This window comes from Streptomyces sp. NPDC045998 (genome assembly GCF_056430285.1).
This window is the reverse complement of record NZ_JBWKLJ010000007.1, coordinates 111,879-166,608: the sequence shown is the minus strand read 5'-3', so window position 1 is coordinate 166,608 and position 54,730 is coordinate 111,879. Positions and strand designations below refer to the sequence as shown.

The following is a 54,730-nucleotide window of genomic DNA, read 5'->3' as shown; positions in this document are numbered from 1 at the left end:
CCTCACCGAACGGGCCCAGGGCCTCGACGTGTCCGCCGCCGCCCAACAGCGCCGCCGCCGCGACCGCATCGGCCCCTGGAAGCCCTGACCCACCCACCTCCGCCCGTATGTACGAAGGAACGGCAGCCCCTCCCATGACGACCTTCCGCATCGACCCCGCCGTCGCGGACGCCTTCCCCGACACCCGTATCGCCCTGGTCACCGCCACCGGGCTGCGCGGCCGGGAGCCCTGGCCCGGCACCGCCGCGGCCCTGGAGGCGCTGGAGCAGCGGCTCGCCGACGGCACCTGGCGGCCGGCCGACGAGACCGACCCGCGCATCGAGGCGTGGCACACCGCCTACCGCTCCTTCGGCACCAACCCCCGCCGCGTCCGCCCCAGCGTCGACGCCCTCGGCCGCCGCCTGGCCAAGAAGGGCTCCCTGCCGCGGATCAACCCGGCCGTCGACTCCTACAACGCCGTCTCCGTCCGTCACGGCCTGCCCGCCGGGGCCTTCGACCTCGAACACCTCCACGGCGACGTGGTCATCCGCCACGCGGACGGCACCGAGGAGTTCACCCCGCTCGGTGAGCCCGACACCGTCGAGAACCCCAGGCCCGGCGAGATCGTCTGCGCCGACACCACCGGCGTCCTGACCCGCCACTGGAACCACCGCGACGCCCACCGCACCCGCGTCACCGAGGACTCCTCGCACGTCGTCTTCGTCCTCGAAACCCTCCACGCCGCCCGCGACGGCCATCTCCTGGAGGCGGCGACCGAGGAGCTGCGCGGCCTGCTCACCCCGCACACCGCACAGATCCGCGTGCACCACCTCACTCCGGGACGGCCCCGGGCCGCCGTCTGAGGCCCCACCGTCCGAGCGCCTCAGCGGCGGATCAGCCGCCGGTCCCTCGCCGTCGCCACCGCCGCCGTGCGCGAGTCCACGCCCAGCTTCGCGAAGACGTGCACCAGGTGCGACTTCACCGTCGCCTGGCTCAGGAAGAGCCGCTTGCTGATCTGCTGGTTGGACAGGCCCTCGCCCACCAGCTGCAGCACCTCCAGCTCGCGCCTGGTCAGCGCCTGCGCCGGGGTGCGCATCCGGTCCATCAGCCGGTGCGCGACGGCCGGCGCCAGCGCCGACTGCCCGGCCGCCGCCGTGCGCACCGCCGCCGACAGCTCCTCCGGGGGCGCGTCCTTGAGGAGGTAGCCGCTCGCGCCCGCCTCGACGGCCGCGAGGATGTCGGCGTCCGTGTCGTACGTCGTCAGCACGAGCACCCGGGGCGCGCCGGCGCGGGCGGTGATGGCCGCCGTCGCCTCCGCGCCGTCCATCCCGGGCCCGAAGCGCAGGTCCATCAGGACCACGTCCGCGTCCGGTGCCAGCTCCACGGCACGCTCGGCCGTCGCCGCCTCGGCGACCACCGTGAAGTCGGGCTCCGTGTCGAGGACGGCCCGCAGACCGGCCCGTACGACGGGATGGTCGTCCGCGAGCAGCAGGCGGATCGTCATGCGGCCGCCTCCCGGGGCAGGGGCAGTGGCACCGGGAGCGGGAGGGCCACGGCGACGGCCGTGCCCTGGCCCGGCGCGGACTCCACGGTGAAGGATCCGCCGAGCGACTCCGCCCGCGAGCGCATCGCCGGGAGCCCGAAACCGCCGCTCGGAGAAGGGGCGCAGGCGCCCGGGTCGAAGCCCTTGCCGTCGTCGACCACGTCCAGCGTGACCGAGGCGTCCATGAAGGTCAGCGTGATCTCGGCGCGCTCGGCACCCGCGTGCCGCACCGTGTTGGCCAGCGCCGACTGGGCGATCCGCAGCAGCGCCACCTCGTACGGCGTGGGCAGCGGCTGCGGCGTACCGCTCACGGAGAACCGCACCCGGGGCCCCGGCTCCGGCCCCGGCCCCGGCTCGCACAGCCGCTCCAGGGCCGCCGCCAGCGAGCCGTGTTCCAGGTCCGCCGGCGCCAGCGCCCGGACGAACCGCCGCGCCTCCGCCAGGTTGTCCTGCGCGGCGTGGCGCGCCCGCTCGATGTGCGCGGCGGCCGGGGAGCCGTCCGGCAGGGCGCGCTCGGCGGCCCGCAGCAGCAGCTGGATGGAGGAGAGGCTCTGTGCGAGCGTGTCGTGGATCTCGCGTGCCAGCCGCTCCCGTTCCGCGAGCGTGCCCGCGTGCCGCTCGGCGGCCGCCAGCTCGGCCCGGGTCGCGATCAGCTCCTCGATGAGCCGCCTGCGCCGCTCGCTCTCGCGGTACAGCGCCTGGTAGCCCAGCACCGTCGCCACCGCGACCGCCGCCCCCAGCAGCGGCCCGATGAACGCCCCCGGGTTCAGCGGCGCGCCGTGGTGGACGTACGACAGGATCGCCGCGCCCGCGGTGGCGGCCACGGCCGGCAGGGACCAGCGCACCGGCAGCAGGTGCAGGTGCAGGAAGTAGAGGGGGAACGCCGCCCACAGCCCGTCGGGGGTGAGACCCAGCAGCACCAGCCAGGCCGCACTCAGCACGCCCAGCCACAGCGCGGCGGCCGGCGCCGAGGTGCGTACGGGGGGCAGGACCGAGCCCGCCGCGTACACCGCGCCCATCACCGCGGCCGCGGCCACCACGGCCGGGTCGCCGGAGGACCGCAGCGCGGCGAGGGCCAGCAGCCCCGCCAGCAGCAGATGGAGACAGAGGCGCAGCACGCGCAGGACGGGGGTGAGGGTACGCGGATCCATGACCCGTCCAGGGTAGGTGTCGACGCCCCCGCCGCCCTCAACCGAAAGTTTGACGCCGGGGCCGTCCGGCGCGCGATGCGGTGACCGGCGGAGCGTCGGCAGGCTGGGCGTCATGTTCGTGGCATGGAGAGATCTGCGGTTCGCCAAGGGGCGGTTCGCGCTGATGGGCACGGTGATCGTGTTGATCACCCTGCTGGTGGGGCTGTTGTCGGGCCTGACGGCCGGGCTCGCGCGGGAGAACGTCTCGGCGATCACCGGGCTGCCCGCCGACCGGCTCGCCTTCGCGGCCCCGCCCCCCGGCCGGTCGGTGTCCTTCGCCGAGTCGGCCGTCCCCGACAGCGCCTGGCGCGCCTGGTCCCGGCAGCCCGGCGTCACCGCCGCCGAACCGGTGGGCATCAGCACCCTGAACGCCACCGCCGCGGGCGGCCGCACGGCGGCCGTCTCCGCCTTCGGTACGGCCCCGGGCGCCGGGATCGCCCCCGAGAGCGCGAAGCTCGGGCCCGGGAAGGCGGTCCTGTCGCGGCCGGCCGCCGACGAGCTCGGCGGGGCAGGGCCCGGTGACCGCGTACGGCTGGGATCCCGGGAGCTGGCCGTGGTGGCGGTCGCGGGCGACGCTTCGTACAGCCATACGCCGGTGGTGTGGACGTCCCTGGCCGACTGGCACGCCATGGGGCAGGGGCGTACGGGGGCGACGGTCGTCGCCCTGCGGGGCGCGGGGATCGACGTGGCGGCGGGGGACCGGGCCGCCGGTACGCGGACGCTCGGCGTCGACGAGGCGCTCACCGCCATCGGCTCCTACCAGGCGGAGAACGGCTCGCTCCAGCTGATGCGCGGCTTCCTCTTCGCGATCTCGGCGCTCGTCATCGGCGCCTTCTTCACGGTGTGGACGATCCAGCGCGGCGCCGATGTGGCCGTGCTGAAGGCGCTCGGCGCCTCCACGCCGTACCTGCTGAAGGACGCCCTCGGGCAGGCGGCGCTGATGCTGGCCGGCGGGACGCTGCTCGGGACCGCGCTCGCGGCCGGCGCCGGCGCGGTGGTGAGCGGGGGCGACGTGCCCTTCGTCCTGGAACCGGAGACCGTCCTGGGCCCGGCCGCCGTGATGATCGTCCTCGGAATGCTCGGAGCCGCCCTGTCCATCCGGCGGATCACCGCCGTCGACCCGCTGACCGCGCTGGGGAGCGCCCGATGACCACGATGAGCCTCGTCCTCGACGACGTGACCCTGACCTATCCGGACGGCGACGGCCGGGTCACCGCGCTCGACTCCGTCTCGCTCGCCGTACCGCCGGGCACCCTCACGGCGGTCGTCGGCCCCTCCGGCTCCGGCAAGTCCAGCCTGCTCGCGGTGGCCGCGACGCTGGTGACGCCCGACCGGGGGCGCGTGATCGTCGCCGGGACCGACACCGGCGTCCTCGACCGGGCGGGCAGGGCGGCCCTGCGGCGCGAGCACATCGGGATCGTGTTCCAGCAGCCGAACCTGCTGCCGTCGCTCACGGCCGCCGAGCAGCTGGTCGTGATGGCCCACCTGTCGGACCGGCGCAACCGCGCGGCCGCCCGGGCGCGGGCCCTGGAGCTGCTGGACGCGGTGGGCCTCGCCGACCAGGCCGGGCGGCGGCCGCACCAGCTCTCCGGCGGGCAGCGCCAGCGCGTGAACATCGCGCGGGCGCTGATGAACGACCCGGCCGTACTGCTGGTCGACGAGCCGACCAGCGCGCTGGACCACGAGCGGGGCGCGGCGGTCCTGGACCTGCTGGTCACGCTGACCCGGGCGCGCTCCACGGCCACCGTGCTGGTGACGCACGACCGCGCCCACCTCGACCGCACGGACCGCACGGTGACGGTCCGGGACGGCCGGCTGTCCGAGCCGGAGCCTTCGCCGGTACGGCCCTGACGCTCAGCCTGCCGCGTACAGGGCTGAGGCTCAGCCCTGGCCGTTGGCGGCGGCGGTGTTCGCCAGGGCCGTCGACAGGTCCTGCGCGACCTCCTGCAGGATCGGGACGATCTTCTCCGTCGCCGCCTCCGTCACCCGGCCCGCGGGCCCGGAGATGGAGATCGCGGCGGCGGTGGGGGAGTCGGGCACCGAGACCGCGATGCAGCGCACCCCGATCTCCTGCTCGCTGTCGTCGACCGCGAACCCCGCCTCCCGCACCTGCACCAGGGCGTCGAGGAAGCCCTCCGGCGTGGTGATGGTCTTCTCCGTCGCGGCCGGCATCCCGGTACGGGCGAGCAGCGCGCGGACCTCCTCCGGCGGGGTGTGCGCCAGGAGCGCCTTGCCCACGCCGGTGGAGTGCGGCAGCACGCGCCGGCCGACCTCGGTGAACATGCGCATCGAGTGCTTGGAGGGCACCTGAGCCACGTACACGATCTCGTCGCCGTCGAGCAGCGCCATGTTCGCGGTCTCGCCGGTCTCCTCGACGAGGCGGGCGAGGTACGGGCGGGCCCACGTGCCGAGCAGCCGCGCCGCGGACTCGCCGAGGCGGATGAGGCGGGGGCCGAGGGCGTACCGCCGGTTGGGCTGCTGGCGCACGTAGCCGCAGGCGACCAGCGTGCGCATCAGGCGGTGGATGGTGGGCAGCGGCAGCCCGCTGCTGGAGGAGAGCTCGCTCAGACCGACCTCGCCCCCGGCGTCGGCCATCCGCTCCAGGAGGTCGAAGGCACGCTCGAGGGACTGCACGCCGCCGGTCGCGGAGGCGGGCTTGGCGGCGTCGGTGGTGCTGGCGCTGGACGTCGGCACGGCACGGTCCTTTCGGGGCGGATGGGCAAGTCAGCAGCCTACCGGGCCGTCCGGCCGGGCACATCGCCCGCAGTGGGACGTCTTTGCCGGTCAGGGGCCGTTTGTCCGGGTGCTCGCCGGGATCGGTGCGTGCTCGCCGGACCTCCCTCTGTGGGTAGCTACGTTCCCTTGAATGAAATTATCTTTCCACTTCATGGAAACATCCAAGCCGCCTCCGCGCCACCGCGGCGGGCCCTCGGGGGCCTCTTGACGGCACCGGATCGGAGGGGAAGACTCCCTCACAAGCTTCAACAGTTCGTTGAAGTTGAGATGTGTGCCGTGTGCCTTGCCTCTGCCTGTGCCGTGCCGTGGGCTTGTCGGCGTTGGACGATGTGAATGGAGAACGACGGGAACGTGGACGTGAACCTGGTACTGCGCTCGACGCGCGTCATCACCCCCGAGGGGACGCGCGCCGCCTCGGTCGCCGTCGCCGACGGCAAGATCGCGGCGGTGCTGCCGTACGACGCCGAGGTGCCCGCCGGCGCCCGCCTGGAGGACGTCGGCGACGACGTCGTCCTCCCCGGCCTCGTCGACACCCACGTCCACGTGAACGACCCGGGCCGCACCGAGTGGGAGGGCTTCTGGACCGCCACCCGCGCGGCCGCGGCCGGCGGCATCACCACGCTCATCGACATGCCGCTCAACTCCCTCCCGCCCACCACGACCGTCGACAACCTGCGCACCAAGCAGGAGGTGGCCCGCCCGAAGGCCCACATCGACGTCGGCTTCTGGGGCGGCGCCCTGCCCGACAACGTCAAGGACCTGCGGCCCCTGCACGACGCCGGCGTCTTCGGCTTCAAGTGCTTCCTGTCGCCGTCCGGCGTGGACGAGTTCCCGCAGCTCGACCAGGAGCAGCTGACCGCCTCGCTCGCGGAGATCGCCGGCTTCGGCGGCCTGATGATCGTGCACGCCGAGGACCCGCACCACCTGGACGCGGCCCCGCAGAAGGGCGGCGCCAAGTACGCCGACTTCCTCGCCTCCCGGCCGCGCGACGCCGAGAACACCGCCATCGCCAACCTGATCGACCAGGCCCGGCGCCTCGGTGCCCGCGTGCACGTCCTGCACCTCTCCTCCAGCGACGCGCTGCCGATGATCGCCGCCGCCCGCCGCGAGGGCGTCCAGATCACCGTCGAGACCTGCCCGCACTTCCTCACCCTCACGGCCGAGGAGATCCCGGACGGGGCGACGGAGTTCAAGTGCTGCCCGCCCATCCGTGAGGCGAGCAACCAGGACGCCCTGTGGGAAGGCCTCGCGGACGGGACGATCGACTGCATCGTCTCCGACCACTCGCCCTCCACCGCCGACCTCAAGACCCCCGACTTCGCCACCGCGTGGGGCGGCATCTCCTCCCTCCAGCTGGGCCTGCCCGCCATCTGGACCGAGGCCCGCCGCCGCGGCCGCACCCTCGAGGACGTCGTCCGCTGGATGTCCACCGCCCCGGCGCGGCTCGCGGGCCTCGGCCAGAAGGGCGCCATCGAAGCGGGCCGGGACGCCGACTTCGCCGTCCTCGCGCCCGACGAGACCTTCACCGTCGACCCCGCCGAGCTGCAGCACCGCAACCGGGTCACGGCGTACGCGGGCAAGACCCTGCACGGCGTCGTGAAGTCCACCTGGCTGCGCGGTGAGCGCATCGCCGACAACGGCACCCTGGCCGAGCCGAGTGGCCGGCTCCTCGAAAGGACCAAGTGACACCCGTGACCGCCATACCCAGCTTCACCGGCGACGCGAACCCCTACGGCGGCGGCGACCCGTACGCCGACTACCGCACCGCCGACTTCGCCTTCACCAGCCTGGTCGACCTGGCCGACCGCCGCCTCGGCGCGGGCGTCATCGCCGCCAACGACGAGTTCTTCGCCGAGCGCGAGAACATGCTCAAGCCCGAGCCCGCCGAGTTCGACCCCGAGCACTTCGGCCACAAGGGCAAGATCATGGACGGCTGGGAGACGCGCCGCCGCCGCGGCGTCTCCGCCGACGAGCCGCACCCGACCGCCGAGGACCACGACTGGGCGCTGGTACGCCTCGGCGCGCCCGGCGTCGTACGCGGCATCGTCGTCGACACCGCCCACTTCCGCGGCAACTACCCGCAGGCCGTCTCCATCGAGGCGACCTCGGTGGCCGGTTCCCCGTCGCCCGAGGCCCTCCTCGCCCCCGACGTGAAGTGGACGACGCTCGTCCCGCGCACCGCCATCGGCGGCCACGCGGCCAACGGCTTCGCCGTCGACGTCGAGCAGCGCTTCACGCACCTGCGCGTCAACCAGCACCCCGACGGCGGCATCGCCCGCCTGCGCGTCTACGGCGAGGTCGCCCCGGACCCGGCGTGGCTCGGCGTGCTCGGCACCTTCGACGTCGTCGCGCTGGAGAACGGCGGCCGCGTCGAGGACGCCTCCGACCGCTTCTACTCGCCGGCCACCAACACCATCCAGCCGGGCCGCTCCCGCAAGATGGACGACGGCTGGGAGACCCGCCGCCGCCGCGACAAGGGCAACGACTGGATCCGCTACCAGCTGGTCGAGCAGTCCGCGATCCGCGCGGTCGAGATCGACACCGCGTACCTCAAGGGCAACAGCGCGGGCTGGGCGGCCCTGTCCGTACGCGACGGCGAGAGCGGCGAGTGGACCGAGTTCCTCTCCCGCACCCGCCTCCAGCCGGACACCAACCACCGGTTCGTCCTGCCGGAGCCGGTCGTGGGCACCCACGTCCGCATCGACATCTACCCCGACGGCGGCATCTCCCGCCTGCGGCTGTTCGGCTCGCTGACGGAGGAGGGCGCGAAGCGCCTCACCGCCCGCCACGAGGAGCTCAGCTGACCGTATGACCCGGGCAGTACGACACCTGCCCGCACGCGAGCGGCGCACCGGCCCGACAGCACCGGTGCGCCCTCGCGCCTTTTCCACGCCCGCGGCGCCGGCACGCCCGGACCCGGTGCGCGTCGCGCGCCCTGCTCGCGGCTTCCGCGACCGCCGCGCCTGCTGGTCCCCGTGCGTGCCGCTCCTCGCGCCCGCGGCGCCTCGGCTTCGCGGTGCCCGTCGTCCGCCGCTTTTGCGGCGCCCGTCGCCTTCCCGGCGCCCCGGCCGCGCCCGCTACGCCGCGTGGCCGCCGTCCACCGCGAACTCGGCGCCCGTCACGTACCCCGCCTCCTCGCCGGCGAGGTACGCGACCATCGACGCCACCTCGTCCGGCGCGCCGAAGCGCCCCAGCGCCGTCAACGCGCGCTGGCCGTCCGCGTACGGGCCGTCCGCCGGATTCAGGTCGGTGTCGACGGGCCCCGGGTGGACCAGGTTCGCCGTGATGCCCCGGCCGCCGAGCTCCCGCGCCAGCGCCTTGGTCAGGCCGGACAGCGCCGACTTGCTCATCGCGTAGAGGGTCCCGCCGGGCCCCGGTACGCGCTGGGTCATGCACGTACCAATGGTCACGATCCGCCCGCCCCGTGCCATGCGCGCCGCCCCCGCCTGCGAGGCCAGGAACACGCCGCGGACGTTCACCGCGAGGACCCGGTCCACGTCCGCGAGCGTCAGGCTCTCCAGCGGGCCGAGCACCCCGACCCCCGCGTTGTTCACCAGCACGTCGAGCCGCCCGCCGCCCAGCGCCCCGGCGGCGCGCTCCACCGCGCCCGCCGCCGACGCGTCGGCCGCGTCCGCGCGCAGGGCGATCCCGCGCCGCCCGGTCGCCTCGATCTTCCGCACGACCTCCCGGGCCGCCTCCTCGTCGCGTACGTAGGTGAGGGCGACGTCCGCGCCCTCCCGGGCCAGCCGCAGCGCGATCGCGGCGCCGATGCCGCGGCTGCCGCCGGTGACCAGAGCGGTCCTGCCGTTCAAAGTGAGCTCCATGCCGTTCTCCGTGCTTCCCTCGGAAGTGGTTGCGCGCTCAATCACATCCGAGGGGTCGCCGTACCGCTGGCGGCGATCGGACACGGAGATCCACTGCCGGACGAAGGACGGCTTGCGGCCGCGGGCGCGGTCCGGCCAGGTGACGGACGATGAAGAAGGACCTGATGAGGAAGGTCTGATGAGAAAAGCCTGATGAGAAGGGCACCAGCCATGGCCAAGCTCACCCTCACCTCCTTCGTGACGCTCGACGGCGTGATGCAGGCCCCCGGCGGCCCCGACGAGGACCGCACCGACGGCTTCGCGTACGGCGGCTGGAGCGTGCCGTTCGTGGACGAGGAGTTCGGGCGGTTCATCGACGAGGTCTTCCAGCGGGTGGACTGCTTCCTCCTCGGCCGGCGGACGTACGAGATCTTCGCCTCGTACTGGCCCAAGGTCACCGACGAGAGCGACCCCGTCGCGAGCCGCCTCAACACCCTGCCCAAGTACGTGGTCTCCACGACCCTCGACACCGCCGACTGGCACAACTCCATCGTGATCAAAGGCGACCTGACCGAGGAGGTGAACCGCCTCAAGCAGCGGCCCGGCCGCGAGATCCAGGTCCACGGCAGCGCCCGCCTCGCCCAGAGCCTCCTCGCGCACGGCCTGGTCGACGAGCTGAACCTCCTCGTCTACCCCGTCTTCCTCGGCAAGGGCCGCCGCCTCTTCCCCGACGGCGGGACCCCGACCGCCTTCGAGCTCACCGGCCACCGCACGACCCCCACCGGCATCAGCATCCATACCTATCGGACCGCCGGGCCCGCCCAGTTCGGCACCTTCCAGCCCGGGGAGTGAGCGGAGAGCCGGCCGGGCCGTGTCCGCGAGGCCCCTCACCCGGCCACCGCCGGGAGGCGCCACCGCCCGGCGGGCGGACTACCGGAACGTCCTCCAGTACTGGCGTCGCTTCTCGTCCCTCACGACGACGCCGAGACGGGCCAGTTCCTCCCGGAGCTCCCGTACGTCGTCATCGGAGGAGCCCTTCTTCTCCAACGACTCCTGGCGGGCCTTGAGGAGGGCGTTCGCGCCCTCCGGCAAGCCGGGGGTGTCAGGGACCCACCGGCGGAACTCGTCCTCGTACGGATCGGCGTCCGCCCACGCGTAGCCGTGTTCGGTGAAGGCGTCGGCGACACGGCCGGCGTCCAGATCGCACTCCTGCCGAGCGAGCTCGCCACCGTCGTGGCCGAGCAGGACGAGCTGCTTGCCGTCCCGGAACACCGCGGCGACGGCGTCGCGTGGGAATTCCCGCGCACGCCCCTCACGGGTGAGCACAACGCGGTCGTCCGACAGGCGCACCACCAACTGCTCGTGCTGGATGACGAATCCGAGGACCAGCCCTGCCGCCGCACCCGCGGCGACCAGCCACGGAGCGGGGACCGACGCGACGAGCTCGGCCGGCCCCTGCAGCGGTGCCCAGGGAAGCGTCACCAGCCAATCGGCCAAGGGGCCCGCCAGCCGGCCGGCGCCCGCCCCCGCCAGCAGCAGAACGACGTAGACCAGCACGGTGCCGCGCACCGACCGGCCGAGCACGGTGAGCTTGTCCCCTCGTGGGTGTCGCTCACGTCCCTCGCGCATGCTCATGCTTTCCCCTTGCTCCTGTCGGGTAATAATAGACCGAGCGCTCGGTCTATTATTACTGGACGGAGACCGGAAGAGCCCGGAGCCGAGCAGAAGGGGACCACGATGAGGACAGTCGATCCGGTCAGGCACCGGGCCCGGCGCCGGCACATCGTCAACACCGCGGCCGAACTCTTCGCCGCCAGAGGTTTCGAGCGCACCACCACGGCGGAGATCTGCAAGGCCGCGGGCATGAGCGCGGGCAACCTCTTCCACTACTTCCCCAACAAGCGTGCGATCTTCCACGCCGTCTTCGAGGACGAGAAGCACGACGGCGCCACCAAGGCCGAGCGTCTCGCCGCCGCCCGCGCCGCCGACGATCCGTGGACCGCCCTCCTCGACACCGTCGACCTCCTCGCCGCCCCGGCTGCGGAGCCGCTGGTTCCCGCCCTCGTGATGGAGGCGATGATCCAGGCCTACCGCGACCCCGATCTCGAAGCGCTGCTGAGCCGTGACAACGAGGAGGAGCGGGCCACCATCGCCACCCTGCTGCGGAAGGCGGGCGCGGCGGGCCGGATCGACCCGGGCCTGGACCCGGACGCCACCGCGGCCTGGGTCATGGCGCTCATCGGCGCTCTCTACACCAGCGCCGCCACCGACCCGTCCTTCACGCCGGCCGAGCAACTCCCCACCCTGCGCCTCATCATCCAACGCTTCCTGCGGCCCGGGACCCATGAGGAGCGGGAGCGGTGAACGGGTGCAGTGGCAGCCCGTCGGCCCGTGCCGGATACGGGGGCCGGGCCGCCAACGCTCCGGCGTAGGGGCCCTCGACGCGTGGGCGCGGCCCGGGTACGGTGATCGTCCGCGTGCGAGCCGCCGACGCCTCCACACCGCCCACGCACCCTGGAGACCGGCCGCATGTCGTCGCTCGCCGCCGCCCCCGCGCCCCCGTACGCCCGGAGGGCCTGGCTCACCGACCTGCCCGTGCTGCTCGTCGCGGCCGTCTGGGGCGCCAGCTACCTCGCCGCCAAGGGCATCACCACCGCGCACACCGTGATCGCGGTGCTGGTCCTGCGCTTCGCGGTGGTCCTGCCCGTGCTCGTGGCCGCCGGGTGGCGGGCGCTGCGCGCCCTGACGGCGGCCCAGTGGCGCGGGGCCGGAGTCCTCGGAGCCGTACTGAGCGGCATCTTCCTGCTGGAGACGTACGGGGTCGTCCACACCTCCGCGACCAACGCCGGGCTCATCATCAGCCTCACCATGATCTTCACGCCGCTCGCCGAGGCGGCCCTGACCAGGACCCGCCCGTCCGGCTCCTTCCTGGCCGCCGCCGGCCTGTCGGTCGCGGGCGTGGTGCTGCTGACGCAGGGCGGCGGGCTCACCGCCCCCTCGGGCGGCGACCTGCTGATGCTGCTCGCCGCCCTCGCCCGTACGGTCCACGTCCTCGCCATGTCCCGTATCAAGGCCGTCCGGGGCGCGGACTCGCTGTCGCTCACGACGGTCCAACTCGGCGGCGCGGTGGCGGTCTTCGCCCTGATCGCCGTCGCCGTGCCGGGGAGCGGCGCGTCGCCGTGGACGGTGGCGGCGGGCTTCGGGGCGCGGGAGTGGGCGGGGCTGCTCTTCCTCGCGGTCTTCTGCACGCTGTTCGCGTTCTTCGTGCAGATGTGGGCGGTACGCCGTACCTCGCCGTCCCGCGTGAGCCTGCTGCTCGGCACCGAGCCCCTGTGGGCGGCGGCGGCCGGTATCGCGGTCGCCCGCGAGCAGGTGGGCGCGGTGGGCGTCGGCGGCGCCGTGCTCGTGCTCGCCGGGACGTGGTGGGGGAGGAGCGCCGCGGGCCCGCGGTGATCGGCGGGACACCGCGGGCCCGGGACCAAGGTGTCTGTCCGCCGCAACTCCCCTCTCCGCCCCAGTAATACGTCTGTTTCCCGCTCGAGGCCTTTCCTCTCTTTTTGTGGGGTGGGGTGGGGGGGACCCCCCCCCCCCCTCCCCCACCTCCCCCCCCCCCCCCCCCCCCCCCCGGGACCGGGGTGCCGGTCAGCCGAAGTTCACGTCGCTGCACAGGTAGTACGTCTGGTCCATGTGCGAGGCCTTCCAGATCGTGTAGACGACGTGGTGGCCCGTGCGCCCCGGGGCGCTGACGTCGTCGATCACATAGTTCTGGCCCGGGGCGTAGCGGCCGGTCTGCTTGACCAGCTGCAGGTCGCTCCAGCTCAGCGCCTGGGTGGCGGGGTTGAAGCCCTGCTTGGTGACGTAGACGAGGAAGTAGTCCGCGCCGTGGCTGGCCTGGTCGAAGAGCTTGACCGTGAAGTTGCTCGTGACGTTCGTCGTCTTCCACGGGCCGACGGCGTCCAGGGCGTTGTAGCGGCCGCCTTCGGTCCGGCCGCCGCTGCACAACTGCCCGTTGGGGATGGCCGCCTGGTGGTTGCCGCCGACGCCGTTGCGGTAGAGGCCGTTCCAGTTCCACATGGCGTTCGGGTTCGCCTGCCACGCCTGCCAGCACATGGGGTCCTGCTGCTGCATGGCCGGGTTCATGTGGTCGCTGCCCCAGCGTAACCAGCAGCCGTAGTTGCGGGACGCCGGGTCGACGACGGACCCGTGCGCCGAGGCGGTGCCGGACCAGGGGATCAGGGCGAGCAGCGCGGCGGAGAGCAGGGTGAGCAGGTGCACCGTCCAGCGGGGGCGGCGGCGCGTGGGGCCCGTGGTACGGGCCGGGCTATCGAGATCACGACCAGTCATGTGTGCGGCTCCATCGTCCGGTTGAGTGGGGTGCCGGGTGGATGGGAGCGCTCCCAGTCCTGGCGTACCCACCCTCGCACGGCGGAAAACCCGACGGCTCCCCCGCTCGTGGCCCGGTCAACGCCGCTCACGCCCGAGTCAGGGCTGCCCGACGGCGAGGGGCGCGCGTAGGGTGGGCCGATGGAAACCGTCGATCTCGGCGCGTACGGCGAGGAGTTCAACGCCGACCCGTATCCGTACTACGCCAAGCTCCGCGCGAGCGGGCCCGTCCACCACGTCCGCACCCGCCTCGGGCACGAGGTGTGGCTGATCGTCGGCCACGTGGAGGCGCGGGCCGCGCTCGCCGACCCGAGGCTGTCCAAGTCGCCCGCCAGCGCCGGTCTCGAGAGAATGCTCGACGAGCAGCTCATCGGGCCGCACCTGCTGGTCGTCGACCCGCCCGACCACACACGGCTGCGGAAGCTGATCGCCCGTGAGTTCACCGGGCGGCGCGTCGAGGCTCTGCGGCCGCGCGTCCAGGCGATCACGGACGAACTGCTCGACGCCATGGACGGACCCGAGCGGCGTGCCGACCTGGTCGACGCGCTGGCCTTCCCGCTGCCCATCACCGTCATCTGCGAGCTGCTGGGCGTGCCCGCCGCCGACCGCGCCCGCTTCCGCGCCTGGTCCACCGAGATCGTCGCCCCGACCGGAGCGGACCCCGAGCTCGAAGCGATCCATGCCCTCGCCGCCTACCTCGACGAACTCATCGAGGACAAGCGCTGCTCCGGCCCCACCGACGACCTGCTCTCCGCGCTGCTGCGTACGCGCGCCGAGGACGGCGACCGGCTCTCGTCCCGCGAACTGCGGGCCATGGCGTACCTGCTGCTGATCGCGGGGCACGAGACGACCGTCAACCTCATCTCCAACGGGGTGCGCGCCCTGTTCGCCCACCCGGAGCAGCTCGCCGCGCTCCGCGCCGACTTCGGGCTGCTGGACGGCGCGGTGGAGGAGGTGCTGCGCTACGACGGGCCGGTCGAGACCGCCACGGCCCGTTTCGCCCTGGAGCCCGTGCCGGTCGGCGACACCGTCATCCCGGCCGGCGCCTGCGTCCTCGTCGGCCTCGCCGCGGGCGACCGCGACGCGGCGAGGTTCCCCGACCCGGACCGCTTCGACATCCGCCGCGACACCGGCGGCCACCTCGCCTTCGGCCACGGCATCCACTACTGCCTGGGCGCCCCGCTGGCCCGCCTGGAAGCCCGCGTCGCGCTCCGCGCCCTGCTGGAACGCTTCCCGTCCCTCGAACTCGACCCCTCCGCCGGGCCGCTCGACTGGCTGCCCGGCCTCCTCATGCGCGGCGTGCGCCGCCTTCCCGTCAGGTGGTGACGAACAAACCCATGAGCGGATTCGACCTCTCCCTCGACCTCGAACTCGCCCGGAAGGCCCTCGACGGCCAGCCGTTCAGCCGGCTCCTCGGCGCCCGCATCACCGCCTTCGGCGACGGCGCCGCCACCCTGGAGCTGGACATCCGCGAGGAACTCCACCAGCAGAACGGATTCCTCCACGGCGGAGTCCTCTCGTACGCCGCCGACAACGCCCTCACCTTCGCCGCGGGCGCCGCCCTCGGCCCGGCCGTGCTGACGGCCGGCTTCTCCATCCAGTACGTCCGCCCCGCCACGGGCCGCGTGCTGATAGCCCGCGCTTCCGTGGTCCACGCGGGACGGCGGCAGGCGGTGGTGCGCTGCGACCTGCTGACGACCGATGGGGAGGGCGGGGAGGAGACGCTCTGCGCGGTGGCGCAGGGGACGGTGCTGTCGGCCCCGAAAACGGGTGGCTGACGCGCGGGCCGGGTGTGAGGGTTCCGCCCATGGGCAACTCGCAGGCATATCCCGTTCTCCGCACCGACGACGCCTTCACGGCGTACGCCCAGGCCACGCGCCTCTGCGCGCTGCTGGCCGAATGTGAGGACGCGGTGGGCGTCTTCGCCGAGCTGCGTACGGTCCAGGACGTACGGCGGATGGCCGACGTCCTTCCCGGCGCGGCCTTCGCGTACGACGGGGCCCGCAAGGACCCGGTCACGGGGGAGTACGTCTGGTTCGACCTCGAGGTGACGGCGCTGGACGATACCGAGCTGGAGGCGCATCTGCCGCTGTCGGTCAGGGAGGACGTCCCCACCGGCAGCGTCGAGGAGCGGTTCGTCGCGGCCCTCGGCCGGGGCACGGCGGCCATCGAATGGCACGGCATGTGGCCGGGTGATCCCGAGGGTGGGCGGTACGGATCGCCGAAGGACGACGGTGTCCAGGTCGTGTTCCACTGCGACGACCCCCAATGGGGCGAGTGGGCCGAGCACCACACCGTCTTCGTCCACGTGACCAAGTTCGGCGACCTGTCCTGGGCCGAGGAACTCGCCGCGCGCGTGGGCGGCGAGGTGCTGGGCGAAGCGCACACCGGTTGGTGAGCCGACGCGGCCGGCGTTGTCGCCCATCGGCTCCGCGCCCGTCGCCGCGGACGGCACCTTCCACTCACACGGACCGGCCCGGACCGCGCCCGCAACCCGCCGAGCCGCCGGGGCACTTCGACCTCCGGCGGCTCTTCGTCGATCAGAGGGCCGACGCGATCTCCTCCAGCCGCACCGGCCGCCGCTCGCGGCGCGACAGTTCGCAGGCCTCGGCGATGCGCAGCGCGCGCAGGGCCTCGTGGCCGTCGCAGGGGTTGTCGCGGTCGCCGCGTGCCAGGCGGACGAAGGCGTCGAGTTCGGCTGCGTACGCCGGGGCGAAGCGTTCGAGGAAGCCCGGCCACGGGTTGTCGGCCAGGGGCGGGCCGAGGGGTTCGGTGGAGGTGAGGGGGGTGCGGTCGTCGAGGCCCACCGCGATCTGGTCGCGTTCGCCGGCGAGTTCCATGCGGACGTCGTAGCCCGCGCCGTTGCAGCGGGTGGCGGTCGCGGTGGCGAGGGTGCCGTCGTCCAGGGTGAGGAGGGCGGCCGCCGTGTCGACGTCGCCCGCCTCGCGGAACATGGCGTGCCCGGTGTCGGAGCCGGTCGCGTACACCTCGGTGACCTCGCGGCCGGTGACCCAGCGCAGGATGTCGAAGTCGTGGACCAGGCAGTCGCGGTAGAGGCCCCCGGAGAGCGGCAGGTACGCGGCGGGCGGCGGCGCCGGGTCGGAGGTGATGGCCCGTACGGTGTGCAGCCGGCCGAGCCGGCCGGCGCGTACGGCGTCACGGGCCGCGCGGTAGCCGGTGTCGAAGCGGCGCATGAAACCGAGTTGGAGCGGGGTACCGGAGGCCTCGACCTCGCGCAGTGCGCGGAGGGTGCCGGGTAGGTCGAGGGCGATGGGCTTCTCACAGAAGGCGGGCAGGCCGGCGCGGGCCGCGCGGGCGATGAGGTCGGGGTGGGCGGCGGTGGCCGAGGCGATCACGACGGCGTCCACGCCCCAGGCGAAGACGTCGTCGACGGTGGGGGCGGCGGTGGCGCCGGTGATGCCGGCGACCTCGGCGGCCCGGGCCGGGTCGGCGTCGGCGACCACGAGGGAACCGACCTCCGGGTGGCGGCTGAGCACTCCCGCGTGGAAGGCGCCGATACGTCCCGTTCCGATGAGTCCGATGCGCATGGCCCCCAAGGTGGGGCCGGGCCGGGTGCCATGTCAAGCGTTTGTCATGACAACCTGACTTCACGACTTTCCGTCATGATGGCATGCGGCTACGCTCGGCCCGTGCCCAAGCAGACCCGAGAAGCCCGAGACATGCGTGGAAGCAGCGGACGCGGTGGCGGCGGCGGACGTGACCGCGGCGAGGCCGCCCCCGTCGCACGGCTCCCCCTGAGCGTCGACCGCACCAGCCCGGTCCCGCTCTACTTCCAGCTCTCGCAGCAGCTGGAGGCGGCCATCGAGCGCGGCGCGCTCACCCCGGGCAGCCTCCTCGGCAACGAGATCGACCTGGCCACCCGGCTCGGCCTCTCCCGGCCCACCGTCCGCCAGGCCATCCAGGCCCTCGTCGACAAGGGCCTGCTCGTCCGCCGCCGCGGTGTCGGCACCCAGGTCGTACACAGCCAGATCAAGCGCCCGCTGGAGCTCAGCAGCCTGTACGACGACCTGGAGGCGGCCGGCCAGCGCCCCGCCACCATCGTCCTGACCAACCGCCTCCTGCCCGCCACCGCCGAGGTCGCCGCCGCCCTCGGCGTACCGGAGGGCAGCGACGTCCGGTTCCTGGAGCGGCTGCGGTTCGCGCACGACGAGCCCATGGCGCGGCTGCGCAACCACCTGCCGCCCGGCCTGCTCGAACCCGGTTCCGAGGAGCTGGAGGAGACGGGCCTCTACCGGATGATGCGCGGCGCGGGGATCACCCTGCACAGCGCCCGCCAGTCCGTCGGGGCCCGGGCCGCCACCGCGCTGGAGGCGGACCTGCTCTCCGAGGAGCCGGGTGCGCCGCTGCTCACCATGGAGCGCACCAGCTACGACGACACCGGCCGCCCTGTGGAGTTCGGCTCGCACATCTACCGGGCGTCGCGGTACGCCTTCGAGTTCCAGCTCCTGGTGCGGCCCTAGCCTCCCGTGCCCGTGCCCGTACATCATGTCGTCAGCGAGTAAGAATGTTCGGACAAAGTATTGACGGGCCGTCGCCACCGCCGTAGAAACGCACCCAGCCGCAACCGGGCGGCGCCGGGCACAGAAGGCGGACGACCACCATGCGAACCACCCGCACGGCGGCAGCGGCCCTGCTGGCCGCAGTCGTACTCACCGTCACCGCCGCCGGATGCAGCGACTCCGGCGGCAAGAGCGCCGAGGACAAGCCCCCCGCCTCCGGCGGCGGCAACCCCGCCACCACCGCGCGCATGACCATCGCCATGGTCACCCACTCCGGCGAGGGCGACACCTTCTGGGACATCGTCCAGAACGGCGCCGAGCAGGCCGCCGCGAAGGACAACGCCGAGTTCCTCTACGCCGCCGACAAGGACGGCAAGGAACAGGCCCAGCTCATCGACTCGTACGTGGCGAAGAAGGTGGACGGCCTGATCGTCACCCTCGCCAAGCCCGAGGCCGTCAAGGCGTCCGTCGCCAAGGCCGTCAAGGCGGGCATCCCCGTCATCACCATCAACTCCGGCGGGCAGCACTCCACGGCGTACGGCGCCCTCACCCACATCGGCCAGGACGAGGGCGTCGCCGGCGAGGCCGTCGGCGCCGAGCTCAACGCACGCGGCAAGAAGAAGGCCCTGTGCGTCATCCACGAGCAGGGAAACGTCTCCCTCGAAGAGCGCTGCGCCGGCGTGAAGAAGACCTTCAAGGGCGCCGTCGAGAACCTCAACGTCGAAGGCACCAACATGCCCGCCGCCACCTCCTCCATCGAGGCCAAGCTCCAGAGCGCCGACGACATCGACGCCGTCGTCACCCTCGGCGCGCCCTTCGCCGCCGCCTCCGTCAAGGCCAAGCAGAGCGCCGGCTCCGGCGCCGAGATCGACACCTTCGACCTCAACGCGGCCGTCGTCGCCCAGCTCAAGGCCCGGCAGATCGGCTTCGCCGTCGACCAGCAGCCCTACCTCCAGGGCTACCTCGCCGTCGACGCGCTCCGGCTCCACAAGGACAACCTCAACGTCATCGGCGGCGGCAAGCCCGTGCTCACCGGCCCCGCCCTCGTCACCGAGAAGGACGCGGAGCGGCTGGCGGACCTCACCGCCCGCGGGACCCGATGAAAACCGGACACATCGCCATGACCGATACTTGCCCAGTCGTACGGCAAGGACAGCGAACAGAGCAAAAGGGGCACGGCGTCGTGGCAAGGAGTCCAAGGAACCCAGGGAATCCAAGGAGCCCGAGGGGTTCGATGGGTCCAAGGGGCCCAAGGGATCCGCAGGCGGCAGGAGCGGCGAAGCCCACACGAGCACGCACCCGGGTACGGCCGCGGACCCGCGCCCTCCGCGCGGCCCTCGCCGCGGTGCTCGGTCTCACCCTCACCGGCGCCCTCGCCGGCTGCAGCGCCACCGGCGGCAAGCGCGCCGAGGACGCCCGCAAGGCCGCCGCCGCCCAGGGCCGGGCCGCCGTGGACACCCCGCGGTGGACCATCGCCATGGTCACCCACTCCGGCGACGGCGACACCTTCTGGGACATCGTCCAGAGCGGCGCCAAGCAGGCGGCCGTCAAGGACAACATCACCTTCCTCTACGCCCACAGCGACGAGGGACAGCAGCAGGCCCAGCTCGTCGAGTCCTACATCGACAAGAAGGTCGACGGCCTGATCGTCACCCTCGCCAAGCCCGACGCCATGAAGGCGGCCGTCGCCAAGGCCGTCAAGGCGGGCATCCCGGTGATCACCGTGAACTCCGGTGCCGAGCAGTCCAAGGCCCTCGGCGCCCTCACCCACATCGGCCAGGACGAGAACATCGCGGGCGAGGCCGTCGGCGACGAACTCGACCGGCGCGGTCGCAAGAAGGCCCTGTGCATCCTGCACGAGCAGGGCAACGTCGGCCACGAGCAGCGCTGCGCCGGCGTGAAGAAGACCTTCGACGGCGACGTGCAGAACCTGTACGTCGACGGCACCAACATGCCCGACGTCCAGGCGTCCATCGAGGCCAAGCTCCAGACCGACCGGTCCATCGACGCCGTCGTCACCCTCGGCGCGCCGTTCGCGGACGCCGCCGTCCAGGCGAAGAAGGCCGCCGGCTCCGACGCGGAGGTCGACACCTTCGACCTCAACGCCAAGGTCGCCGCCGGCCTCAAGGCCCGGCAGCTCGGCTTCGCCGTCGACCAGCAGCCCTACCTCCAGGGGTACGAGGCCGTCGACCTGCTGTGGCTGCACCGCTACAACGCCGACGTCCTCGGCGGCGGCAGGCCCGTCCTCACCGGCCCGCAGATCATCACCCAGCAGGACGCCGCCAAGCTCACGGAATACACGGAGCGGGGAACCCGATGACAGCGACCGCACCACCCGTACCAGACGAGGACCGCACGCCCTCCGGCGGTGACGAGCGGCTGCTGCGCACCTCACCGCTGCGCAGGCTGCTCGGCCGCCCCGAGCTGGGCTCCGTCGTCGGAGCCGTGGCCGTCTTCCTCTTCTTCGCCCTCGCCGCCGACAGCTTCCTGCGCGCCACCAGCTTCGGCACGGTGCTGTACGCGGCCTCCACCATCGGCATCATGGCCGTGCCGGTCGCGCTGCTGATGATCGGCGGCGAGTTCGACCTGTCGGCCGGTGTGCTGGTCACCACGTCCGCGCTCATCTCGTCGATGTTCAGCTACCAGATGACGGCCAACGTCTGGGTCGGCGTCGCCGTCTCCCTCCTCGTCACCCTCGCCGTCGGCGCGTTCAACGGCGTCATGCTGACCCGCACCAAGCTGCCGAGCTTCATCATCACGCTCGGCACCTTCCTGATGCTGACCGGCATGAACCTCGGCTTCACCAAGCTGATCAGCGGCACGGTCTCCACCAAGACCATCGCCGACATGGAGGGCTTCTCCTCCGCCCGCACCCTCTTCGCCTCGCACGTCACCGTCGGCGGCGTCGACCTCAAGGTCACCATCCTGTGGTGGCTCGCCCTGGTCGCCCTCGCCACCTGGATCCTGCTGCGCACCCGCTTCGGCAACTGGATCTTCGCGGTGGGCGGCAACGCCGACGCCGCCCGCGCGGTCGGCGTCCCCGTCCGTACGACGAAGACCGGCCTCTACATGGGCGTGGCCTTCTGCGCCTGGGTGTCCGGACAGCACCTGCTGTTCTCGTTCGACGTCGTCCAGTCCGGCGAGGGCGTCGGCAACGAGCTGATCTACATCATCGCGGCCGTCATCGGCGGCTGCCTGATCACGGGCGGGTACGGGTCGGCCATCGGCTCGGCGGTCGGCGCGTTCATCTTCGGCATGACCAGCAAGGGCATCGTGTACGCCGAGTGGAACCCGGACTGGTTCAAGTTCTTCCTCGGGGCGATGCTCCTCCTCGCGACCCTGCTCAACGCCTGGGTCCGCAAGCGTGCGGAGGCAACGACATGAGCACCCCCCTCGTGGAGCTCGACGACGTCAGCAAGTACTACGGCAACATCCGCGCCCTGGAGGGCGTCTCCCTCGAGGTCCACGCGGGTGAGATCACCTGCGTCCTCGGCGACAACGGTGCCGGCAAGTCCACCCTCATCAAGATCGTCGCGGGCCTGCACGCCCACGACGGCGGCACCCTGCGCATCGACGGCGAGGAGACCGCCCTCACCTCCCCGCGCGACGCGCTGGACCGGGGCATCGCCACCGTCTACCAGGACCTGGCCGTCGTCCCTCTCATGCCGGTCTGGCGGAACTTCTTCCTCGGCTCCGAGCCCACCAAGGGCGCCGGCCCCTTCAAGCGCCTCGACGTCGACCTCATGCGCGAGACGACCCGCGCCGAGCTGCTGCGCATGGGCATCGACCTGCGCGACGTCGACCAGCCGATCGGCACCCTCTCGGGCGGCGAACGGCAGTGCGTGGCCATCGCCCGCGCCGTCCACTTCGGCGCGAAGGTGCTGGTCCTCGACGAGCCGACGGCGGCGCTCGGCGTCAAGCAGTCCGGGGTGGTCCTCAAGTACGTGGCCGCCGCGCGCGACGCGGGACTGGGCGTGGTCCTCATCACGCACAATCCTCACCACGCGTATCTGGTCGGTGACCGGTTCGTGCTGCTGAAGCGCGGTGTGATGGCCGGCAGCCACACCAAGGACTCCGTCACGCTGGACGAACTGACCCGTCAGATGGCGGGCGGCAGTGAGCTGGAGGACCTCCGCCACGAGCTCGGACGGGCCCCGGCCCCGCCCCCCGCCCCCTCCCGCGCCGACGCCCCCGCCACCCCGCGGCCCGAGGCGCCGTAACCCCGCCGCACCGCCGCCCCCGCCCCCGTACCTGGCAGAATCGAGGGCGGCGGGCGCCGTCCGCCGCCGGCCCCGGCGCCCCACGCACCGCCCGGCCCACCCCCTGACCAGGGACGACAGGACACGTGAGCACGTACCGCGACCCCGCACACCGCGGCTCCGCCCGCGCCACCGTCCTGCGCACCATCTCCGCCCGCGAACGCCGCTCCCACCTCACCGCGCCCCGGGTGCCCACCGTCGGCATCGACATCGGCGGTACGAAGGTGATGGCGGGCGTCGTCGACGCCGACGGCACCATCCTCGAGCAGCTCAGGACCGAGACCCCGGACAAGTCCAAGAGCCCCAAGGTCGTCGAGGACACCATCACCGAGCTGGTCCTCGACCTCTCCGACCGGCACGACGTCCACGCCGTCGGCATCGGGGCCGCCGGCTGGGTCGACGCCGACCGCAGCCGCGTCCTGTTCGCCCCGCACCTCGCCTGGCGCAACGAGCCCCTGCGCGACGCCCTCCAGGCCCGCCTCGCCGTCCCCGTCATGGTGGACAACGACGCCAACACCGCCGCCTGGGCCGAGTGGCGCTTCGGCGCCGGCCGCGGCGAGGACCACCTCGTCATGATCACGCTCGGCACCGGCATCGGCGGCGCCATCCTGGAGGACGGCCGCGTCAAGCGCGGCAAGTACGGCGTCGCCGGCGAGTTCGGGCACATGCAGGTCGTCCCCGGCGGCCACCGCTGCCCGTGCGGCAACCGCGGCTGCTGGGAGCAGTACAGCTCCGGCAACGCCCTGGTGCGGGAGGCCCGCGAGCTCGCGGCGGCCGACTCGCCGGTCGCGTACAACATCATCGAGCGCGTCAAGGGCTCCGTCCCCGACATCACGGGGCCGCTCATCACCGAGCTCGCCCGCGAGGGCGACGCCATGTGCGTCGAGCTGTTCCAGGACATCGGCCAGTGGCTCGGCGTCGGCATCGCCAACCTCGCGGCCGCCCTCGACCCGTCCTGCTTCGTCATCGGCGGCGGCGTCAGCGCCGCCGACGACCTGCTCATCGGCCCCGCCCGGGACGCCTTCCGCCGCCACCTCACCGGCCGCGGCTACCGCCCCGAGGCCCGGATCGCCAAGGCCCAGCTCGGGCCCGAGGCCGGCATGGTCGGCGCCGCCGACCTCGCCCGGCTCGTCGCCCGCCGCTTCCGCCGCGCCAACCGCCGCCGCGTGGAGCGCCACGAGCGGTACGAGCGCTACGCCCAGGCGCTCCGCGGCGCCCGCTCCACCGAGGAGCCGCAGCCATGACCACCCTTCTCGACCAGACCGCCCCCACGCCCGAGCCGGCCTCCGGGCGCCCCGCCGCGGAGGACCGGCGGCACATGATCCGCCGCCGCTGGGTGACGGCCGTCGTCATCGCCCTGCTCATCGGCATCCCGGCCGGCTACCTCGTCATCTCCGCCGAGCAGAGCCGCGACAGCGGCCGCGACAAGCAGGCCGAGTCCTCCGCCACCGGCCTGCGCGACAGCTGGCCGTCCAAGATGAAGCGCCGCGTCTTCGAGGTGCCGATCCCCGGCAACGCCACCGACGTGGCCTACTTCGAGACCAGCAACTGGAAGTCGAGCCGGCTGTACGTGCAGTTCACGACGGACGGCTCGGGGCTCGACGACTTCCTCCAGGACGTCGGCAGCAGCCGTTCCGAACTGGTCGCGGACCGGGTCACGATCGGCGAGCGCGACGCCGAGACGGTCGGCTGGAGCTTCCCCGACTCGCACGACTGGGCCGGCACCACGCACCGGCGGCCCGACCCGCGACCCACCCGCGACATCACGGTCGACCTCACCGACCCGGCCGCCCCGCGCGTGTACGTCGTCTCCACCGCGACCCCGTGACCGTAGCCGCCGCGCGGCTACGAGCGGGGGATCTGGCAGGCCCCGCTGCCCTCCTGGCCCTTGGGCGGCGGGGCGCCCTTCGGCCAGGCGAGTCCGACGAAGGTCGGCCGCTCACCGCGCACCTCCGGATCGAGCCTGACCACGGCGACGGCCTTGTTGTAGGCGTTGCCCTTGTTGTCGATGCAGATCCAGCCGCTGGCCCCGTCGACCTTGTGCACTCCGCGCAGGGCGTTCCAGTCGGTGCCGATCTCCCGCAGGGTGGGGATGTAGCCGCTCTTGCGGCCCTCCGTGTGCAGCCGGATTCCCGCGATGGCGGTCTTGGCGGAGTCGTGCACGGACACGGTGCGCGAGTCGTAGACGTCGGCGGGCCCGATCGGCCCGACGGGCGGCGGCGCCGCCAGCCGCCGCATCAGCTCGCGGACCACGGCCGGTGAGCCGCCCGTCTCGGGCGGCCGGGGCTTCCTGCTGAGCCAGCCGTCGGGGTGCGAGACGGATGTGTACAGGACGGTCACCTTGCCCTCCCAGCTGCCCCCGTCCCCGCGCAGGCCGCGCAGGGCGTCCCAGTCGAGCTTCCGGTCCGAGTACAGCGTGGACGCGCCGGACCCGCTGACCACCGTGAACGGCTCCGCCTTGCACGGGCGGTTCCGGGCCAGCTCGTTGAGGAACTGCCGCAGATGGGTGGGCCGGCCGGCGAAGTAGACGGTGTTGACCTGCGGCCGCAGCACGCAGATGTCCGTGGCCATCCGCTTGAACTCGCCGGCCAGCGCGCCCTCGGCGTCCGTCCCCTCCGATTCGAAGGGCATCGGCTCGTGCGGTGACTTCCGCAGCTTCCCCTCGTACGCCTGCAGGAGCGACTCGTTGTACGGGTCCGAGGGCCTGGTGTCCTTGACCAGGATGGCGTGTTCGAGGTCCAGGTTCTTGTCGAAGTGCACCAGGGCGTCCGCCTGGTCGCTGTTGGTGGGCGCGATCCGGGCGAACAGGGGATAGCCGGTGAACTCGTCGCCGGTGATGGGACCGCCGACGACCGGGATCTTCTTCTCCTTCGTCAGGTAGGCGATGGCCTCGGCGGTCGGCCGCACGCTGAGGTCGAAGCCGAAGACGGTACGGAGGTTGTGCTTCTTGTCCGCGGCGAGGGCGGCCAGCTGGTCGGCGACCGGCCGCCACTGGTCGCGGTTCTTGCCGGGGTTGGCGAGGACGAGGCGGATCTTGGGCTGTTCGCCGCCGCTCTGCTTCTCGGACGTGGTGGCGCCGTTGGCGAAGTACTGCGCGATGTAGGCGCCCTGCACCTCGTGCAGGATCTGCCGCCTGACCGGTTCATGGTCGGAGGTCATCGGGATCATCAGGGCGATGGTGACGTGAGGCTGGCCGTCGACGCGGTCGTTCTCCTCCTTGATACGCTTCATGACCTCGGCGAGGTCGTCCATGAAGGGCTTGCCGCCGCCGTCGCTGACCCCGATGCACTCGCCCTTGGCGGTGTGCAGGCCCGGGCCGCACGGGTCGGGGTCCTCGGGGCCGTACCGGTCCCACAGGAACCACGCGCCCACCAGCGCGAGGACCACGCCCAAGGCGAGCGCCGCCATGGTCACCGGGCCGTGCCCGGGCTTGACCGGAGTGTCCGTCACCGTCCCTCCCCTGAGGTGCCCGGCCGTGCGCCGGATGCCGTCTCCCGTGCCGTCTCCCGCACCGTCACCCGCAGCAGCCGCCGCTCGCGCACGTCGCCTTCCAGGCGCAGGGTCCAGGTGTTGAGGAGGGCTTCGAGCTCGTCGAGGGGCGCCGCCGTGAGCGGGGCGCCCGCGTCGTCGTCGCTCACCACCAGGACCACGGGATGGGTGGCCGTACGCCGCCCCACGACGCGGCGCAGGGTCCGGTAGGCGGCGAGGTAGGTGTCGAGGACGGCCCGGCCCTGCGCGTTGTGCACCCGCAGGAGCATCAGCGGGGGCTGGTTCCGGTTGAGCCGGCGCAGTAGGCCGTAGTGGGCGTCGATGTCCGCGAGGAAGGCGGCGATGAGGAACTCGTTGCGATTCTCCACGCGGGCCGCCTCCGCCCCGGCCTCCTCCGCGCGGACGTCCTCCGGGTCGTCGGGGCGGGGCGGGCGGGGGCGGAAGAAGTGGAACAGCCGGATGGCGATCGCCTCCCGGTTGGAGAACGCGCCGCCCTTCTGCACCCTCAGGGCCCGCCCCCACCACCGCAGGGCCACCCGGTCGGGCCGCGGCCGCCCGGTCAGGAAGCGCACCAGCGTGGAGAGCATCGCCAGCAGGCTGCCGACCGTGCCGGTCCCCGCCAGGGGCACCTCGAGCTCGCGCAGCAGCTGGTCCCGCTGCGGCGGCTCCTCCTGCCGCCTCCGGCTCAGATCGCGCACCAGGGCGCGGTGCGCGTACTGCAGCCGGTCCAGGCCGAGATCGGCGTGGTCGGCGGCCCAGGTGTGCGCGAGGAGCCCGAGGTGCAGGCGCGGAAAGGCCGGGGCGCGCCGGCCGGCGGGGCCGCCCAGCCCGGACATCCGGGTCGACAGGTACCAGAAGGAGTCCGCGACCCCGTTCTCGACCGGGACCTCGGGCACGTTCACCGGCAGCCGCTCCGCGTACGTGTGGCGCAGGTTCCACAGCAGCTCGTTCTGCTGCGTCCGGTCGAGCCCCACGACCTCGATGACGGGCGGCCCGCCCTTGCGCCGCAGCCTGCTCCCCACGCTCGGCCGGTTCCGCGGCTCCATCAGCAGCCCGGAGACGACGCGGGCGAGGACGCGCTCGTACGTCACCCACTTCCCCCGTCCTCGCGGCCGCCGCACCGAAGCCCATGCGCACCGGCAGCCCCGCGTTGTTGGCGGCCATGTGTATCCGGAGCTCCCCGTACTGGCAAGGGGGAGGGAGCCGGGGCTCCGGTGATTGGCGCGATCTGGTGCCTGTGCCTGTGCCTGTGCCTGTGCCGGGCACAGGGGCGCCTGGGGTGGACTGCCGACTGACCGGGTGGCAGCCAACCGACCTTGACCCAGGAGACAGACCGGAGCTCGTGGCATCCATCACGCGCGGAGGCGCGAACTGGTAGACGGCCGTGGAGAAACGGGCAGGGGAACGGGGGCCCTGCTGGCTGTTCGCTTGGCACACTATGAGGCCGTAGCCTCGCAGAACTTGTTCCCGGGGGTTGGACGGACTGCGTCGGGAGGCGCAGCAGAAAATGGCCTTGTCGACTTTGCCACCGGATGCGTGTGCCCTCTGAAACCCCAGCTCGAGCCGGTGACGCAGAAGGTGTTCCTGGTGTCGCCATCTAGAGTGGAGCCCGGCAAAGCTCCTCGCGAGGGCGTGAGTTCGCTGGAGAATCCGCATGCCGTGCGGGTCCTCCACAGAGCTCATGACCCCTGGAGAGGAGGTGGAGAGAATGCCCGGCTCGGACCATGGCGACGATCGCCAGGCCCACCGGGAATCCCGCCGCATGCTCGGTCCTGTTGGTCAGTTTCTGGCGCTGGTGACGGCGCTGGTGATCGACCTGACGATCAGGCGCTTGTTCGGCGCCTGATACGGGCACGGCCCCGACGGTAGGACGCCGGGGCCGTGATGCTGCGGGTTCTCCCGAGCGGGTTGGCCCTGTCGCTCGTAACGGCGTCGGCGGGGCCTTCCTGTCGCACAAGCCTAATCCCACTCACCGCGATCGTAGACGTCACGGGTCGACCGAGAGTTCGACCTAGGCACAGTCCCTGAAGGGGCGTCGCAGCCCCCGGAAGGGGGGTCTCTCCGGATTCGCCGGACCCGCGACGGACCGGCGGTCTAGCGTACGGGCGTGCCGCGCGGCCTGCCGCGGTCGTGTGAGGAGGAATCGTCCTGTGTCATCGCCCTGTGACCCCGAGAACGCCCCCGCCGGTGATGTGGGTGCGGCGCTCATGATGATCGACTCTCAGCTCAAGGCCGTCTATGCCGGCAGGACCGAGATCGACGCCGAGCAGCGCCGGTTGATCGACCAGTACACCGCGTCCCTGACCCGCGGGGAGTTCCACGACCTGCTGGACGGCGCGTGCACGCTCATCTACATGTACATGAGGTGGCTGCGGATGGCCTACGAGGACCACGGCAAGGACGTCATCGAGTACGTCGTGCCGAGCCTCGTGGCCACCATGCGCAACATGCCCAAGAGCTTCCCTCCCGAGAACATCCCCACCATGGCGGGCCTGGTCATCGCCGCGGGCACCGGCCTGAGCCCCAGCCTCTGGCGCAAGCACCTCGGGGACTGGCCCCAGGAGGAGATGACCTCTCTGGAAGGCACCGCCGTCCTGCTCGCGGAGCACATCAACCGGATCACCGACGACCACGACTTCGCCACCCGGCTGATCACGGGAGCCCTGTCCCGCGCCGACGCGGACTGACGCGCCCTCGGCGGTAACCGGGACCGCCCGGCTCGCTGCCGCGACAGCGGCCTCCGCAGGGCCCGCTTGTACCATGCCAGGCAAACCGGACGCGGAAGGCCCGCGTCCGGCGGCGGGAACACGGGGAGGTCCGGTGGGTGCCCCACCCCCGGCCGTGGGAGATCGTGAGATGTGGGAGCGTTAGCGGGTGAGTACGACGAAGACCGAAACCCTGCAATACCGCTTTGACGGGCCGGAAGACGCTCCTGTCCTCATCATGGGGCCGTCGCTCGGTACCACCTGGCACATGTGGGACCGGCAGATACCCGAGCTCACCCGCCAGTGGAGGGTCCTCCGCTTCGACCTGCCCGGGCACGGCGGTGCCCCCGCCGAACCCGCGTCCGCGGTCTCCGAGCTGACCGACCGGCTCCTCGCCACGCTCGACGGGCTCGGCGTCCACCGCTTCGGGTACGTGGGCTGCTCCATCGGCGGGGCCATCGGCACCGACCTCGCGCTGCGGGCCCCGCACCGGCTCGCCTCGCTCGCGCTGGTCGCCTCCTCGCCCCGGTTCGGCACCGCCGACGAGTTCCGCCGGCGGGGTGTGATCGTCCGCACCAACGGCCTCGACCCGATGGCCCGTACGGCGCCCGAGCGCTGGTTCACGCCCGGCTTCGCCGCCGCGCAGCCCGCCATCGTCGAGTGGGCCGTCCAGATGGTGCGTACGACCGACCCCGGCTGCTACGTCGCCGCCTGCGAGGCGCTCGCCGCCTTCGACGTGCGTGCCGAACTCGGCCGCGTCGGGGTGCCCACGCTCGTGCTGGTCGGCTCGGAGGACACCGTCACCGGCCCCGCCGAGGCCCGGACCCTGGTCGCCGGCATCCCGGACGCCCGCCTCGCGGTGGTGCCCGGCGCGTCGCACCTGGCGCCCGTGGAGCAGCCCGCCGCCGTCACGGACCTGCTGGTACGCCACTTCTCCACCTCGTGGCAGGACACCATGGCCGCCCTCGCGGCGCCGCCCGTGATGCCCGCCATCGCCGCCACGGCCCCGCACGCCGGGCCCCTCGCCCCGCCCGCACCCGCCGTGCCCGCACCCGCCGTGCCCGGCGTCGCAGCACCCGCCCCCGCCGCACCGGCACCCGCCCCGGGTGCGCCCGCCGCCCCGGTCACCCCCGTCGCCGTGCCGCCCGCGGCACCGGCCGCCGCGTCGGCCGGCCCGGTCGTCACCGCGCCCGTCGTCGTACCCCCCGTCGCCCCCGTCGTCACCGCCCCCGCTCCCGCCGCGGCGCCGGAACCGGCACCCGCAGGGCGGCCCGACCCGTACGACGCGGGCATGAAGGTGCGCCGCGAGGTCCTGGGGGACGCGCACGTGGACCGTGCCATGGCCGCCGCCGACGACTTCACCCGCGACTTCCAGGAGCTGATCACCCGCTACGCCTGGGGCGAGGTGTGGACCCGCGAGGGCCTCGACCGCCGCACCCGCAGCGTGGTCACCCTCACGGCCCTGGTCGCGGGCGGCCACCTGGACGAGCTCGCCTTCCACACCAGCGCCGCCCTGCGCAACGGCCTGTCGCCCGCCGAGATCATGGAGGTGCTCCTCCAGACCGCCGTCTACTGCGGCGTCCCGGCGGCCAACTCGGCCTTCAAGGTGGCCCAGCGGGTGATCCGCGAGGAGACGACACCACCCGAGGCGTAACCGTCCGAGGCGTAAGAGGATGCCCTCATGGAGCCGAAGCTGAAGCTGACCAAGAAGTCCCACGCCTGCGTCCGGCTGGAGAAGGACGGGCGGACCCTCGTCATCGACCCGGGCGGGTTCAGCGAGCACGACGCCGCGCTCGGCGCCGACGCGATCCTGGTCACCCACGAGCACCCGGACCACTTCGACGAGGACCGTCTCCGCGCGGCCCTGGAGTCGCACCCCGGCGCCGAGATCTGGACGCTGCGCAGCGTGGCGGAGCAGATCTCGGCGGCCTTCCCCGGCCGGGTCCACACCGTCGGCCACGGTGACACCTTCACCGCGGCCGGCTTCGACGTGCAGGTGCACGGCGAGCTGCACGCCGTGATCCACCCGGACATCCCGAGGATCACCAACATCGGGTTCCTGGTCGAGGACTCCCTCTTCCACCCCGGCGACGCGCTCACCGTGCCCGACCGGCCGGTCGAGACGCTGATGCTCCCCGTCATGGCCCCCTGGAACAAGATCTCCGAGGTCATCGACTACGTCCGCGAGGTCAAGCCGCAGCGCGCCATCGACATCCACGACGCCCTGCTCACCGACCTCGCCCGGCCGATCTACGACCGCCAGATCGGCGCCCTGGGCGGCACGGTCCACGGCCGGCTGACCCCGGGGGACTCCACCGACCTCTGACGGCCGCCGCCGGGTCCACCACCGGCTCCACCGCCGACTGTCGGTGCCCCCGGTTAGGCTTGCCGTCATGCGCATCGCCACCTGGAACGTCAATTCGATCACCGCCCGGCTGCCCCGGCTGCTGGCCTGGCTGGAGAGCAGCGGCACGGACGTGCTGTGCATCCAGGAGACCAAGTGCACCGCCGAGCAGTTCCCCACCGAGGAGCTGCGCGCCCTCGGCTACGAGTCGTCGGTGCACGCGACCGGGCGGTGGAACGGCGTGGCCCTGGTCTCCCGGGTCGGCCTGGAGGACGTCGTCCACGGCCTGCCCGGCGGGCCCGAGTACGAGGGCGTCGCCGAGCCCCGCGCCATCTCCGGCACCTGCGGCCCGGTGCGCGTCTGGTCGGTGTACGTGCCCAACGGCCGCGAGGTGGCCCACGACCACTACGCGTACAAGCTGCGCTGGCTGGAGGCGCTCCAGGCGGCGGTCGCCGAGGACGCGGCGGGCCCGCGCCCCTTCGCGGTGCTCGGCGACTTCAACATCGCGCCGACGGACGACGACGTCTTCGACGCCGCCGCCTTCGAGGGCTCCACGCACGTCACCCCGCCGGAGCGTGCCGCGCTCGCCGGGCTGCGCGAGACCGGGCTCGACGACATCGTGCCGCGCCCGCTCAAGTACGACCACCCGTTCACGTACTGGGACTACCGCCAGCTCTGCTTCCCGAAGAACCGCGGCATGCGCATCGACCTGGTGTACGGCAACAAGCCGTTCGCCGACGCGGTCAAGGACGGCTACGTCGACCGCGAGGAGCGCAAGGGCAAGGGCGCGTCCGACCACGCACCGGTCGTCGTCGACCTCGACGTGTAGCGACGTCCAGTCACGTCTGGCCCGATGCGTAGCGACGCGTGGCCCGACGCGTAGCGCGCGCCCTGTAGTGCCGCCGACCGGTTCGGTGCGACGCTGGTCGGTATGGACATCCCCTTCCTGGACACCTGGCGCAAACGGCGCGGCGATGGGCGCGCCCCCTCCGCCGCGGACGGCGGCGACCCGGACGGCGTGGCGAACATGCTCGCCGAGTGCGCGCTGCTGCGCGCCAGGGTCCAGGAGTTGGGGGTCCGGCTCGACGACACCCCGCGCTCCCTGGAGGCGATCGACCAGCTGCCGCCGCGCTGGCGCGACGACCCGGAGGAGTTGCCCTGGCTCGGCAACGACGCGGGCCTGTACCTCGGTACGGTCATCGTACGGACGGTGCCCGGCGCGTCCTGGTACCTGACGCCGGCCGGCCATCCGGTGGTCACGCTCGCCTCGGGGCGGGAGATCCATGTCGTCGAGGCCGGGCTGGAATGGGCAATGAGCGGTTCGCCCCAGTTGTCCCAGGTGTACGCCGAAGCGGCCGAGGCCTGACAGGGCACCGCTCTGTGTAAATACGGCTTATGAGGCTTACGCCGTCTTTATGCGTGTCGGTGGTGTGAAGTCCCTTTCGCGGCTGGATAGTTTGCGCTGACCTCGACACAGCGAGCAAGGGGCAGGGCAGCGCATGGCCGTCGATCCGTTGATCGAGCTGCGGGACGTCAACAAGTACTACGGGCAGTTGCACGTCCTGCAGGACATCAATCTCACCGTCGGCCGCGGAGAGGTGGTGGTGGTCATCGGCCCGTCCGGCTCGGGCAAGTCGACCCTGTGCCGGACCATCAACCGGCTGGAGCCCATCGAGTCGGGCACCATCACGCTCGACGGGGAGAAGCTCCCCGAGGAGGGCAAGGCGCTGGCCGCGCTGCGCGCCGATGTCGGCATGGTCTTCCAGTCGTTCAACCTCTTCGCGCACAAGACCGTGCTGGAGAACGTCTCCCTCGCCCCGATAAAGGTCCGCCGGCGCGGGAAGGAGGACGCCGACCGCCGCTCCCGCGAACTGCTGGACCGCGTCGGCCTCGCCGCCCACGCCGAGAAGTACCCGGCGCAGCTCTCCGGCGGCCAGCAGCAGCGGGTGGCCATCGCCCGGGCCCTCGCCATGGACCCCAAGGTGATGCTCTTCGACGAGCCGACCTCCGCCCTCGACCCCGAGATGATCAACGAGGTCCTGGAGGTCATGCAGCAGCTCGCGCGCGACGGCATGACCATGGTCGTCGTCACCCACGAGATGGGCTTCGCCCGCTCCGCCGCCAACCGCGTCGTCTTCATGGCCGACGGCCGGATCGTCGAGGACCGCGCTCCTGAGGAGTTCTTCACCGCCCCGAGCAGCGAGCGCGCCAAGGACTTCCTCTCCAAGATCCTCAAGCACTGACAGGGGGTGTACGACGATGACGCGCGCGCGACACGCCCTCGTGGCCCTCGTGCTGGTGGTGCTCGCCACCGCGGCCACCGCCTGCGGCAAGGACGGCAGCCCGCCGGTCAAGGGGCCGCAACCCGATGAACTGCCCGTCTACCGGGTGGCGACCGGCTTCCGGCTGCCCGACTCGCCGACCTGGAACCGCGCCAAGCGCCGCGGCCACCTGGTCGTCGGCGCCAAGGAGGACCAGCCGTACCTGGGGGAGAAGGACCCGGCCACCGGCCGCTACTTCGGCTTCGACATCGAGATCGCCCGGATGACCGCCGCCTCCCTCGGCTTCGACCCGGGCACCATCGAGTTCCGGACCATCGCCTCCGCCAACCGCGAGACCGCCCTCCAGAACGGCCAGGTCGACTACTACGTCGGCACCTACACCATCAACGACAACCGCAAGAAGCTCGTCGGCTTCGCCGGGCCCTACTACATGGCCGGCCAGTCCCTCCTCGTCCGCACCGACGAGGACGACATCAAGGGCCCCCGGGACCTCGCCGGCAAGCGGGTCTGCTCGGCCGCCGGCTCCACCCCCTACCAGCGCATCGCCGCCGAGTACCCCGAGGCCGACCTCGTCGCGTACGACACGTACGCCGTCTGCGTCGACAACCTGCTGACCTTCCAGGTCGACGCGGTCACCACCGACGACACCATCCTGCTCGGCTTCGCCGCCAAGGCCCCCGACGAGCTGAAGGTGGTCGGCAGGCCCTTCTCCCAGGAGCCGTACGGCATCGGCGTCCCGCGCTCCGACAACGCGCTGCGGTTCGCCGTCGACGACGCCCTCGCGGCCAACGAGAGGAACGGCAACTGGAAGAAGGCGTACGACGCCACGCTCGGCCTCTCCGGCGTCCCGGCGCCGAAGCCGCCGGCCATCGACCGCTACCCGGCGAGCTGAGGAGGCAGCAGTCATGGACGTACTGACAGAGAACTGGTCCGTCTACGGTGAGGGGTTCCTCGGCACCGTCGAACTCACCGTCTACTCCTCGCTCCTCGCCCTCGTGCTCGGCTTCGTCATGGCGTCGTTCCGCGTCGCGCCCGTCCGCGCGCTGCGCGCCTTCGGCGCCGCGTGGGTGACGGTCCTGCGCAACACCCCCCTCACCCTCCTCTTCTTCGCCGTCCTCCTCGGCCTGCCGCGCTTCGGGCTGGTCCTTCCCTTCACGCTGTTCGCGGTCATCGCACTCGGCTGCTACACCTCCGCCTTCATCTGCGAGGCGCTGCGCTCCGGCATCAACACCGTGCCGACGGGCCAGGGCGAGGCGGCCCGGAGCCTGGGCATGACCTTCGGCCAGACGCTGGGCAACGTCGTCCTGCCGCAGGCCTTCCGCGCGGTCATCCCGCCCGTCGGCTCCACCCTCATCGCCCTCGCCAAGAACTCCGCGATCGCGGGCGCGTTCAGCGTCACCGAGCTCCTCGGGACGTACCGCACCCTCAACGAGCTGGGCTACAGCATCATCTGGACCTTCGTCTGGATCGCCGTGGGGTACCTGATCGTCACCCTCACCATCAGCGCGCTCTTCAACGTGCTGGAGAAGCGCTGGGGAGTCGCCCGATGACCACCACCGCCCTCTACGACATCCCGGGGCCCAGGGCCCGGCGCCGGCACCTCACCTACGGGCTGGTCGCCACCGCCGCGATCCTCGCCCTCGTCGGCTGGGTCGTCCATCTCCTCTTCGACACCGAGCAGTTCACGTACGCCAAGTGGAACCCGTTCGCGTACGAGGGCATCCAGGAGCTCCTGCTGCGCGGGCTGGGCAACACGCTCAAGGCGTTCGCGCTCGCGGCGGTGCTGTCGCTCGCGCTGGGCGCGGTGCTCGCCCTCGGTCGCCTCTCCGAGCGCCGGGTCTTCCGCTGGGCGGCCACGCTCGTGGTCGAGTTCTTCCGGGCCATGCCCGTCCTGGTGATGATCTTCTTCGTCTTCGTGGCGCTGCGGGTGCACCCGCTGCCCGCGCTCGTCGCCGGACTGACGCTCTACAACGGCTCGGTCCTCGCCGAGGTGTTCCGTACCGGCGTCAACTCCGTGGAGCGCGGGCAGCGGGAGGCCGCGTACTCGCTCGGCATGCGCAAGACGCAGGTGATGACGTACGTCCTGGTGCCGCAGGGCGTGCGCGCCATGCTGCCCGCCATCATCAGCCAGCTGGTGGTCGCCCTGAAGGACACCTCGCTCGGTTTCCTCATCACCTACGAGGAGTTCCTCCACGCGGGCAAGCTGATCGCGTCCAACCTCGACTACGATCTGCCGTTCATCCCCGTGGTGATGGTGATCTCGCCGATCTACATCGGGATGTGCATGCTGCTCTCCTGGTTCGCCACCTGGGTGGCGCGCAAGGAGCGCCGCAGCCCCAAGACCGAGGGAGTGGAGGTCGCACCGCCGTCCGAACCGGGGCCCCTGCTGCCGCGGAGGCCCGCCAAGCCCTAGCCAGGAGGGCCAACCCCGCCCGGCGGCGGCCGGAGATCACTCCTCGCGCAGCGGCACCGACACGTACGACGGGTCGGACGCCGGCGAGGAGAAGGTCAGCCGCGCGCCGGACGGGTTGTGCTCGATGTACAGCGGGTCGACCGTGTCGACGACCAGCGCGAGCCGGTGGCCGGCCGGCACGTCGTACGCCGTGGAGAACAGCTCCAGGTCCACGGCGAACGGCTTGCCGGGCGTCTTGTCGTGGAAGGTGTACGGCGCGTTGCTGACCAGCTTGCCCACGCCGAGCGGGCCCACGTCGTAGAGGTACGCGACGAGGGTGCCGCTCGACGCGGTGCTGGTGACCGTGGTGTGCAGCTTCGCCGTGCCCCGGACGCGCTGGGCGGAGTCGTACCGCTCGGACTGCCACACGCCGGCGAAGGCGCGGGGGAGGAGCGGGATGGAGGCGACCGGGGGGAGCTTGAGGAACTGGTCGAGGGCGTTGGACAGCATGACGATGCCGCCGTTGGCGCCCGAGTCGACGTTCGCGTACACCTTCTGACCGTCCGCCAGGGCGATCTTGCGCTCGGTCGCGCCGACCGACTTCCAGTCGGGGTAGCCCTCGTAGCCGCCCCCCGAGCGGGACTTCAGCTGGACCGGCCGCTCCCGGTCGATGCCGTTGGCCGCGCCCTTGAGGTGGTGGTCGAACCAGCGGTGGGCGTTGGTCCAGGTGTCGTTGGGCAGGCCCAGCAGGCCGGTCGCCTCGGCGGTGGCGTGGTCGCCGGGGCGCAGCTCCAGGCGCTTGGGGCCGGTGAGCTTCTCGTAGAAGGAGGCGTACTGGTTGGGCGGGAAGATGGTGTCGCCCCAGGCGTTGCCGAGCATGATGGCGGTGCCGTTGGCGTTGAGCCGGTCGAGGTACGTGACGGGGGAGCGCTTGGCGCCCCAGGCGATCATCTCGTCCTCGCGGTCCAGGTTGGAGGCGAGGAAGTCCTTGAGCGTCTGCTGCAGTTCGGCGCTGGGGCGGCCGGTGAGGTAGCCGGTGCCGCCGAGCATCGCGGCGGCCTGGAGGTGCTGCGTACGGCCGCTGTAGATCGAGTCGATGAGGTCGGCCCAGCCGCTCATCGCCACCACGGCCTTGACGCGCTTGTCGTGGGCGGCGGCGAGCAGGCTGATGCCCGCGCCGTAGCTGACGCCCGCCATGCCCACGCGCTCGGGATCGGCGGGGGTGTGGGCCAGCGCCCAGTCGATGACCTTGGAAGCGTCGGCGACGTCCGGCGGGCCCGCGACCTCGACGTGTCCGCCGGACTGCCAGAAGCCGCGCGAGTTGTAGGCGACCACCACATAGCCGGCGTCGGCGAGCTTCTTCGCCTGGGCGAGGTACTCGATCTGGGGCATGGACCAGCTGGTCGGCAGCACGATCACGGGGTAGCGGCGGGTGCCGTCGGAGTCCGCGGGCGTGACCACGTTGGCCTTGAGCACGGTGCCGCCGTCACCGGTGATGTCGACGAACCGTATACCGGCGGTCGTCTCGGTGGCCGTCCCGGTGGCGGCGGCGGTGGGCGCGAACCCCAGGGCCGTTCCGGCCACCAGGGCGGCCGAGACGGCGCCGGTCGTCGTGGTGCGCAGGGATGTACGCAGGGCGGTGCGCGGCTTTCCCACGGTTCGTTCCCCCATCGTCGGTCAACGCTTGAAAGGTGAACCGAAGGAAAACACGGCGGGCTTACCCGAAGTAACCCGTCGGTAAGTTACGCACTGGTAACGATTATTGGACGTCGTGTCAACGAGGGCCGCGGCGGGCCCGCCCCGCCGGTCAGCGCAGGGCGCTCTTCGCCTGCCACTCGGCCCAGGAGAGGTTCCACTCTCCGTAGCCGTTGTTCAGCGCCTGGGTGCCCTTCGCGTCGCCGCCCGTGACCTCGAACGGGTCGCCGACCTGCACCTGCTCGTACAGCGACCGGGCGTCGGCGGTCGTCATGCCGAGGCAGCCGGAGCTCTTGTTGGCGTTGCCCATGTAGCGGGCGTTCCACGGCGCGGCGTGCGCGTACATCCCCGACCAGGTCAGCCGCATCGAGTAGTCGACCATCTTGTCGTACGCGTCGCCCAGGCCGACCGTCTCGGAGCGCATGTTGATCGTGCCCTCCTTCGACATCAGCACCGTCTTGCCGCGCCACGACGCCTTCTCGCCGCCCGGTGTGCCGCCCGACATGGGCAGGTCCTTCACCACCTGGCCGTCCCGCAGCAGCTTGAGCCGGTGGGTGTCGAGGTCGGCCTTGACCACCTGGTTCCTGCCGATGGTGAAGGTCGTGGCGTAGTCGCGGACGAACCAGCCGCCGGACCCACCGGTGTCGATGCCGTTCAGCTCCGCGTTCAGGGTGACCTTGGTGCCGGGCTGCCAGTACTGCTTCGGGCGCCAGTCGACCCGGTCCTTGCCCGACCAGTCCTGCATCCAGCCCCACGAGCCGGTGGTGTTGTTCGACGTCGTCACCTTGAGGTGCTTCTCCACCTCGGCCTTGTTCTTCACCGGGTGGTCGAAGACGATCGACAGCGGCTGGCCGATGCCGACCGTGGTGTTCTTGCCCGGGGCCAGCGTCAGCTTGTTCACCTTGCCGGCGGCGGCGGTGGTGAAGCCCGCCGTGGCCGTGCCGCCGTTCGCGTCCCGCGCCTGGACCGTGTAGCCGGTGCCGGGGGCGGCCCTCCGCGCCGACGTCCAGGACTTCCCGTCGGCGGAGAGCGTGCCCGTGAGCGTGGTGCCCTGGGAGTCGGTGACCGTGACCTGCTTCAGGGTGCCCTCGGCGAGCGTCACGCGGACCGGCTCTCCCGCCCGGGCCTTCTCGCCCGAGAGGTTCACGGAGATGCGGGTCTCGGGCTTGGCGCCCTTGCCGCCCCCGTCAGCGGCCTGGGCGGCGCCGGAGCCGCCCGAGCACGCGGTCAGGGCGGCCATGGCAAGACCCGCGGTACCGGCCAGGGCGGTGGTGCGGAAGGGGCGGCGGCGCGGGCGGGTGCGGCGGAGCAGGGTCAACGGGAACCTCCGATGCGATCTTTCGTCCCCGAGTGAGAGGGCGATCGGCGGCGACCGGTTGCGTTAAATCGGAAGATTTCCGCCCGTGCCGGATGTGACGTGTGCCGCGGTGTCGTCGGCGGTCCGCGCCGCCCGCGTCACATCCGCGACCAGCTCCACCACGTCGGGACCGTACGCCTCCGAGTTGACCACCTTCAGCAGGAGCACGAACGAGCCGTCGGCGCCGTACGTGCGGGCCAGCTTCTCGTGGTGGCGCACCAGGTAGCGGGTGGCCGCCTGGTTGGTGATCGCACGCTGCCCGCAGAAGAGGAACACCGGCCTGCGGCCCTCGCCCGCCGTCAGCCGGCCGAGGAGCACGTACTCGCTCACGCCCGGGTCCGCGCGGTAGCGCTCGGAGCCGATGGTGAACATCGCCCGGTCCTCGACGGGCTCGGGAGCCGTGGAGACCGAGAGGCCCGGCAGCAGAGTGCGCAGGTGCGCCTCCATACGGCGGTTCGACCCCGGCCCGCCGACGCAGAACTCGGTGCGCTCGCCGAAGCCCTGCTGCGCCGAGTCGTGCGACACGATCCGCGCGTGGGCGCCGCAGTCCTTGATGAGCGCCGCCAGTTCGAGCAGCGCGAACACGTCGAAGCGCCGAACGGCGCCGTCGGTACCCGCGTCGCGGTTGACGACGAGCAGGCACTCGGCGTTCCCCGGCAGCCCGAAGAAGGTCTGCTTGCGGCGGAGCCCGCGGCGCCACAGGGCCGTGCGGGCCACCCAGCCGAGCCCCGCGCTGACCCCGGTGGCTATCACACCGAGCACGATGTTGAGCACGTCGTCATACATGGGCGCGCATGCTAGCGGCACCGTGTCGGCGGGGTCCTGGCGAGGGGCCCTCCCCGAAGTTACGCTCGCCGGACGGTCGTTCGACGGTCGTCTGACTGGAGGTACGGATGCGTCGCACCACGGTACGGAACCTCTCGCTCGTCGCGGTCACCGCGACGACCCTCACGGTGGGCGCGGCCGCGCCACCGACGCCCGCGTCCGGTACGACGACACCCGTCAAGTCGCCGGTGGCGGTGGGGTACGGAGGCGCCGTCGCCAGCGTCGACCCCGACGCCTCGGCCGCCGGCATCGAGGTGCTGCGGCGCGGCGGCAACGCCGTCGACGCCGCGGTGGCCACGGCCGCCGCACTCGGCGTCACGGAGCCGTACTCGGCGGGCATCGGCGGGGGCGGCTACTTCGTCCACTACGACGCCAAGACCCGCCAGGTGCGCACCATCGACGGCCGCGAGACCGCGCCGCTCTCCGCCGACGCCTCGCTCTTCCTCGGCGCGGACGGCAAGCCCCTGCCCTTCGACGAGGCCATGACCAGCGGGCTGAGCGTCGGCACCCCCGGCACGCCCGCCACCTGGAAGGCCGCTCTCGACGCGTGGGGCACCAAGCCGCTGCGCGACCTGCTGAAGCCCGCCGAGCGGCTCGCCCGCGACGGCTTCACCGTCGACGCCACCTTCCGCGCGCAGACCGCCGCCAACGAGGCCCGGTTCCGCGACTTCCCCGCCTCCGCCGAGCTCTTCCTGCCGGGCGGCCGGCTGCCCGAGGTCGGCTCGACGTTCAAGAACCCCGACCTGGCGCGGACGTACGAGAAGCTGGGCCGGCACGGCACCGGGGCGCTGTACCGGGGCGAGCTCGCCCGCGACATCGTCCGCACCGTGCAGGACCCGCCGGTACGGGAGGGCGCTCGGCGCACCGTAAGGACCGGGGACCTGACGGAGCGTGACCTCGCCCGGTACGAGACGGTGTGGCGCAAGCCCACGAAGATGTCGTACCGCGGCCTCGACGTCTACGGCATGGCACCGTCGTCGTCGGGCGGCACCACCGTCGGCGAGGCGCTGAACATCCTGGAGCGCACCGACCTGTCGTCCCTGTCCCAGGCCCGGTACCTGCACCGGTTCATCGAGGCGAGCCGGATCGCGTTCGCGGACCGGGGGCGCTGGGTCGGCGACCCGGCGTTCGAGGAGGTACCCGTACGCGGGCTGCTGTCGCAGAGGTTCGCCGACGCGCGCGCGTGCCTCATCCGCGACGACGCCGTCCTGACCAGCCCCCTCGCGCCGGGCGACCCGCGCCACCCGCAGCCGTGCGCGGCGGCCGGCACCGCGGCCCCGACGACGTACGAGGGCGAGAACACCACCCACCTGACGGCGTCCGACAAGTGGGGCAACGTCGTCGCGTACACCCTGACCATCGAGTCCACGGGCGGCAGCGGCATCACCGTGCCGGGGCGCGGCTTCCTGCTCAACAACGAGCTGACCGACTTCTCCTTCGCCCCGGCGAACCCGGCGGTCCACGACCCGAACCTCCCCGGCCCCGGCAAGCGCCCCCGCTCCTCCATGTCCCCGACGATCGTCCTCGACGGCCACGCCCGGCCGGTCCTGGCCCTCGGCTCGCCGGGCGGCGCCACCATCATCACCACCGTCCTGCAGACCCTGACCGGCGTGGTCGACCGCGACCTGCCGCTGGTCAAGGCCATCGCGGCGCCGCGCGCCAGCCAGCGCAACCAGACGACGACCGAGCTCGAACCCGCCCTGTACGGCAGCCCCCTGCGCACCGAGCTGGAGGCGCTGGGCCACCGCTTCCGCGAGAACCCCGAGATCGGCGCGGCCACCGGCATCCAGCGCCTGCCCGACGGCCGCTGGCTCGCCGCCGCGGAGACGACCCGGCGCGGCGGCGGCTCGGCGATGGTGGTCCGGCCGGCCCGATAAGGCCGGCCGTCACGGCTGCTACCAGGCGACCGGCAGCGTCTGCGGCCCCCGGATCAGGCCCTTGCTCTGCCACACCATGTCCTCCGGCTCCACCGCGAGCCGGAGGCCCGGGAACCGGCTGAGCAGGCTGGAGAGCATCACCTCCGACTCCATGCGGGTGAGCTGGGCGCCCATGCAGTGGTGCGGCCCGTGGCCGAACGCCAGATGGCCCAGCTCGCCGCGGTCGAAGTCGAGCGCTTCGGGGTCGTCGAAGACCTCCGGGTCGCGGTTGGCCGCCAGGTACGAGGCGTAGACCACCTCACCCGCGCGGATCAGGACGCCGCCGACCTCCAGGTCCTCCGTGGCCACGCGCGGCAGGCCCACGCCGTTGCGGTGCGGGATGAACCGCAGCAGCTCGTCCACCGCGCGCGGCAGGAGCTCCGGCTCGGCGCGCAGCCGGGCGAGGTGCGTGGGGTGCGTGAGCAGCGCGTACACCATGTTGGCGCTGTTGTTGCGGACCGCGTGCGCGCCGCTGACCTGGATCGCGGTGGTGACGGAGACGGCCTCCTCCTGGTTGAGCTCCCCGCGGTCCAGGGCCTCCGCCAGCACCGTCGCCAGGTCCTCCCGGGGCTCGCGGCGGCGCAGCTCCAGCAGTTCGTTGATGTACGCCGTCAGCTCCGCCTTCACCTGGCGGCTGCGCTCCGGGCCCGGCCCGGTCGACATGATCAGGTCGGGCCAGCCCGCCAGCCGCGACCGGTCCTCCTCCGGTACGCCGAGGAGGTCGCTGACCACCGACAGCGGCAGCGGCCCGTGGAGCATCGCCATGAGGTCCGCGGGCGGCCCGTGCCGCTCCACCTCGTCGAGCAGGCGGTCCGCGGTCCGCTGGGCGAGCGGGCGCAGCCGCTTCATGCCCTGCACGGTGAACGCCCTCGCGACGACCTTCCGCAGCCGGGAGTGGTCCGGCGGGTCGACGTAGTTGAAGCCCGCGCTGGACGCGATCTGGTGCGCCGTCATCCCGGTCGCCTTCGCCGTCCGCTCCACCAGCGCCCGCCGGCTGAACCGGGGGTCCGACGTCACCAGCCGGACGTCCTCGTACCGCGTCACGAGCCACGCCTCGCCCTCGCCGTACGGCAGGCGGATGCGGGCCACGGGCTCCTCGCGCAGCACCTCCTCCAGCAGCGGGTCGAACTCCAGGCCGGGCAGGTCGTCGATCGCCCAGAAGCGCGCGGGCGGGGTCTCCGCCGTGGTGGTCTGTGTCATCCCGGTGCTCGCTTTCCCGTAGGTCCGTTCAGGCCGGAGACATCTGTTCCCGGACCGGCCGCGGGCCCCCGCGGCACCCGGCGGGCTCCCCCCGGACGGACCAAAGGGAAAATAAACACACTTGATCGTATGAACGGGTGACTGTGTGTCGGATTGCCGTGGGACGGGTGGTCCCGCCGGGCAAGGAGGAGCTCGTCGGCACGAGCAGCCACAGGAGATCCAGGAATGCCCAGAACTTCCCGCACGTCCCGCGTCGCCGTGCGCGGCGCGTTCGCCGCCTCCGTCATCGCCACGTCCCTGACGGCGTTCCCCGCCCACGCCGAGGACGCCCACAGCGCCCTCCCCAGCCACCAGTGCACCGTCAACGGCAAGGCCGTCGAGCCCGGTGAGCGCGTCAACGGCACCAGCCGGGACGACAAGATCGAGTGCGAGAACGACATCGAGAACGTCATCATCTGGGGCGGTGGTGGCGACGACAACATCCGGGTCAAGGGCCTCATCCTCGACTCCCAGGTGCTCGGCGGCGACGGCGACGACACCATCCAGACGAGCCACCTGATGCCGCGCCACGGCTACTCGACCGTCCGCGGCAACAGCGGCCACGACACCATCATCGTCGCCACCGTCCGCGGCACGGCCGACCACGGCGCCACCGTCTACGGCGACATGGGCAACGACCGCATCACCGTCGGCAGCGTCCACGGCGCCCCCGGCGACTACGCCCGCGGCGGCGGCCAGGTCTTCGGCAACGACGGCACGGACCGCATCTCCAGCGGGACCATCGACTTCGGCGGCCGGGTCCTCGGCGGCTCGGAGAACGACCTCATCGAGGCCAAGGCCGTCGGCCCCGAGGCGGGCGGCACCATCCAGGGCGGCCCCGGCGTCGACACCATCCACGGCACCAACAACTCCGTCCTGTCCGCCGGTCCCGGCTGGGGCGTCGTGGACGGCGGCCTCGACGTCGACAAGTGCCGGGTCGAGCACGCCGCGCCGGACCGCGCCCGCAGCACCATCGCCAGCTGCCCGTGAGGCGCTGACGCGACACACTCTCGCCCCCGGCCGGTGCACCGGCCGGGGGCGAGCCTTTCCGCGGCGGGGGGAGGTCGGGGAAGATGTGGGCAGCACCCATCGTGAGAGACCTTGAGCGAGGAGCCCCCACCCAGATGCCCCCCTCCGGATCCGCTCCCGGCGACGGCCCCGCTCCCGGCGACGGCAACGGCCCCGCCGGTCCCGCCGTCGGTCCCGCCGTCGGCCCGGCCGTCCAGCGGCCGCCGACGATCGCCGACGTCGCCAAGGCGGCCGCCGTGTCCCGCACGACCGTCTCGCACGCCCTCAACGGGCTGGGCAAGGTCGACCCCCGGACCCGGGAGCGCATCAAGAAGGTGGCCGCGGAGCTGGGCTACCGGCCGAACCTGCGGGCCCAGCGGCTGCGGCGCGGCGAGGCCAAGGCCATCGCCCTCGCCTCCTCGATGCCCTTCGCCGTCGCCGGCGGCCCCTCGCGCCTCGGGTTCTACATGGAGGTCGCCGCCGCGGCCGCCGAGCGGGCGCTCGTCCACGGCTACGCGCTCGTCCTCGTCCCGCCCGTGCGGACCGGCTCCCCGCTGTACTCCGTCGACATCGACGGCGCCATCGTCGTCGAGCCCGACCGGGACGACGTGGCCGTGGCGCAGCTGCGCGAGCGCGGCCTGCCGTACGTGGCGCTCGGCCGGCCCGTCGCGGCCGGGGACGAGGCGCCGTACGTCGACCTGCGCGCCGGGCTCGTCGCCGGCCTGCTCCTCGACCACCTGCGCGAGCAGGGCGCGCGCCACCCCGCCCTCATCGTCGGAGCGGGCGCGCGGCACTCCACCGTGGACGCCCGCGCCGCGTACGAACGCGCCGCCGCCGAGCACGGCTGGGCGCCGGTCGTGGCGACCGCGCCCGAGCAGGGCGGCGAGGAGGCCGGTTACGCCGCCTGCGCCGCCCTGCTCGCCGAGCACCCGGACGTCGACGCGGTCTGCGCGCTGGTGGACGTCTTCGCCGTCGGAGCCGTACGGGCCATCCGGGACGCCGGGCGCCGCGTCCCGGACGACGTCATGGTCGTCACCCGCTACGACGGGCTGCGCGCCCGCACCTGCGAACCGCCGCTGACCGCCGTCGACCTGCACCTGGACCGGGCCGCCGACGACGCCGTCGAGCTGCTCCTCGGCCGGCTGCGCGGCGAGCCGACGGCGTCCGTCGCCACGCCCCCGGAGCCGCGGGTGGTCCCTCGCGCCTCGTCCCTGCGCCGCACACCGGGTGTCGCAGCGGGTGTCGCACCGGGTGTCACACCCCCAGCATGAGCACCGCTCCGGAGACGAGCGCGAAGACCAGCACGAACAGCCGCATCCGGCGGGCGTCCAGCCGGTGGTGCACCAGCCGGCTCAGCCACGCCCCGGCCGCCAGCGCGGGCAGCAGCGCCGCCGCCCAGCCCAGCTGGCCCACGTCGCCCCCGCCCGTCGCGAACAGCAGCGCCAGCGACGCCACTTCCCCGACGAGGAAGCAGACGGCGACCGTCGCACGCAGCTCCGCCGGCGGCCGGTGCTGGTAGACCAGGGCGAGCGGCGGCCCGCCCACCCCGGTCGCGGTCTCCGTCAGGCCGGTGACCAGGCCCGCGCCGACGTACGCGCCCCGGCCGGGCGTGAACGCGGGCGCGGCGAGGCTCACCACCGCCGCCAGCACGGTCGCCGCCCCGACGAACAGGCCGAGCCGCCGGTCCGGGATCACCCACAGCAGCATCAGCCCGCCGGGGGTGGCCGCGAGCCGCGCCGCCGTGATCCAGCCCGCGCCGCGCAGGTCGAGCGAGGCGCGCTCGCGCCACGCCACGTACAGGTTGAGCGGGATCATCGACGCCAGGACGAACACGGGGACCAGCCCCGGGTCCAGCAGCCCGGCGACCGGCGCGACGATCAGCGCGAAGCCCAGGCCGCTGGCCCCCTGGACGAACGCCGCGACGGCCACCGTGACGGCGAGGACGATCAGTGTCTCCGTGCTCACGGCCGGGCCGCCCACCCCTCGGCGGCCGTCGGGTGGACGCGGGTCACCGGCGCCCGGAGCAGCACCTCCTGGGCCAGCTCGGCCGCCCGCCGCACCAGCGCCGGGCCGTCCCAGTCGACCGGCCAGCCGTCCCACAGCCGCAGCCGTCCGGCCACGAACACGGCGCCGATCTGGTCGCGGTTGCCGCGCCGCACCAGCTCCCACGGCAGGTCCCAGCTCAGCCGCACCTCGGGCGTGTCCACGTTGACCAGCAGGAAGTCGGCCGCGGCGCCCTCGGTGACCGTGCCCGTACGGGAGGCGAGGCCGACGGCGTCCGCGCCGCCCCGGTTGGCGCGGTCCAGCCAGGTCCAGCCGCCGCCGCACGACGAGTCGCCGGTGGCGATCCCGTACGTGAGGCGCTGCGCGAACTCGGCCGCCTCCGCCAGCCGGAACGCGTCGCCGCGCGTGCCGTCCGTGCCGAGCCCGAAGCGTATGCCGCGCTCCGCCATCGTCGTCGCCGGGGCGACGGCGTTGCCCTTCCAGGCGCTGGCCACGGGGTTGTAGCTGACCGCCGCCCCGCTGTCCGCGAGGAGCGTGACCTCGCGGGGCGTGAGCAGGGTGGCGTGCGCGGCGAGCAACTGCGGGCCGAGCGCGCCGACTTCGTGCAGGTACTCCAGTGGCCGCAGCCCGTGCTGGACCAGCGAGCGCTCCACGGACGCCAGGTGCTCGTTGACGTGGATCTGCACCACCGCCCCCGCCTCGGCGGCCAGCCGGGCGGTACGGGCCAGGGCGCGCTCCGTCGCCGCCTCGGGCACGGAGACGGCGAGGGACGGGTGGACCAGCTCCTCGGTGCCGTACCGCGCCAGATGCTTCTCGGCCGCCGCCAGCGTGGTGTCGGTGTCGCCGTCGAGGTCGTTGCAGACCAGCCCGAGGACGCAGCGGATGCCGGCGTCCCGGGCCGCCGCCGCGACCAGCTCGACGTCGACGGACGCGCGGGTGCCCGCCTCGGCGACGGTGGTGAAGCCGCCGCGCAGCGATTCGAGGGCGGCCAGCTTCGCCGACACGTACACCGCCTCTTCGTCGAGCGCCCCTTCGAGCGGCACCCACACGCGCCGGAAGATCTCCGACGGCTCACCGAAGGCGAGCGCGGCGCCGAAGCTCTGCGTGAGGTGGTGGTGGGCGTCGACGAACCCGGGCATCAGGACGTACCCGGGCAGCCGGACCGGCCGCAGGTGCGGATGTGTCCGCTCCAGCTGCTGTACGGGCCCGACGGCGCGGAAGGTGTCGCCCTCGACGACGGCCGCGTAGTGGTCCATCAGCCCGTCGGGCGTGAGGACGGCGTCGGGCGCGAGCAGCAGTGCGCCGCCGTCGTCGGTGCGGAGGCGGTCGGGGGTCAGGTCTCTCATCGGTCGCTTTCGGTACGCGTACGAGTACGGGTTAGGGACAGGGACTGGGGCAGGCGGACGTGGTGGAACAGGACGTTGAGGACGGCGGCGACGCAGGCGCCGACGGCGACGCCGCTTTCGAGGAGAATTCGGGCGTTCGGCGGGAAGCCGCCGTACACGCCGGGGATGAGGATCGGCAGCAGCCCGAGCGCGAGCGCGACGGCGCAGATGAAGGTGTTGGTGTGGCGGTCGAGGTGGGCCCGGCCGAGCATCTGCACGCCCAGCACCGTGATCACGGCGAAGACCACCATGGCCGTGCCGCCGACGACGGCCGACGGGATGACGCTGATGGCGCGCGTGACGGGCGCCAGGACACCGATGAGGATCAGGACGACGCCCGCGGCGGCGGTGACGAACCGGCTGCGTACGCCGGTGACGCGGACGATGCCGATGTTCTCGCCGCTCGTCACCATCAGCGGCAGGCCGAAGAACCCGCCGACGAGAGAGGTGACCGCGTCACCGCGGATGGTCTTCGGCACGTCGGCCCTCTTGTCGATCTCCTTGCCGACCGCCTCCGCGTTGATCACCGTCTGGCCGGTGGCCTCCGCCATGGAGGCGAGGCTGTACAGCATCAGCGGCAGCGCCGCGATCAGGTTGAACTCCGGCGAGCCGAAGGGCAGCGCCTGGGGCAGGCTCAGCAGGCCGCCCTCGGCGGCCTGGCCGAAGTCGACGCTGCCGAGGACGAAGGCGAGGACCGTACCGGCGATCAGGCCGAGCATGACGGCGAGCTGGCGCAGGACGCCGCGGAAGAGGGCGTAGAAGGCGACGGTGAAGCCGATCGTCGCCATGCCGAGGAGCAGGTTGGTGGGGTCGGCGAAGCCGGGGGTGCCGGGGCGGCCCGTGACGAGCACGGCGCCGACCTTCACCAGGTTGACGCCGACGATCACGATCATCGTGCCGATGACGAGCGCGGGGAAGAACGCGAGCAGGCGCGAGAAGACGGGCAGGACGACGAAGTAGAACGCGGCGGTGAGGATCACCGCCCCGGTGGCGGTGGGCAGGCCGTGCTGCTCGGCGATGGCGAGGAAGAGGATGAGCGGCGCGCCGCCCGGCAGCATGACGAACGGCAGCCGGGGGCCGAACTTCCAGGGACCGAGTGACTGGATCAGGGACCCGATCCCGGAGAGCACGAAGGCGGCCGAGAGCAGGTTGACGGTCAGGCCGGCGTCGAGCCGGAGCGTCGCGCTCATCAGGAAGATGGCCGAGATGGGGGTCGCGGCCATGACGAGCACGTGCTGCACCCCGAAGAGCAGGATGCGGCCGAGGGGCCGGGACTCGTCCACCGGATGGACGGCGGTCGTGGCAACGGCCGTGGCGGCGGTGGCGGGTGCCGCCGGGGCGTCGGGGGAGGGGGCGGGGCTGGCCTCCGGTGGCGAGGGGACGGGGGGCGTGGGGCGGGGACTGGACACGGGCGAGCTCCGTTCGGCGCACTCCGACATCGGCTGAGGTCCGGCCCGGACGGGGGCCAAATCGATTTGGCCAATCGATGTGGCGGTCAGTATTGGGACCCCGCGAGGGCCGCGTCAAGAGATGCGGGCGGATGGAATGCCGGGGACGCGCCGGGGACGCACCGGGGACGCGCCGGGGACGCGCACAGAGCGACGCCTGGGGACGTACGAGCGTCGTCGTCCCCGGGCGTGATCGTGTGTCGGATGCCGCGTGCGGCGAGGGGTGGGCTTACGGGTGCGGCTACGTGCGGTTTCGGGTGCGGTTACGGGTGCGCGTCGACCCCGTCGTAGCCGCTGCGGCTCATTCCCTCGTTGGCGGCCTCGATGAACTCGGCGTGCTCCACGCACAGGTAGCGCAGATTGCGCCAGCGGGGGAGGTACTCGGGGTGGTCGGCGAAGTGCTGGGCGTTGGCGACCAGCCGGTTCCACCAGTGGGGCAGGTTCTGGCGCAGGGTCTGGATGTGGCCGGGCTGGTCGTGCCGGCCCGCGACGATCACCCGTCCCCATTCGGAGAGCATGTCGGCCAGGTGCACCGAGTCCGACACGGTGATGTCCCGCAGCCGGACGGCGGCGAAGTGCCCGTCGCTGCCCTCCTCCTGGGCGGCGATCATCTCGGCCAGCCGCGCCTCCAGGAAGCGGCGCAGCGGGTCGACGTCCTCGTACCGCAGGTCGTCGGAGAATTCCAGCACCACGGCGGGTGCCAGCAGTTCGGACTCGGTCGGGCGAGTGGTCATGGCAGTCTTCCCCTCCGGCCCGACGGGCCGGCGCCGTGGCGTCATAAACACCGATTTGTCGCTGAGGACAGGGGGAGGCTAGCCGACCCCGGAACCGCCGCGCAGCCGGTTCCGGAGGAAGTCCCCGGATCAGATGGCGGCCCGAAAGGCCTTCCGCCCTCGCGCACGGTCCCTAGGGGCTGTGGCGGCCCGTCGGGACCGGGCCGGTGCCCGGTCTCAGTCCGCCACCGCGAGCTGCACCCGGCTGTGGCGCGGGGTGTCGATCTCGTCCAGCAGCGCGAGCGCCAGGTCCGCGTGCGCGAGGTGGCCCGGACCGTCCAGCACCCGGCCCACCGCCGTCCGGTAGCGGCCGGTGCGGGTGCCCGCCGCGTCCAGGTCCAGCGGCGGCACCACCATCAGCCAGTCCAGCTCGGGACCGGCCGCCGCCGTGAGGAGCTCGTACTCCGCGACATGGCCCTGCGCGAACCGCCGGTACGCCTCCGGGAAGCCGGGCGCGTCCATCAACCGCACACCGGGCGCCGTCTCCAGGGTGGTGGCGATGCCCAGCACCAGCAGCCGCCGCACACCCGCCTCCGGCAGTCCGGCCAGCAGCGCCTTCGCCGCCGCCGTGAAGTGCTCCTCGGACGGCACGTCCAGGCGCGCCGAGGCGTTCAGCGCCGCGTCATGTCCCGCCGCGAGGCCGGCGACCGACACCGGGTCCGTCACGTCGCCCCGTACGACCGTGACGGAACGCCCGCCCAGATCCTGGCACTTGGCGGGGTCGCGCACCACCGCCGTGACCCGGTGGCCGCGTGCCACCGCCTCCGCCACGGCCACCCGGCCGACCCGTCCACCCGCTCCGAAAACGATGATCTCGCTCATGGGAGGACCGTAGGACGGGGGCGCCTGGTTACTTCAACGGTACTGGGCTAGCTTCGGGCGGATGAGAGAACCGTTGCCCGCCGACCTGTTCGACGACCCGTACTGCGTGGAGCGGGTGCAGCCGTTCCGGGTCGGCGACAAGTGGTCCGGTGTGGTGCTGCGCTGCCTCGAGGGCGGCCCGCGCCGCTTCTCCGAACTGCGCGTTCCGCTGCACTGGATCACGCCCAAGGTGCTGACGGAGACGCTGCGTTCGATGGAGCGCAGCGGGTTCCTGACCCGTACCGTCCACGACGAGAACCCGCCGAGGGTGGAGTACGAACTCACCGCTCTCGGCCGCTCGCTGCTCGGCCCGATGGACGTGGCGTGCGACTGGGCCAGGCGGTACGGCGCCGGCGTCGCCGAGGCGAGGGCGGCGTACGACGGCACCTGAGGCGCGCGGGGCCTGCGCGCCCGGCCGCCGTCCTCCGGCCGCCGCCCGGGTGCGGGGCGGGGCTGCGGGGGCTTGGGCCTGGCGAGGCCGCTGACCAGGCGGGCGGTCCCGGTGGGCGGTCCCGGTGGGCCCGGGAGCCCGGGGTTTTCGGGCGCGGGGGTGGGGCGAGCGGCGCGGGGTGCGAGGGCCTTGGGGTGCCGGGCGCGGGAGTCTTCGGGGGCATGGTGCCGGGGGTCTTTGGGCGCGCGCCGGGTTCCGCCGGGCTCGGCCCCGCAGTGCCCCGGCCCGCCGCCGCCCCGCCAGGCGCCCGCTGCGGGGGCTTCCCGCGGGCTCCAGCCGCCCGGCCCCCCAGCCGCCCTCCTTACGACGCCCTCGCCCAGCCCACCCGAAAACGCCCGAGAAGCACCGAGTGTCGACCACTCGGGTGCGAAACGTGATCGACTCCGTCGGTTCACGGCGGCGGTCTTGCCCCGTGATGTGACGAGGCTTACGTTCACTGTCTACGCACCGCGTCTACGTGCGTAGAGACTCGCAGAGGCTCGTCGACGCCGTGCCGAAGGAGCAGCTCATGTCCCACATCGTGCGCGCCGCCCTCGTCCAGGCGACCTGGACCGGCGACACCGAATCCATGATCGCCAAGCATGAGGCGCACGCCCGCGAGGCTGCCCGGCAGGGCGCCAAGGTCATCGGCTTCCAGGAAGTGTTCAACGCCCCGTACTTCTGCCAGGTCCAGGAGCCGGAGCACTACCGCTGGGCCGAGCCCGTCCCCGACGGGCCGACCGTCACCCGCATGCGGGACCTCGCCCGCGAGACCGGCATGGTGATCGTCGTTCCGGTCTTCGAGATCGAGAGCCCCGGCTTCTACTACAACACCGCCGCCGTCATCGACGCCGACGGTTCGTACCTCGGCAAGTACCGCAAGCACCACATCCCGCAGGTCAGGGGTTTCTGGGAGAAGTACTACTTCCGCCCCGGCAACCTCGGCTGGCCGGTCTTCGACACCGCCGTCGGCCGGGTCGGCGTCTACATCTGCTACGACCGCCACTTCCCGGAGGGCTGGCGCCAACTGGGTCTCAACGGAGCGCAGTTGGTCTACAACCCGTCCGCCACCCACCGCGGCCTCTCCTCCCACCTCTGGCAGCTGGAACAGCCCGCGGCCGCCGTCGCCAACCTCTACTACGTCGCCGCCATCAACCGCGTCGGCCAGGAGGAGTACGGCGACAACGACTTCTACGGCACCAGTTACTTCGTCGACCCGCGCGGCCAGTTCGTCGGCGACGTCGCCTCCGACAAGGAGGAGGAGCTGGTCGTCCGCGACCTCGACTTCCGGCTCATCGACGACGTACGCCAGACGTGGGCCTTCTACCGCGACCGCCGCCCCGACGCGTACGACGGGCTGGTGAAGCCGTGATGGGCAACAGCACCCCCGACCTCCACGCACGCCACCGGGCCGTCCTCCCCGACTGGCTCGCGCTCTACTACGCCGAGCCGATCGAGATCACCCACGGCGAGGGACGGTACGTCTGGGACGCGAGCGGCAAGCGCTACCTCGACTTCTTCGGCGGCATCCTCACCACCATGACCGCCCACGCCCTGCCCGAGGTCACCAAGGCCGTCACCGAGCAGGCCGGCCGGATCCTCCACTCCTCCACCCTCTACCTCAACCGCCCCATGGTGGAGCTCGCCGAGCGCGTCGCCCACCTCTCCGGCATCCCCGACGCCCGCGTCTTCTTCACCACCTCCGGTACGGAGGCGAACGACACGGCGCTGCTCCTGGCCACCGCGTACCGCCGCACCAACCAGATCCTGGCGATGCGCAACAGCTACCACGGCCGCTCCTTCTCCACCGTCTCCATCACCGGCAACCGCGCCTGGACCCCGACGACCCTCTCCCCGCTGCAGACGCTGTACGTGCACGGCGCCGTCCGCAGCCGCGGCCCGTACGCCCACCTCACCGACGCGGCGTTCACCGAGGCGTGCGTCGCGGACCTGGAGGACCTGCTCGGGCACACCGGCGAGGTCGCCGCGCTGATCGCCGAGCCCATCCAGGGCGTCGGCGGCTTCACCTCCCCGCCCGACGGGCTGTACGCCGCCTTCCGCGAGGTGCTCGCCCGGCACGGCGCCCTGTGGATCGCCGACGAGGTGCAGACCGGCTGGGGCCGTACCGGGGAGCACTTCTGGGGCTGGCAGGCGCACGCCGCGAGCGGCCCGCCCGACATCCTCACCTTCGCCAAGGGCATCGGCAACGGCATGTCCATCGGCGGCGTCGTCGCCCGCGCCGAGGTCATGAACTGCCTGACCGCCAACTCCATCTCGACCTTCGGCGGCTCGCCCATCACCATGGCGGCCGGCCTCGCCAACCTCTCGTACCTCCTGGAACACGACCTCCAGGGCAACGCCCGCCGCGTCGGCGGCCTGCTCATCGAGCGGCTGCGCGCGATCGGCGCCGGCGTCGCGTGCGTACGGGAGGTACGCGGCCGGGGCCTGATGATCGGCGTCGAACTGGTGCGGCCCGGCACGGACGAGCCGAACCCCGAGGCGGCCGCCGCCGTCCTGGAGGCGGCCCGCGAGGGCGGACTGCTCATCGGCAAGGGCGGCGGCCACCACACCACCGCGCTCCGCATCGCCCCGCCGCTCACCCTGACCGTCGCCGAGGCCGAGGAGGGCGCCGCCATCCTCGAACGGGCCCTGCGCTCGCTCTGAGCCGAAATCCGAACTCGAACCAGTCGCCGAACCGCCGAACCGCCGAAGGGGGCCGCACCATGAGCAACACCCGCACCCTCATCCGCAACGGCCTCGTCATCACCGCCTCCGACGAGACCCACGCCGACGTCCTGATCGAGGACGGCCGCATCGCCGCCCTCGCCGCCCACGGCACGGACATCGCCGCCTCCTGGACGGCGTCCGCCGAGCGCGTGATCGACGCGACCGGCAAGTACGTCATCCCGGGCGGCGTCGACGCCCACACCCACCTCGACTTCCCCTTCGGCGGCACCTTCTCCTCGGACGACTTCGAGAGCGGCACGCGCGCCGCCGCCTGGGGCGGCACCACCACCGTCGTCGACTTCGCCGTCCAGACGGCGGGCCACGCGCTGCGCGAGGGGCTCGACGCCTGGCACGCCAAGGCCGACGCCAAGTGCGCCGTCGACTACGCCTTCCACATGATCGTCTCCGATGTGAACGAGTCCTCGCTCAAGGAGATGGACCTGCTCGTCGAGGAGGGCGTCACCTCCTTCAAACTGTTCATGGCCTACCCCGGCGTGCTCTACAGCGACGACGGCAAGATCCTGCGCGCCATGCAGCGGGCGTCCGTCAACGGCGGCCTGATCATGATGCACGCCGAGAACGGCATCGCCATCGACGTCCTCGTCGAACAGGCCCTCGCCCGCGGCGAGACCGATCCCCGCTACCACGGCGAGGTCCGCAAGGTCCTGCTGGAGGCGGAGGCCACGCACCGCGCCATCCAGCTCGCGCGCGTCGCGGGCGCCCCGCTCTACGTCGTCCACGTATCGGCCGAGGAGGCCGTCGCCGAACTCGCCGCCGCCCGCGACAAGGGCCTGCCGGTGTACGGCGAGACCTGCCCGCAGTACCTGTTCCTCTCCACCGACAACCTCGCCGAGCCGGGCTTCGAGGGCGCCAAGTACGTGTGCAGTACGCCGCTGAGGCCGCGCGAGCACCAGGCCGCTCTCTGGCGGGGGCTGCGCACCAACGACCTCCAGGTCGTCTCCACCGACCACTGCCCCTTCTGCTTCAACGGGCAGAAGGAGCTGGGCCGCGGCGACTTCTCGAAGATCCCCAACGGCCTGCCGGGCATCGAGAACCGTATGGACCTGCTCCACCAGGGCGTGGTCGACGGGCACATCAGCCGGCGCCGCTGGATCGAGATCGCCTGCGCGACCCCGGCCCGGATGTTCGGCCTCTATCCGAAGAAGGGCACGATCGCCCCGGGCGCCGACGCGGACATCGTCCTCTACGACCCGCACGCCGAGCAGGTCATCTCCGCCGAGACCCATCACATGAGCGTCGACTACTCCGCCTACGAGGGCAAACGGGTCACCGGACGCGTCGAGACCGTCCTCTCGCGCGGCGAACCGGTCATCGAGGACCGCCGCTTCACCGGCCGCGCCGGGCACGGCCTCTACACGCCGCGCTCCACCTGCCAGTACCTGAACTAGGAGGCCTGGACAGTGGACTTCGGACTCG

General features: G+C 72.6%; 55 protein-coding genes (2 of these 55 only partly in view). 37 read left to right on the top strand and 18 right to left on the bottom strand.

What is annotated here, in order from left to right:
• On the top strand, positions 1–88 hold the final stretch of the coding sequence (locus AC07FJ_RS21750; RefSeq protein ID WP_479051004.1) for an FMN-binding negative transcriptional regulator. 560 nt of this gene lie to the left of the window's left edge; only the last 88 of its 648 coding nucleotides appear in the window; the start codon falls outside the window, past its left edge; it ends in the stop codon at positions 86–88.
• A gap of 46 nt (positions 89–134) precedes the next feature.
• A complete protein-coding gene (locus AC07FJ_RS21745) occupies positions 135–842 on the top strand; it encodes a B3/B4 domain-containing protein (protein WP_479051003.1) in 708 nt (235 codons plus the stop codon).
• 20 nt (positions 843–862) lie between these two features.
• Here the strand turns inward: AC07FJ_RS21745 and AC07FJ_RS21740 are convergent, their stop codons facing one another.
• Both AC07FJ_RS21740 and AC07FJ_RS21735 read right to left on the bottom strand, forming a co-directional pair.
• Positions 863–1,483, bottom strand: coding sequence for a response regulator (locus AC07FJ_RS21740; protein WP_479051002.1), 621 nt, complete (start codon positions 1,481–1,483; stop codon positions 863–865).
• Positions 1,480–2,673, bottom strand: a complete 1,194-nt coding sequence (locus tag AC07FJ_RS21735; RefSeq protein ID WP_479051001.1) for a sensor histidine kinase — start codon at positions 2,671–2,673, stop codon at positions 1,480–1,482. The genes AC07FJ_RS21740 and AC07FJ_RS21735 overlap by 4 nt, the downstream gene beginning before the upstream one ends.
• A 112-nt stretch (positions 2,674–2,785) precedes the next feature.
• Here AC07FJ_RS21735 and AC07FJ_RS21730 point away from each other — a divergent pair, with 112 nt between their 5' ends.
• Positions 2,786–3,862: an ABC transporter permease gene (locus AC07FJ_RS21730; protein ID WP_479051000.1), complete on the top strand. Its 1,077-nt coding sequence runs from the start codon at positions 2,786–2,788 to the stop codon at positions 3,860–3,862.
• 5 nt (positions 3,863–3,867) lie between these two features.
• On the top strand, positions 3,868–4,563 hold the full coding sequence (locus tag AC07FJ_RS21725; protein WP_479051244.1) for an ABC transporter ATP-binding protein: 696 nt from the start codon (positions 3,868–3,870) through the stop codon (positions 4,561–4,563).
• 30 nt (positions 4,564–4,593) lie between these two features.
• Here AC07FJ_RS21725 and AC07FJ_RS21720 read toward each other — a convergent pair whose 3' ends face one another.
• Entirely contained in the window at positions 4,594–5,406 is an 813-nt protein-coding gene (locus AC07FJ_RS21720; RefSeq protein ID WP_361416220.1) for an IclR family transcriptional regulator, read from the bottom strand.
• Positions 5,407–5,781: 375 nt separating this feature from the next.
• Between AC07FJ_RS21720 and allB the strand changes: the two genes are divergently transcribed.
• Both allB and alc read left to right on the top strand, forming a co-directional pair.
• Positions 5,782–7,134, top strand: coding sequence for an allantoinase AllB (allB, locus tag AC07FJ_RS21715; RefSeq protein WP_479050999.1), 1,353 nt, complete (start codon positions 5,782–5,784; stop codon positions 7,132–7,134).
• Positions 7,135–7,139: 5 nt separating this feature from the next.
• A complete protein-coding gene (alc, locus tag AC07FJ_RS21710; protein WP_479050998.1) occupies positions 7,140–8,252 on the top strand; it encodes an allantoicase in 1,113 nt (370 codons plus the stop codon).
• Positions 8,253–8,525: 273 nt separating this feature from the next.
• Here alc and AC07FJ_RS21705 read toward each other — a convergent pair whose 3' ends face one another.
• Positions 8,526–9,272 carry an SDR family oxidoreductase gene (locus AC07FJ_RS21705; RefSeq protein ID WP_479050997.1) on the bottom strand — a complete coding sequence of 249 codons (747 nt, stop codon included), beginning with the start codon at positions 9,270–9,272 and terminating at the stop codon, positions 8,526–8,528.
• Positions 9,273–9,482: 210 nt separating this feature from the next.
• Between AC07FJ_RS21705 and AC07FJ_RS21700 the strand changes: the two genes are divergently transcribed.
• Positions 9,483–10,103, top strand: coding sequence for a dihydrofolate reductase family protein (locus AC07FJ_RS21700; RefSeq protein WP_479050996.1), 621 nt, complete (start codon positions 9,483–9,485; stop codon positions 10,101–10,103).
• 78 nt (positions 10,104–10,181) lie between these two features.
• Here the strand turns inward: AC07FJ_RS21700 and AC07FJ_RS21695 are convergent, their stop codons facing one another.
• Complete coding sequence (locus AC07FJ_RS21695) at positions 10,182–10,886, bottom strand: YqeB family protein (RefSeq protein ID WP_479050995.1); 705 nt, start codon at positions 10,884–10,886, stop codon at positions 10,182–10,184.
• A gap of 102 nt (positions 10,887–10,988) precedes the next feature.
• On the opposite strand from AC07FJ_RS21695, the gene AC07FJ_RS21690 reads away from it, so the two are divergent.
• Positions 10,989–11,615 (top strand): TetR/AcrR family transcriptional regulator, encoded by a 627-nt coding sequence (locus AC07FJ_RS21690; RefSeq protein ID WP_479050994.1) that lies wholly within the window; start codon positions 10,989–10,991, stop codon positions 11,613–11,615.
• Positions 11,616–11,780: 165 nt separating this feature from the next.
• Positions 11,781–12,704, top strand: a complete 924-nt coding sequence (locus AC07FJ_RS21685) for a DMT family transporter (RefSeq protein WP_479050993.1) — start codon at positions 11,781–11,783, stop codon at positions 12,702–12,704.
• Between the two features lie 189 nt (positions 12,705–12,893).
• Here the strand turns inward: AC07FJ_RS21685 and AC07FJ_RS21680 are convergent, their stop codons facing one another.
• A complete protein-coding gene (locus AC07FJ_RS21680) occupies positions 12,894–13,595 on the bottom strand; it encodes a lytic polysaccharide monooxygenase auxiliary activity family 9 protein (RefSeq protein WP_479050992.1) in 702 nt (233 codons plus the stop codon).
• A 180-nt stretch (positions 13,596–13,775) separates the two neighbouring features.
• On the opposite strand from AC07FJ_RS21680, the gene AC07FJ_RS21675 reads away from it, so the two are divergent.
• From AC07FJ_RS21675 to AC07FJ_RS21665, 3 genes are read left to right on the top strand one after another with little or no spacing between them, the layout of a single operon-like run.
• A complete protein-coding gene (locus tag AC07FJ_RS21675) occupies positions 13,776–14,960 on the top strand; it encodes a cytochrome P450 family protein (RefSeq protein ID WP_479050991.1) in 1,185 nt (394 codons plus the stop codon).
• Between the two features lie 11 nt (positions 14,961–14,971).
• Positions 14,972–15,412, top strand: a complete 441-nt coding sequence (locus AC07FJ_RS21670; RefSeq protein ID WP_479050990.1) for a PaaI family thioesterase — start codon at positions 14,972–14,974, stop codon at positions 15,410–15,412.
• A 29-nt stretch (positions 15,413–15,441) separates the two neighbouring features.
• Complete coding sequence (locus AC07FJ_RS21665; protein WP_479050989.1) at positions 15,442–16,032, top strand: hypothetical protein; 591 nt, start codon at positions 15,442–15,444, stop codon at positions 16,030–16,032.
• A gap of 142 nt (positions 16,033–16,174) precedes the next feature.
• On the opposite strand, the gene AC07FJ_RS21660 is transcribed toward AC07FJ_RS21665, so the two are convergent.
• Positions 16,175–17,182 carry a Gfo/Idh/MocA family protein gene (locus tag AC07FJ_RS21660; protein ID WP_479050988.1) on the bottom strand — a complete coding sequence of 336 codons (1,008 nt, stop codon included), beginning with the start codon at positions 17,180–17,182 and terminating at the stop codon, positions 16,175–16,177.
• Positions 17,183–17,314: 132 nt separating this feature from the next.
• Here AC07FJ_RS21660 and AC07FJ_RS21655 point away from each other — a divergent pair, with 132 nt between their 5' ends.
• The 7 genes from AC07FJ_RS21655 to AC07FJ_RS21625 all read left to right on the top strand — a co-directional run bounded on the left by AC07FJ_RS21655 (position 17,315) and on the right by AC07FJ_RS21625 (position 24,241).
• Positions 17,315–18,115, top strand: a complete 801-nt coding sequence (locus tag AC07FJ_RS21655; protein WP_468288451.1) for a GntR family transcriptional regulator — start codon at positions 17,315–17,317, stop codon at positions 18,113–18,115.
• Positions 18,116–18,255: 140 nt separating this feature from the next.
• Complete coding sequence (locus AC07FJ_RS21650) at positions 18,256–19,257, top strand: sugar ABC transporter substrate-binding protein (protein WP_479050987.1); 1,002 nt, start codon at positions 18,256–18,258, stop codon at positions 19,255–19,257.
• Between the two features lie 131 nt (positions 19,258–19,388).
• Positions 19,389–20,474: a substrate-binding domain-containing protein gene (locus tag AC07FJ_RS21645; RefSeq protein WP_479050986.1), complete on the top strand. Its 1,086-nt coding sequence runs from the start codon at positions 19,389–19,391 to the stop codon at positions 20,472–20,474.
• Positions 20,471–21,538, top strand: coding sequence for an ABC transporter permease (locus AC07FJ_RS21640; RefSeq protein WP_479050985.1), 1,068 nt, complete (start codon positions 20,471–20,473; stop codon positions 21,536–21,538). Before AC07FJ_RS21645 ends, AC07FJ_RS21640 begins: the two co-directional genes overlap by 4 nt.
• Complete coding sequence (locus tag AC07FJ_RS21635; RefSeq protein ID WP_479050984.1) at positions 21,535–22,374, top strand: ATP-binding cassette domain-containing protein; 840 nt, start codon at positions 21,535–21,537, stop codon at positions 22,372–22,374. Before AC07FJ_RS21640 ends, AC07FJ_RS21635 begins: the two co-directional genes overlap by 4 nt.
• 125 nt (positions 22,375–22,499) lie before the next feature.
• Complete coding sequence (locus AC07FJ_RS21630) at positions 22,500–23,657, top strand: ROK family glucokinase (RefSeq protein WP_479050983.1); 1,158 nt, start codon at positions 22,500–22,502, stop codon at positions 23,655–23,657.
• Positions 23,654–24,241, top strand: coding sequence for a hypothetical protein (locus tag AC07FJ_RS21625; protein ID WP_479050982.1), 588 nt, complete (start codon positions 23,654–23,656; stop codon positions 24,239–24,241). The genes AC07FJ_RS21630 and AC07FJ_RS21625 overlap by 4 nt, the downstream gene beginning before the upstream one ends.
• A 17-nt stretch (positions 24,242–24,258) precedes the next feature.
• Here AC07FJ_RS21625 and AC07FJ_RS21620 read toward each other — a convergent pair whose 3' ends face one another.
• Positions 24,259–25,863 (bottom strand): type 1 periplasmic-binding domain-containing protein, encoded by a 1,605-nt coding sequence (locus tag AC07FJ_RS21620; protein ID WP_479050981.1) that lies wholly within the window; start codon positions 25,861–25,863, stop codon positions 24,259–24,261.
• A complete protein-coding gene (locus tag AC07FJ_RS21615; RefSeq protein WP_479050980.1) occupies positions 25,860–26,993 on the bottom strand; it encodes a hypothetical protein in 1,134 nt (377 codons plus the stop codon). The genes AC07FJ_RS21620 and AC07FJ_RS21615 overlap by 4 nt, the downstream gene beginning before the upstream one ends.
• A gap of 617 nt (positions 26,994–27,610) precedes the next feature.
• On the opposite strand from AC07FJ_RS21615, the gene AC07FJ_RS21610 reads away from it, so the two are divergent.
• The 10 genes from AC07FJ_RS21610 to AC07FJ_RS21565 all read left to right on the top strand — a co-directional run bounded on the left by AC07FJ_RS21610 (position 27,611) and on the right by AC07FJ_RS21565 (position 35,646).
• On the top strand, positions 27,611–27,748 hold the full coding sequence (locus AC07FJ_RS21610; protein ID WP_479050979.1) for a hypothetical protein: 138 nt from the start codon (positions 27,611–27,613) through the stop codon (positions 27,746–27,748).
• A gap of 304 nt (positions 27,749–28,052) precedes the next feature.
• Positions 28,053–28,589: a hypothetical protein gene (locus AC07FJ_RS21605; RefSeq protein ID WP_479050978.1), complete on the top strand. Its 537-nt coding sequence runs from the start codon at positions 28,053–28,055 to the stop codon at positions 28,587–28,589.
• Between the two features lie 187 nt (positions 28,590–28,776).
• Entirely contained in the window at positions 28,777–30,261 is a 1,485-nt protein-coding gene (pcaDC, locus tag AC07FJ_RS21600) for a bifunctional 3-oxoadipate enol-lactonase/4-carboxymuconolactone decarboxylase PcaDC (RefSeq protein WP_479050977.1), read from the top strand.
• 39 nt (positions 30,262–30,300) lie between these two features.
• Positions 30,301–30,933 (top strand): MBL fold metallo-hydrolase, encoded by a 633-nt coding sequence (locus AC07FJ_RS21595; protein ID WP_468288791.1) that lies wholly within the window; start codon positions 30,301–30,303, stop codon positions 30,931–30,933.
• Between the two features lie 67 nt (positions 30,934–31,000).
• Positions 31,001–31,780 carry an exodeoxyribonuclease III gene (locus AC07FJ_RS21590; RefSeq protein WP_361416174.1) on the top strand — a complete coding sequence of 260 codons (780 nt, stop codon included), beginning with the start codon at positions 31,001–31,003 and terminating at the stop codon, positions 31,778–31,780.
• A 102-nt stretch (positions 31,781–31,882) separates the two neighbouring features.
• Positions 31,883–32,317, top strand: a complete 435-nt coding sequence (locus tag AC07FJ_RS21585) for a DUF6278 family protein (RefSeq protein WP_479050976.1) — start codon at positions 31,883–31,885, stop codon at positions 32,315–32,317.
• 133 nt (positions 32,318–32,450) lie between these two features.
• On the top strand, positions 32,451–33,194 hold the full coding sequence (locus AC07FJ_RS21580) for an amino acid ABC transporter ATP-binding protein (RefSeq protein ID WP_479050975.1): 744 nt from the start codon (positions 32,451–32,453) through the stop codon (positions 33,192–33,194).
• A gap of 16 nt (positions 33,195–33,210) precedes the next feature.
• A complete protein-coding gene (locus AC07FJ_RS21575) occupies positions 33,211–34,125 on the top strand; it encodes a glutamate ABC transporter substrate-binding protein (RefSeq protein WP_479050974.1) in 915 nt (304 codons plus the stop codon).
• Positions 34,126–34,138: 13 nt separating this feature from the next.
• On the top strand, positions 34,139–34,783 hold the full coding sequence (locus AC07FJ_RS21570; RefSeq protein WP_479050973.1) for an amino acid ABC transporter permease: 645 nt from the start codon (positions 34,139–34,141) through the stop codon (positions 34,781–34,783).
• On the top strand, positions 34,780–35,646 hold the full coding sequence (locus tag AC07FJ_RS21565) for an amino acid ABC transporter permease (RefSeq protein ID WP_479050972.1): 867 nt from the start codon (positions 34,780–34,782) through the stop codon (positions 35,644–35,646). The genes AC07FJ_RS21570 and AC07FJ_RS21565 overlap by 4 nt, the downstream gene beginning before the upstream one ends.
• A 36-nt stretch (positions 35,647–35,682) precedes the next feature.
• Here the strand turns inward: AC07FJ_RS21565 and AC07FJ_RS21560 are convergent, their stop codons facing one another.
• The 3 genes from AC07FJ_RS21560 to AC07FJ_RS21550 form a co-directional block, all read right to left on the bottom strand.
• Entirely contained in the window at positions 35,683–37,281 is a 1,599-nt protein-coding gene (locus AC07FJ_RS21560) for a CocE/NonD family hydrolase (protein WP_479050971.1), read from the bottom strand.
• 151 nt (positions 37,282–37,432) lie between these two features.
• Positions 37,433–38,638: a L,D-transpeptidase gene (locus AC07FJ_RS21555; RefSeq protein WP_479050970.1), complete on the bottom strand. Its 1,206-nt coding sequence runs from the start codon at positions 38,636–38,638 to the stop codon at positions 37,433–37,435.
• Positions 38,639–38,701: 63 nt separating this feature from the next.
• A complete protein-coding gene (locus tag AC07FJ_RS21550) occupies positions 38,702–39,463 on the bottom strand; it encodes a hypothetical protein (RefSeq protein WP_479050969.1) in 762 nt (253 codons plus the stop codon).
• Between the two features lie 107 nt (positions 39,464–39,570).
• Here AC07FJ_RS21550 and ggt point away from each other — a divergent pair, with 107 nt between their 5' ends.
• On the top strand, positions 39,571–41,379 hold the full coding sequence (gene ggt, locus AC07FJ_RS21545; RefSeq protein WP_479050968.1) for a gamma-glutamyltransferase: 1,809 nt from the start codon (positions 39,571–39,573) through the stop codon (positions 41,377–41,379).
• Positions 41,380–41,397: 18 nt separating this feature from the next.
• Here the strand turns inward: ggt and AC07FJ_RS21540 are convergent, their stop codons facing one another.
• Entirely contained in the window at positions 41,398–42,618 is a 1,221-nt protein-coding gene (locus AC07FJ_RS21540; protein WP_479050967.1) for a cytochrome P450, read from the bottom strand.
• A gap of 225 nt (positions 42,619–42,843) precedes the next feature.
• Here AC07FJ_RS21540 and AC07FJ_RS21535 point away from each other — a divergent pair, with 225 nt between their 5' ends.
• Entirely contained in the window at positions 42,844–43,647 is an 804-nt protein-coding gene (locus AC07FJ_RS21535; RefSeq protein WP_479050966.1) for a hypothetical protein, read from the top strand.
• 134 nt (positions 43,648–43,781) lie between these two features.
• Complete coding sequence (locus AC07FJ_RS21530) at positions 43,782–44,936, top strand: LacI family DNA-binding transcriptional regulator (protein WP_479050965.1); 1,155 nt, start codon at positions 43,782–43,784, stop codon at positions 44,934–44,936.
• Here AC07FJ_RS21530 and AC07FJ_RS21525 read toward each other — a convergent pair.
• From AC07FJ_RS21525 to AC07FJ_RS21505, 5 genes are all read right to left on the bottom strand, one after another.
• On the bottom strand, positions 44,920–45,630 hold the full coding sequence (locus AC07FJ_RS21525; RefSeq protein ID WP_355353084.1) for a sulfite exporter TauE/SafE family protein: 711 nt from the start codon (positions 45,628–45,630) through the stop codon (positions 44,920–44,922). The genes AC07FJ_RS21530 and AC07FJ_RS21525 overlap by 17 nt on opposite strands.
• Complete coding sequence (locus tag AC07FJ_RS21520) at positions 45,627–47,015, bottom strand: amidohydrolase family protein (RefSeq protein ID WP_479050964.1); 1,389 nt, start codon at positions 47,013–47,015, stop codon at positions 45,627–45,629. The genes AC07FJ_RS21525 and AC07FJ_RS21520 overlap by 4 nt, the downstream gene beginning before the upstream one ends.
• Entirely contained in the window at positions 47,012–48,463 is a 1,452-nt protein-coding gene (locus AC07FJ_RS21515; RefSeq protein WP_479050963.1) for a uracil-xanthine permease family protein, read from the bottom strand. The genes AC07FJ_RS21520 and AC07FJ_RS21515 overlap by 4 nt, the downstream gene beginning before the upstream one ends.
• Positions 48,464–48,765: 302 nt before the next feature.
• Complete coding sequence (locus AC07FJ_RS21510; RefSeq protein ID WP_468288531.1) at positions 48,766–49,236, bottom strand: hypothetical protein; 471 nt, start codon at positions 49,234–49,236, stop codon at positions 48,766–48,768.
• Positions 49,237–49,452: 216 nt separating this feature from the next.
• Positions 49,453–50,097 carry an NAD(P)-dependent oxidoreductase gene (locus AC07FJ_RS21505; protein ID WP_479050962.1) on the bottom strand — a complete coding sequence of 215 codons (645 nt, stop codon included), beginning with the start codon at positions 50,095–50,097 and terminating at the stop codon, positions 49,453–49,455.
• A gap of 61 nt (positions 50,098–50,158) precedes the next feature.
• Between AC07FJ_RS21505 and AC07FJ_RS21500 the strand changes: the two genes are divergently transcribed.
• The 5 genes from AC07FJ_RS21500 to AC07FJ_RS21480 all read left to right on the top strand — a co-directional run.
• Positions 50,159–50,527, top strand: coding sequence for a winged helix-turn-helix transcriptional regulator (locus tag AC07FJ_RS21500; RefSeq protein ID WP_479050961.1), 369 nt, complete (start codon positions 50,159–50,161; stop codon positions 50,525–50,527).
• Positions 50,528–51,095: 568 nt separating this feature from the next.
• Positions 51,096–51,938, top strand: coding sequence for a nitrilase-related carbon-nitrogen hydrolase (locus AC07FJ_RS21495; RefSeq protein WP_361416138.1), 843 nt, complete (start codon positions 51,096–51,098; stop codon positions 51,936–51,938).
• Complete coding sequence (locus tag AC07FJ_RS21490; RefSeq protein ID WP_479050960.1) at positions 51,938–53,230, top strand: aspartate aminotransferase family protein; 1,293 nt, start codon at positions 51,938–51,940, stop codon at positions 53,228–53,230. Before AC07FJ_RS21495 ends, AC07FJ_RS21490 begins: the two co-directional genes overlap by 1 nt.
• A 59-nt stretch (positions 53,231–53,289) precedes the next feature.
• Positions 53,290–54,702: a dihydropyrimidinase gene (gene hydA, locus AC07FJ_RS21485; RefSeq protein ID WP_479050959.1), complete on the top strand. Its 1,413-nt coding sequence runs from the start codon at positions 53,290–53,292 to the stop codon at positions 54,700–54,702.
• A gap of 12 nt (positions 54,703–54,714) precedes the next feature.
• Positions 54,715–54,730, top strand: partial view of a TIGR03842 family LLM class F420-dependent oxidoreductase gene (locus AC07FJ_RS21480; RefSeq protein ID WP_479050958.1) — the 5' end (the start) only. The gene runs 986 nt beyond the window's last position; 16 of the gene's 1,002 nt are visible here — the first part of the coding sequence; it begins with the start codon at positions 54,715–54,717; its stop codon lies beyond the right edge, outside the window.

Excerpts from the sequence above, each read along its gene's own strand:
- AC07FJ_RS21745 (WP_479051003.1), top strand. The coding sequence starts at position 135 with ATGACGACCTTCCGCATCGACCCCGCCGTCGCGGACGCCTTCCCCGAC.
- AC07FJ_RS21740 (WP_479051002.1), bottom strand. The coding sequence starts at position 1,483 with ATGACGATCCGCCTGCTGCTCGCGGACGACCATCCCGTCGTACGGGCC.
- AC07FJ_RS21735 (WP_479051001.1), bottom strand. The coding sequence starts at position 2,673 with ATGGATCCGCGTACCCTCACCCCCGTCCTGCGCGTGCTGCGCCTCTGT.
- AC07FJ_RS21730 (WP_479051000.1), top strand. The coding sequence starts at position 2,786 with ATGTTCGTGGCATGGAGAGATCTGCGGTTCGCCAAGGGGCGGTTCGCG.
- AC07FJ_RS21725 (WP_479051244.1), top strand. The coding sequence starts at position 3,868 with ATGAGCCTCGTCCTCGACGACGTGACCCTGACCTATCCGGACGGCGAC.
- allB (WP_479050999.1), top strand. The coding sequence starts at position 5,782 with ATGGAGAACGACGGGAACGTGGACGTGAACCTGGTACTGCGCTCGACG.
- AC07FJ_RS21705 (WP_479050997.1), bottom strand. The coding sequence starts at position 9,272 with ATGGAGCTCACTTTGAACGGCAGGACCGCTCTGGTCACCGGCGGCAGC.
- AC07FJ_RS21700 (WP_479050996.1), top strand. The coding sequence starts at position 9,483 with ATGGCCAAGCTCACCCTCACCTCCTTCGTGACGCTCGACGGCGTGATG.
- AC07FJ_RS21695 (WP_479050995.1), bottom strand. The coding sequence starts at position 10,886 with ATGAGCATGCGCGAGGGACGTGAGCGACACCCACGAGGGGACAAGCTC.
- AC07FJ_RS21690 (WP_479050994.1), top strand. The coding sequence starts at position 10,989 with ATGAGGACAGTCGATCCGGTCAGGCACCGGGCCCGGCGCCGGCACATC.
- AC07FJ_RS21685 (WP_479050993.1), top strand. The coding sequence starts at position 11,781 with ATGTCGTCGCTCGCCGCCGCCCCCGCGCCCCCGTACGCCCGGAGGGCC.
- AC07FJ_RS21680 (WP_479050992.1), bottom strand. The coding sequence starts at position 13,595 with ATGACTGGTCGTGATCTCGATAGCCCGGCCCGTACCACGGGCCCCACG.
- AC07FJ_RS21675 (WP_479050991.1), top strand. The coding sequence starts at position 13,776 with ATGGAAACCGTCGATCTCGGCGCGTACGGCGAGGAGTTCAACGCCGAC.
- AC07FJ_RS21670 (WP_479050990.1), top strand. The coding sequence starts at position 14,972 with ATGAGCGGATTCGACCTCTCCCTCGACCTCGAACTCGCCCGGAAGGCC.
- AC07FJ_RS21665 (WP_479050989.1), top strand. The coding sequence starts at position 15,442 with ATGGGCAACTCGCAGGCATATCCCGTTCTCCGCACCGACGACGCCTTC.
- AC07FJ_RS21660 (WP_479050988.1), bottom strand. The coding sequence starts at position 17,182 with ATGCGCATCGGACTCATCGGAACGGGACGTATCGGCGCCTTCCACGCG.
- AC07FJ_RS21655 (WP_468288451.1), top strand. The coding sequence starts at position 17,315 with ATGCGTGGAAGCAGCGGACGCGGTGGCGGCGGCGGACGTGACCGCGGC.
- AC07FJ_RS21650 (WP_479050987.1), top strand. The coding sequence starts at position 18,256 with ATGCGAACCACCCGCACGGCGGCAGCGGCCCTGCTGGCCGCAGTCGTA.
- AC07FJ_RS21645 (WP_479050986.1), top strand. The coding sequence starts at position 19,389 with ATGGGTCCAAGGGGCCCAAGGGATCCGCAGGCGGCAGGAGCGGCGAAG.
- AC07FJ_RS21640 (WP_479050985.1), top strand. The coding sequence starts at position 20,471 with ATGACAGCGACCGCACCACCCGTACCAGACGAGGACCGCACGCCCTCC.
- AC07FJ_RS21635 (WP_479050984.1), top strand. The coding sequence starts at position 21,535 with ATGAGCACCCCCCTCGTGGAGCTCGACGACGTCAGCAAGTACTACGGC.
- AC07FJ_RS21625 (WP_479050982.1), top strand. The coding sequence starts at position 23,654 with ATGACCACCCTTCTCGACCAGACCGCCCCCACGCCCGAGCCGGCCTCC.
- AC07FJ_RS21610 (WP_479050979.1), top strand. The coding sequence starts at position 27,611 with ATGCCCGGCTCGGACCATGGCGACGATCGCCAGGCCCACCGGGAATCC.
- AC07FJ_RS21590 (WP_361416174.1), top strand. The coding sequence starts at position 31,001 with ATGCGCATCGCCACCTGGAACGTCAATTCGATCACCGCCCGGCTGCCC.
- AC07FJ_RS21585 (WP_479050976.1), top strand. The coding sequence starts at position 31,883 with ATGGACATCCCCTTCCTGGACACCTGGCGCAAACGGCGCGGCGATGGG.
- AC07FJ_RS21580 (WP_479050975.1), top strand. The coding sequence starts at position 32,451 with ATGGCCGTCGATCCGTTGATCGAGCTGCGGGACGTCAACAAGTACTAC.
- AC07FJ_RS21575 (WP_479050974.1), top strand. The coding sequence starts at position 33,211 with ATGACGCGCGCGCGACACGCCCTCGTGGCCCTCGTGCTGGTGGTGCTC.
- AC07FJ_RS21570 (WP_479050973.1), top strand. The coding sequence starts at position 34,139 with ATGGACGTACTGACAGAGAACTGGTCCGTCTACGGTGAGGGGTTCCTC.
- AC07FJ_RS21565 (WP_479050972.1), top strand. The coding sequence starts at position 34,780 with ATGACCACCACCGCCCTCTACGACATCCCGGGGCCCAGGGCCCGGCGC.
- AC07FJ_RS21550 (WP_479050969.1), bottom strand. The coding sequence starts at position 39,463 with ATGTATGACGACGTGCTCAACATCGTGCTCGGTGTGATAGCCACCGGG.
- ggt (WP_479050968.1), top strand. The coding sequence starts at position 39,571 with ATGCGTCGCACCACGGTACGGAACCTCTCGCTCGTCGCGGTCACCGCG.
- AC07FJ_RS21540 (WP_479050967.1), bottom strand. The coding sequence starts at position 42,618 with ATGACACAGACCACCACGGCGGAGACCCCGCCCGCGCGCTTCTGGGCG.
- AC07FJ_RS21535 (WP_479050966.1), top strand. The coding sequence starts at position 42,844 with ATGCCCAGAACTTCCCGCACGTCCCGCGTCGCCGTGCGCGGCGCGTTC.
- AC07FJ_RS21530 (WP_479050965.1), top strand. The coding sequence starts at position 43,782 with ATGCCCCCCTCCGGATCCGCTCCCGGCGACGGCCCCGCTCCCGGCGAC.
- AC07FJ_RS21520 (WP_479050964.1), bottom strand. The coding sequence starts at position 47,015 with ATGAGAGACCTGACCCCCGACCGCCTCCGCACCGACGACGGCGGCGCA.
- AC07FJ_RS21510 (WP_468288531.1), bottom strand. The coding sequence starts at position 49,236 with ATGACCACTCGCCCGACCGAGTCCGAACTGCTGGCACCCGCCGTGGTG.
- AC07FJ_RS21505 (WP_479050962.1), bottom strand. The coding sequence starts at position 50,097 with ATGAGCGAGATCATCGTTTTCGGAGCGGGTGGACGGGTCGGCCGGGTG.
- AC07FJ_RS21500 (WP_479050961.1), top strand. The coding sequence starts at position 50,159 with ATGAGAGAACCGTTGCCCGCCGACCTGTTCGACGACCCGTACTGCGTG.
- AC07FJ_RS21495 (WP_361416138.1), top strand. The coding sequence starts at position 51,096 with ATGTCCCACATCGTGCGCGCCGCCCTCGTCCAGGCGACCTGGACCGGC.
- AC07FJ_RS21490 (WP_479050960.1), top strand. The coding sequence starts at position 51,938 with ATGGGCAACAGCACCCCCGACCTCCACGCACGCCACCGGGCCGTCCTC.
- hydA (WP_479050959.1), top strand. The coding sequence starts at position 53,290 with ATGAGCAACACCCGCACCCTCATCCGCAACGGCCTCGTCATCACCGCC.